52 protein-coding genes and 1 pseudogene (2 of these 53 cut by a window edge) are annotated in these 57,067 nt (G+C 71.0%); 32 read left to right on the top strand and 21 right to left on the bottom strand.

The features are described 5' to 3' along the window. From ACFZBU_RS19210 to ACFZBU_RS19220, 3 genes are all read left to right on the top strand, one after another. Positions 1-32, top strand: the 3' end of a protein-coding gene (locus tag ACFZBU_RS19210; protein ID WP_391584800.1) for a helix-turn-helix domain-containing protein. It extends 838 nt beyond the left edge of the window; the window shows 32 of its 870 coding nt (coding positions 839-870); its start codon lies beyond the left edge, outside the window; its stop codon occupies positions 30-32. Continuing rightward, positions 29-298, top strand: a complete 270-nt coding sequence (locus ACFZBU_RS19215; protein WP_391584801.1) for a DUF397 domain-containing protein — start codon at positions 29-31, stop codon at positions 296-298. The genes ACFZBU_RS19210 and ACFZBU_RS19215 overlap by 4 nt, the downstream gene beginning before the upstream one ends. A 273-nt stretch (positions 299-571) precedes the next feature. Next, a complete protein-coding gene (locus ACFZBU_RS19220) occupies positions 572-3,757 on the top strand; it encodes a BTAD domain-containing putative transcriptional regulator (protein WP_391584802.1) in 3,186 nt (1,061 codons plus the stop codon). Between the two features lie 72 nt (positions 3,758-3,829). On the opposite strand, the gene ACFZBU_RS19225 is transcribed toward ACFZBU_RS19220, so the two are convergent. Next, positions 3,830-4,672 carry an ABC transporter permease gene (locus tag ACFZBU_RS19225; RefSeq protein WP_391584803.1) on the bottom strand — a complete coding sequence of 281 codons (843 nt, stop codon included), beginning with the start codon at positions 4,670-4,672 and terminating at the stop codon, positions 3,830-3,832. Between the two features lie 97 nt (positions 4,673-4,769). Continuing rightward, positions 4,770-5,759, bottom strand: a complete 990-nt coding sequence (locus tag ACFZBU_RS19230; RefSeq protein WP_391584804.1) for an ATP-binding cassette domain-containing protein — start codon at positions 5,757-5,759, stop codon at positions 4,770-4,772. Positions 5,760-6,191: 432 nt separating this feature from the next. Between ACFZBU_RS19230 and ACFZBU_RS19235 the strand changes: the two genes are divergently transcribed. The 7 genes from ACFZBU_RS19235 to ACFZBU_RS19265 all read left to right on the top strand — a co-directional run bounded on the left by ACFZBU_RS19235 (position 6,192) and on the right by ACFZBU_RS19265 (position 15,401). After that, positions 6,192-7,502: a hypothetical protein gene (locus ACFZBU_RS19235; protein WP_391584805.1), complete on the top strand. Its 1,311-nt coding sequence runs from the start codon at positions 6,192-6,194 to the stop codon at positions 7,500-7,502. Then, positions 7,499-8,506: a glutamate ABC transporter substrate-binding protein gene (locus ACFZBU_RS19240; protein WP_391584806.1), complete on the top strand. Its 1,008-nt coding sequence runs from the start codon at positions 7,499-7,501 to the stop codon at positions 8,504-8,506. Before ACFZBU_RS19235 ends, ACFZBU_RS19240 begins: the two co-directional genes overlap by 4 nt. Beyond that, complete coding sequence (locus ACFZBU_RS19245) at positions 8,503-9,777, top strand: hypothetical protein (protein WP_391584807.1); 1,275 nt, start codon at positions 8,503-8,505, stop codon at positions 9,775-9,777. The genes ACFZBU_RS19240 and ACFZBU_RS19245 overlap by 4 nt, the downstream gene beginning before the upstream one ends. Continuing rightward, positions 9,774-12,056: a tetratricopeptide repeat protein gene (locus tag ACFZBU_RS19250; protein ID WP_391584808.1), complete on the top strand. Its 2,283-nt coding sequence runs from the start codon at positions 9,774-9,776 to the stop codon at positions 12,054-12,056. The genes ACFZBU_RS19245 and ACFZBU_RS19250 overlap by 4 nt, the downstream gene beginning before the upstream one ends. After that, positions 12,047-13,309, top strand: coding sequence for a protein phosphatase 2C domain-containing protein (locus ACFZBU_RS19255; RefSeq protein ID WP_391584809.1), 1,263 nt, complete (start codon positions 12,047-12,049; stop codon positions 13,307-13,309). Before ACFZBU_RS19250 ends, ACFZBU_RS19255 begins: the two co-directional genes overlap by 10 nt. A 24-nt stretch (positions 13,310-13,333) precedes the next feature. Further along, positions 13,334-14,632, top strand: coding sequence for a VWA domain-containing protein (locus tag ACFZBU_RS19260; protein WP_391584810.1), 1,299 nt, complete (start codon positions 13,334-13,336; stop codon positions 14,630-14,632). Between the two features lie 76 nt (positions 14,633-14,708). Further along, on the top strand, positions 14,709-15,401 hold the full coding sequence (locus tag ACFZBU_RS19265) for an FHA domain-containing protein (protein WP_391584811.1): 693 nt from the start codon (positions 14,709-14,711) through the stop codon (positions 15,399-15,401). A gap of 87 nt (positions 15,402-15,488) precedes the next feature. Here the strand turns inward: ACFZBU_RS19265 and ACFZBU_RS19270 are convergent, their stop codons facing one another. The 6 genes from ACFZBU_RS19270 to ACFZBU_RS19295 all read right to left on the bottom strand — a co-directional run bounded on the left by ACFZBU_RS19270 (position 15,489) and on the right by ACFZBU_RS19295 (position 23,245). Beyond that, complete coding sequence (locus tag ACFZBU_RS19270) at positions 15,489-16,196, bottom strand: ABC transporter ATP-binding protein (protein ID WP_391584812.1); 708 nt, start codon at positions 16,194-16,196, stop codon at positions 15,489-15,491. Positions 16,197-16,199: 3 nt separating this feature from the next. Next, entirely contained in the window at positions 16,200-18,107 is a 1,908-nt protein-coding gene (locus ACFZBU_RS19275) for an ATP-binding cassette domain-containing protein (protein ID WP_391584813.1), read from the bottom strand. Then, positions 18,104-18,979 carry a branched-chain amino acid ABC transporter permease gene (locus ACFZBU_RS19280; RefSeq protein WP_391584814.1) on the bottom strand — a complete coding sequence of 292 codons (876 nt, stop codon included), beginning with the start codon at positions 18,977-18,979 and terminating at the stop codon, positions 18,104-18,106. Before ACFZBU_RS19280 ends, ACFZBU_RS19275 begins: the two co-directional genes overlap by 4 nt. Before the next feature lie 30 nt (positions 18,980-19,009). Then, complete coding sequence (locus ACFZBU_RS19285; protein ID WP_391584815.1) at positions 19,010-20,224, bottom strand: ABC transporter substrate-binding protein; 1,215 nt, start codon at positions 20,222-20,224, stop codon at positions 19,010-19,012. Between the two features lie 79 nt (positions 20,225-20,303). Further along, complete coding sequence (locus ACFZBU_RS19290; RefSeq protein WP_360314312.1) at positions 20,304-20,729, bottom strand: roadblock/LC7 domain-containing protein; 426 nt, start codon at positions 20,727-20,729, stop codon at positions 20,304-20,306. Beyond that, positions 20,726-23,245 carry a nitrate- and nitrite sensing domain-containing protein gene (locus ACFZBU_RS19295; RefSeq protein WP_391584816.1) on the bottom strand — a complete coding sequence of 840 codons (2,520 nt, stop codon included), beginning with the start codon at positions 23,243-23,245 and terminating at the stop codon, positions 20,726-20,728. Before ACFZBU_RS19295 ends, ACFZBU_RS19290 begins: the two co-directional genes overlap by 4 nt. A gap of 501 nt (positions 23,246-23,746) precedes the next feature. Between ACFZBU_RS19295 and ACFZBU_RS19300 the strand changes: the two genes are divergently transcribed. Further along, positions 23,747-25,393 (top strand): beta-N-acetylhexosaminidase, encoded by a 1,647-nt coding sequence (locus ACFZBU_RS19300; protein ID WP_391584817.1) that lies wholly within the window; start codon positions 23,747-23,749, stop codon positions 25,391-25,393. Between the two features lie 144 nt (positions 25,394-25,537). Here ACFZBU_RS19300 and ACFZBU_RS19305 read toward each other — a convergent pair whose 3' ends face one another. Both ACFZBU_RS19305 and ACFZBU_RS19310 read right to left on the bottom strand, forming a co-directional pair. Beyond that, positions 25,538-26,776 carry an MFS transporter gene (locus ACFZBU_RS19305; RefSeq protein WP_391584818.1) on the bottom strand — a complete coding sequence of 413 codons (1,239 nt, stop codon included), beginning with the start codon at positions 26,774-26,776 and terminating at the stop codon, positions 25,538-25,540. Further along, positions 26,773-27,486: a DsbA family oxidoreductase gene (locus ACFZBU_RS19310; RefSeq protein ID WP_391584819.1), complete on the bottom strand. Its 714-nt coding sequence runs from the start codon at positions 27,484-27,486 to the stop codon at positions 26,773-26,775. Before ACFZBU_RS19310 ends, ACFZBU_RS19305 begins: the two co-directional genes overlap by 4 nt. 216 nt (positions 27,487-27,702) lie before the next feature. Here ACFZBU_RS19310 and ACFZBU_RS19315 point away from each other — a divergent pair, with 216 nt between their 5' ends. The 5 genes from ACFZBU_RS19315 (at position 27,703) to ACFZBU_RS19335 (ending at position 32,326) form a co-directional block, all read left to right on the top strand. Further along, positions 27,703-28,242 carry a TIGR03086 family metal-binding protein gene (locus tag ACFZBU_RS19315; RefSeq protein WP_391584820.1) on the top strand — a complete coding sequence of 180 codons (540 nt, stop codon included), beginning with the start codon at positions 27,703-27,705 and terminating at the stop codon, positions 28,240-28,242. Between the two features lie 140 nt (positions 28,243-28,382). Continuing rightward, positions 28,383-29,318, top strand: a complete 936-nt coding sequence (locus ACFZBU_RS19320) for an MBL fold metallo-hydrolase (protein ID WP_391584821.1) — start codon at positions 28,383-28,385, stop codon at positions 29,316-29,318. 448 nt (positions 29,319-29,766) lie between these two features. Next, entirely contained in the window at positions 29,767-30,549 is a 783-nt protein-coding gene (locus ACFZBU_RS19325; RefSeq protein ID WP_391584822.1) for a CoA transferase subunit A, read from the top strand. Then, on the top strand, positions 30,549-31,178 hold the full coding sequence (locus ACFZBU_RS19330) for a CoA transferase subunit B (protein ID WP_391584823.1): 630 nt from the start codon (positions 30,549-30,551) through the stop codon (positions 31,176-31,178). Before ACFZBU_RS19325 ends, ACFZBU_RS19330 begins: the two co-directional genes overlap by 1 nt. Positions 31,179-31,348: 170 nt before the next feature. Beyond that, positions 31,349-32,326: a fumarylacetoacetate hydrolase family protein gene (locus ACFZBU_RS19335; RefSeq protein WP_391584824.1), complete on the top strand. Its 978-nt coding sequence runs from the start codon at positions 31,349-31,351 to the stop codon at positions 32,324-32,326. Positions 32,327-32,495: 169 nt separating this feature from the next. Here the strand turns inward: ACFZBU_RS19335 and ACFZBU_RS19340 are convergent, their stop codons facing one another. After that, a complete protein-coding gene (locus tag ACFZBU_RS19340; RefSeq protein ID WP_391584825.1) occupies positions 32,496-32,669 on the bottom strand; it encodes a hypothetical protein in 174 nt (57 codons plus the stop codon). Beyond that, complete coding sequence (locus ACFZBU_RS19345) at positions 32,666-33,961, bottom strand: MFS transporter (RefSeq protein WP_391584826.1); 1,296 nt, start codon at positions 33,959-33,961, stop codon at positions 32,666-32,668. The genes ACFZBU_RS19340 and ACFZBU_RS19345 overlap by 4 nt, the downstream gene beginning before the upstream one ends. Positions 33,962-34,308: 347 nt before the next feature. On the opposite strand from ACFZBU_RS19345, the gene ACFZBU_RS19350 reads away from it, so the two are divergent. Beyond that, positions 34,309-34,782 carry a winged helix-turn-helix transcriptional regulator gene (locus ACFZBU_RS19350; protein ID WP_391584827.1) on the top strand — a complete coding sequence of 158 codons (474 nt, stop codon included), beginning with the start codon at positions 34,309-34,311 and terminating at the stop codon, positions 34,780-34,782. A gap of 15 nt (positions 34,783-34,797) precedes the next feature. Here ACFZBU_RS19350 and ACFZBU_RS19355 read toward each other — a convergent pair whose 3' ends face one another. Further along, positions 34,798-35,364, bottom strand: a complete 567-nt coding sequence (locus tag ACFZBU_RS19355; protein ID WP_391584828.1) for a hypothetical protein — start codon at positions 35,362-35,364, stop codon at positions 34,798-34,800. A 70-nt stretch (positions 35,365-35,434) separates the two neighbouring features. Then, positions 35,435-35,788, bottom strand: coding sequence for a hypothetical protein (locus tag ACFZBU_RS19360; RefSeq protein ID WP_391584829.1), 354 nt, complete (start codon positions 35,786-35,788; stop codon positions 35,435-35,437). A 560-nt stretch (positions 35,789-36,348) separates the two neighbouring features. Between ACFZBU_RS19360 and ACFZBU_RS19365 the strand changes: the two genes are divergently transcribed. Both ACFZBU_RS19365 and ACFZBU_RS19370 read left to right on the top strand, forming a co-directional pair. Next, positions 36,349-36,870: a GNAT family N-acetyltransferase gene (locus tag ACFZBU_RS19365; protein WP_391584830.1), complete on the top strand. Its 522-nt coding sequence runs from the start codon at positions 36,349-36,351 to the stop codon at positions 36,868-36,870. Positions 36,871-37,340: 470 nt separating this feature from the next. After that, positions 37,341-37,616 carry a peptidoglycan-binding protein gene (locus ACFZBU_RS19370; protein ID WP_391584831.1) on the top strand — a complete coding sequence of 92 codons (276 nt, stop codon included), beginning with the start codon at positions 37,341-37,343 and terminating at the stop codon, positions 37,614-37,616. A 72-nt stretch (positions 37,617-37,688) separates the two neighbouring features. Here ACFZBU_RS19370 and ACFZBU_RS19375 read toward each other — a convergent pair whose 3' ends face one another. Then, the gene (locus ACFZBU_RS19375) at positions 37,689-38,138 is read right to left on the bottom strand and encodes a LysM peptidoglycan-binding domain-containing protein (RefSeq protein ID WP_391584832.1); all 450 of its coding nucleotides are present in this window, start codon (positions 38,136-38,138) and stop codon (positions 37,689-37,691) included. Positions 38,139-38,593: 455 nt separating this feature from the next. Between ACFZBU_RS19375 and ACFZBU_RS19380 the strand changes: the two genes are divergently transcribed. From ACFZBU_RS19380 to ACFZBU_RS19400, 5 genes and pseudogenes are all read left to right on the top strand, one after another. After that, positions 38,594-39,700: an alcohol dehydrogenase catalytic domain-containing protein gene (locus ACFZBU_RS19380; protein WP_391584833.1), complete on the top strand. Its 1,107-nt coding sequence runs from the start codon at positions 38,594-38,596 to the stop codon at positions 39,698-39,700. A 105-nt stretch (positions 39,701-39,805) separates the two neighbouring features. Next, positions 39,806-40,843, top strand: coding sequence for a cyclase family protein (locus ACFZBU_RS19385; RefSeq protein ID WP_391584834.1), 1,038 nt, complete (start codon positions 39,806-39,808; stop codon positions 40,841-40,843). A gap of 380 nt (positions 40,844-41,223) precedes the next feature. Further along, a complete protein-coding gene (locus ACFZBU_RS19390; protein ID WP_020555350.1) occupies positions 41,224-41,703 on the top strand; it encodes a MarR family winged helix-turn-helix transcriptional regulator in 480 nt (159 codons plus the stop codon). Between the two features lie 318 nt (positions 41,704-42,021). Further along, on the top strand, positions 42,022-42,975 hold the full coding sequence (locus tag ACFZBU_RS19395; protein ID WP_391584835.1) for a protein kinase: 954 nt from the start codon (positions 42,022-42,024) through the stop codon (positions 42,973-42,975). A 182-nt stretch (positions 42,976-43,157) separates the two neighbouring features. Further along, positions 43,158-43,316: pseudogene (locus ACFZBU_RS19400) on the top strand (PQQ-binding-like beta-propeller repeat protein); the annotation flags it as partial. A gap of 109 nt (positions 43,317-43,425) precedes the next feature. Here ACFZBU_RS19400 and ACFZBU_RS19405 read toward each other — a convergent pair. Both ACFZBU_RS19405 and ACFZBU_RS19410 read right to left on the bottom strand, forming a co-directional pair. After that, complete coding sequence (locus ACFZBU_RS19405; RefSeq protein ID WP_391584836.1) at positions 43,426-43,875, bottom strand: hypothetical protein; 450 nt, start codon at positions 43,873-43,875, stop codon at positions 43,426-43,428. Then, a complete protein-coding gene (locus tag ACFZBU_RS19410) occupies positions 43,872-44,138 on the bottom strand; it encodes a hypothetical protein (RefSeq protein ID WP_391584837.1) in 267 nt (88 codons plus the stop codon). The genes ACFZBU_RS19405 and ACFZBU_RS19410 overlap by 4 nt, the downstream gene beginning before the upstream one ends. Before the next feature lie 389 nt (positions 44,139-44,527). Between ACFZBU_RS19410 and ACFZBU_RS19415 the strand changes: the two genes are divergently transcribed. Continuing rightward, on the top strand, positions 44,528-45,325 hold the full coding sequence (locus ACFZBU_RS19415) for a Scr1 family TA system antitoxin-like transcriptional regulator (RefSeq protein WP_391584838.1): 798 nt from the start codon (positions 44,528-44,530) through the stop codon (positions 45,323-45,325). After that, positions 45,304-45,501, top strand: a complete 198-nt coding sequence (locus tag ACFZBU_RS19420; RefSeq protein ID WP_391584839.1) for a DUF397 domain-containing protein — start codon at positions 45,304-45,306, stop codon at positions 45,499-45,501. The genes ACFZBU_RS19415 and ACFZBU_RS19420 overlap by 22 nt, the downstream gene beginning before the upstream one ends. Before the next feature lie 130 nt (positions 45,502-45,631). Here ACFZBU_RS19420 and ACFZBU_RS19425 read toward each other — a convergent pair whose 3' ends face one another. Further along, positions 45,632-46,093, bottom strand: a complete 462-nt coding sequence (locus tag ACFZBU_RS19425; RefSeq protein ID WP_391584840.1) for a GNAT family N-acetyltransferase — start codon at positions 46,091-46,093, stop codon at positions 45,632-45,634. Between the two features lie 68 nt (positions 46,094-46,161). Between ACFZBU_RS19425 and ACFZBU_RS19430 the strand changes: the two genes are divergently transcribed. Next, positions 46,162-46,485 carry an HD domain-containing protein gene (locus ACFZBU_RS19430; protein WP_391585141.1) on the top strand — a complete coding sequence of 108 codons (324 nt, stop codon included), beginning with the start codon at positions 46,162-46,164 and terminating at the stop codon, positions 46,483-46,485. Positions 46,486-46,958: 473 nt separating this feature from the next. On the opposite strand, the gene ACFZBU_RS19435 is transcribed toward ACFZBU_RS19430, so the two are convergent. Next, complete coding sequence (locus ACFZBU_RS19435) at positions 46,959-47,774, bottom strand: coniferyl-alcohol dehydrogenase (protein ID WP_391584841.1); 816 nt, start codon at positions 47,772-47,774, stop codon at positions 46,959-46,961. 260 nt (positions 47,775-48,034) lie between these two features. Here ACFZBU_RS19435 and ACFZBU_RS19440 point away from each other — a divergent pair, with 260 nt between their 5' ends. The 3 genes from ACFZBU_RS19440 to ACFZBU_RS19450 all read left to right on the top strand — a co-directional run bounded on the left by ACFZBU_RS19440 (position 48,035) and on the right by ACFZBU_RS19450 (position 52,806). Continuing rightward, on the top strand, positions 48,035-48,946 hold the full coding sequence (locus tag ACFZBU_RS19440; protein WP_391584842.1) for an enoyl-CoA hydratase/isomerase family protein: 912 nt from the start codon (positions 48,035-48,037) through the stop codon (positions 48,944-48,946). After that, positions 48,943-49,968, top strand: a complete 1,026-nt coding sequence (locus ACFZBU_RS19445) for a TIGR03617 family F420-dependent LLM class oxidoreductase (protein ID WP_391584843.1) — start codon at positions 48,943-48,945, stop codon at positions 49,966-49,968. The genes ACFZBU_RS19440 and ACFZBU_RS19445 overlap by 4 nt, the downstream gene beginning before the upstream one ends. A 1,167-nt stretch (positions 49,969-51,135) precedes the next feature. Then, positions 51,136-52,806 carry an MFS transporter gene (locus ACFZBU_RS19450; protein ID WP_391584844.1) on the top strand — a complete coding sequence of 557 codons (1,671 nt, stop codon included), beginning with the start codon at positions 51,136-51,138 and terminating at the stop codon, positions 52,804-52,806. 339 nt (positions 52,807-53,145) lie between these two features. Here ACFZBU_RS19450 and cysC read toward each other — a convergent pair whose 3' ends face one another. After that, positions 53,146-53,736: an adenylyl-sulfate kinase gene (cysC, locus tag ACFZBU_RS19455; RefSeq protein ID WP_391584845.1), complete on the bottom strand. Its 591-nt coding sequence runs from the start codon at positions 53,734-53,736 to the stop codon at positions 53,146-53,148. A gap of 309 nt (positions 53,737-54,045) precedes the next feature. Here cysC and ACFZBU_RS19460 point away from each other — a divergent pair, with 309 nt between their 5' ends. Both ACFZBU_RS19460 and ACFZBU_RS19465 read left to right on the top strand, forming a co-directional pair. Then, the gene (locus tag ACFZBU_RS19460) at positions 54,046-55,329 is read left to right on the top strand and encodes a sulfotransferase family protein (protein WP_391584846.1); all 1,284 of its coding nucleotides are present in this window, start codon (positions 54,046-54,048) and stop codon (positions 55,327-55,329) included. Position 55,330: 1 nt separating this feature from the next. Next, entirely contained in the window at positions 55,331-56,602 is a 1,272-nt protein-coding gene (locus tag ACFZBU_RS19465; protein ID WP_391584847.1) for a DUF1214 domain-containing protein, read from the top strand. 350 nt (positions 56,603-56,952) lie between these two features. On the opposite strand, the gene ACFZBU_RS19470 is transcribed toward ACFZBU_RS19465, so the two are convergent. Next, positions 56,953-57,067: the end of an MDR family MFS transporter gene (locus ACFZBU_RS19470; RefSeq protein ID WP_391584848.1), read on the bottom strand. 1,352 nt of this gene lie beyond the right edge of the window; 115 of the gene's 1,467 nt are visible here — the last part of the coding sequence; its start codon lies off the right edge, out of view; the stop codon is at positions 56,953-56,955.

A 57,067-nucleotide genomic window follows, 5' to 3' on the forward strand; every position in this document is an offset into this window, starting at 1 on the left:
TGATCGAGCTCGCAGCAAAGGAATTGTCTTGAGCAACACAAACCCGGGTGCGCATTTCCGGTTCGATTCCCCGAGGATCACCGCAGATTCCCAAGAAGACCTCAAAGCCGCAGGTCACAGCGCTTTCGCCGGCCACGCTTGGCGGCGGAGCACTTACAGTGGCGCCACCAGCAATTGCGTCGAGACGGCCCCCGTCGCGAGTGCGGTCCTGGTGCGCGACTCGAAAGTTGCCGCCGGTCCGGTGCTCCAGATGGAAGCCGGTGCGTGGCAGACCTTTATCGGTGGGATCGGCGCCTGAGTCGAGTCCGTTCCGATACCGAACGGTTGATTGTTCGCGCTCCTCACTCCCAAGAGTGGGAATCAATCCCACGAAAGAGTGAATTCTCCCGATGATCGTCCCGGGTTCCCGTGCCCCGGGGCGCTCCCAAAGCGCAACTCTCCGTCGCCGACCCCCTACTTCACTCCGTGCGCTGCTGCGGCTCGCTCCGGCAGCGCATCGGGGTGGAAGAGTGGTGGGGTGCAGATCTCGGTGCTTGGCCCACTCCAGGCGTGGGACGACGAAGGTCGATCCGTGACGATCGGCGGCGCGCGACTGCGTGCGCTGCTGATCCGGCTTGCGCTGGACCCCGGCAGGCCGGTCTCCGCGGATCGGCTGATCGCGGCCGTGTGGGGCGACGAGCCACCCGCGGGGGCGGGCAATGCGTTGCAGTCGTTGATCTCCCGGCTGCGCCGGCAGTTGCCCGTCGAACTCGACTCGGGACCGGCCGGCTACCTGCTCCGCATCCGGCCCGAGGACGTGGACGCGCACGTGTTCGGCACGCTCGCCGTCCGCGGTCGTCGGCAGCTGGGCGAGCGCGACCCGGCGGGCGCCGCCGAGACCCTGGGCCGTGCGCTCGCGCTGTGGCGGGGCCCGGCGCTGGCCGACGCCGCCGACGCCTCGTTCGCGATCGGTCCCGCCGCCCGGCTGGCCGAGCAGCGGCTCGGCGCGATCGAGGACCGGGCCCAGGCTCAACTGACGCTCGGCCGCAGCCGGGGCCTGGCCGCCGAGCTGGAACAGCTGACCCGGGAGCACCCGCTGCGCGAGCGGTTGTCCGCACTGCTGATCCGCACGCTGCACGAAGAGGGCCGCCGGGCCGATGCGCTGACGCTTTATCAGGACCTGCGCGAGCGGCTTGCGGACGAACTGGGTATCGACCCCTCGCCGGAGCTGGAGGCCGCCTACCTCGCGGTGCTGCGCGGCGGCGATCCGCGCCCGGCGACCCCGGCCGCGCCGTCCGCCGACCGGGTCTCGGCCGCCACCCGCCCGGCGCCGGGCAACCTGCCCGCGCGGCTGACCACCTTCGTCGGGCGCGAGGACGAGGTGGTCCGGGTCGACCGACTGCTCGACGAGTCGCGCCTGGTCACCGTGGTGGGTCCGGGCGGGGCGGGCAAGACCCGGCTGAGCACCGAGACCGGCGCCCGGATCGCGGCTCGTGGCGAAGGCGTGGACGGCGGCGTCTGGTTCGTCGAACTCGCGCCCGTACTCGACCCGTTGGATCTCCCGCAGGCGGTGCTGACCGCACTCGGGCGGCGTGAGGTGGGACTGCTGGACACGCACGTGCCCGGCTCCGGTCGGGACATCGTGGACCGGATCGTCGAACTGCTCGCCGGTCGACCCAGCGTGTTGATCCTGGACAACTGCGAGCACCTGATCGCCGCCGCGGCGGCCCTCGCCGGCCGGTTGCTCGCCCGCACGCCCGCCCTGCGGATCCTGGCCACCAGCCGCGAACCGCTGGGCATCGACGGCGAGATGTTGTGCCCGCTGGGCCCACTCGCGCTGCCGCCGGTGGGCGTCGGCGCGGCCGAGGGCATGGCCTACGCGTCGGTGCGGTTGTTCGCCGATCGAGCCCGCGCGGTCCGCCCGGGCCTGGTGATCGACGCCGACACGATCGGCGCGGTCGCCGAGATCTGCCGGCGTCTGGACGGACAACCGCTCGCCATCGAACTCGCCGCCGCCCGCACCCGCTCGCTCACCCCCACCCAGATCGCCTGCCGGCTGGACGACCGGTTCCGGTTGCTGACCGGCGGGAGTCGGACCGCGCTGCCGCGACACCAGACACTGCGCGCGGTCGTGGAGTGGAGCTGGGACCTGCTGGAAAAGCGTGAGCGGGTCGCGCTGCGCAGGCTGTCGGTGTTTGCCGGCGGCACCACGCTGGAGGCCGCCGAGGCGGTGCTGCCCGGGGTGGACTTCGCCGCGGCCGACGTGCTGGACCTGCTGGCCGGACTGGTGGACAAGTCGCTGGTGGACGTGATCGGCACCACCGAGACCCGCTACCGGTTGCTGGAGACGATCCAGGCGTATGCGAGCGAGCGGCTGGCCGACGCGGGCGAGACGCAGGCGACCGCCGGCCGGCACGCGCAGTGGTTCACCCGCTACGCGGAGGAGGCGGACGCCCGGCTGCGCGGGCCCGGGCAGATCGACGCGATCAACCGGCTCGCCGCCGAGCACGACAACCTGGCGGTGGTGCTGCGCTACGCGGTGGACCACAAGGACGCGGAACTGGCGGTCCGGCTGATCGACGCGCTGTCCTGGTTCTGGGCGATGCGCGGCAACCACGGCGAGGCACAGGCGTGGGGCCACGAGGGCCTCGCGATTCCCGGCCCCGTGCCGCTGGACAAGCTCGCCGGCGCGCTCGCCTTCCACGCGCTGCACTCCTTCTCGGCCGGCGAACGATGGGACGCCGTCCGCGCCTACGCCCGGGCTCGGCTGATCATCCGGCGACTGGGCGCAAATGTGAAGCCGGTGCTGCCGGTGTTCGTCGAGATGCTGGCCGCGGTGGTGCGTCAGGACAACGCGGCACTGAGCGAGTCGCTGATCGAGGCCGACGCGCTCGGCGACGAGTGGACCCAGGCGATGGCCCGGCTGATGCGCGGGCATTTCGCGGTCAATCTCGGTCACCCGGAGGAAGCGGTCAGCTTCCTGACCGACGCCCGGGACCGCTTCAACGCCATGGGTGACCGCTGGGGACGCGCCTCCGCGATCTCGGGACTGGCCGAACTGTTGATGTTCATCTCCGACTTCGACGGCGCGTTGGCCGCCGTGGACGAGGCGCTGGAACTGTTGCGCGAGCTTCAGGCGGAGGACGAGATCCCGCAACTCATGCTCCGGCGGGGCATGATCCACGCCCGGGCCGGCGACATCGACCGCGCCCGGCAGGTGATGGTCGATCTCAACCAGCGCGTCGAGACGCACGTGACGCCGTTGTCGCACCTGTTCGGCGAACTCGGGCTCGGCGAACTGGCGCGCTTCGTCGGCGATTTCGACGAGGCCGAACGCCGCTACGAGAGCGCTTTCGCGGCGTTGCCGAATGCGCGGCTGCTGCCCCCGCAGCTGACCGGAAGCCTGCACATCGGCCGCGCGCACGTCGCGTGTGGGCGCGGTGACCTCGATACCGCCCGGTTGCACTTCGAGGCGGCGGTCCCGTACGCGATGGAGGGTCAGGACATGCCGGTGCTCGGCTTGTGTGTCGAGGGCTTCGCCGCACTGGCCCTGGCCGTCGGCGAGTTCGAACGCGCGGCGATATTGCTGGGCGCGGCGCAGGTGGTGCGCGGCCACCCCGATCTGGGCGACATCGACGCCGACCGGGTCCGTCGCGAACTCGAAACGCAGATGGGCGCCGAGGAGTTCGCCCGGGTCAGGGCGATCGGCTCGGCGTTGAGCCTGGCCGAGGCGATCGAGCTGATCAAGCCGGAACCGCCCGCGGCCCCGACACCGTGAGGTGCCGGGGCGGTCCGGGCGACTTGCGAGCGGGCGACCCGAAGCCCGCTCGACGCGGGCGGGCATCGGGCGTCAGACCCGGCGGTTGTACTGCCGCAGGGTCAGCGGGATGAAGACCAGCATCAGAGCGAACGCCCAGATCACCGCCACGGTCGCGTGATGGGCCACCGGCCCGCCGGTGAGCAGCCCGCGCGAGGCGTTGGTCACCTCGGTGATCGGGTTGACCTTGACCCACGCCTGCAGCCACCCCGGCATCGTCGAGGTCTTGGCGAACAGGTTCGAGCCGAAGGTCAGCGGAAACATCATCAGGAACGAGACGCCCTGTACGCTGCGCGGCTGCTTCATGGTCACTCCGAGCAGCGCCACGACCCAGCAGAAGGCGAACGCGAACAGCAGCACCAGACCGACCGCGGCGGCCACCGCGAACACGTTGGTCTGGAATCGGAAGCCGATGATCGTGCCGAACACGAACACCGACCCGACGGCCACCAGGAAACGCAGCACGTCACCGAGCACGGTGCCGGCAAGCGGTGCGATCCGCGATATCGGCAGACTGCGGAAACGGTCGAACACACCCGTGGACATGTCGGTGCACAGGCCGACGCCGGTGCCCACCGAGGCGAACACCACGGTCTGCACCAGGACGCCCGGCAGCACGAACTGCAGGTAGTCGTGCGTGCTGCCCTCGATCGCACCGCCGAAGAGGTACACGAACATCACGAGGAACAGGATGGGCTGAAGCGTCAGGTCGATCAGTTGTTCGCCCTGCTTCTTCAATTTCACCAGGCTGCGCCAGGTGAGGGTGAGCGTGTGCCGCACCAGCGCGCTCGCGTCGTTGCGGTGCGGCACGTGAGCGGCCGGGCCGGGCTTGCGCGTGGGCGTGCCCTCGGTGGGACGGACGGTGGTGGTGGTCATCGGGAGGCTCCTAGGACGAGGGCCAGGTGGGAGATGGTCAGCAGGAGGACGGCGAGCAGCGGCAGCACCCGGGTGCCGTACAGATCCGGGAGGTCGTTCATGCCGCCTTCTTCCGGTCGGCCGACCCTTCGTCGCGCTCGGTCGAATCCTGGCTGCGGTGCCCGGTGACGGTCATGAACACCTCGTCCAGGCTGGGCAGGCGCAGCGCGAACTCGGTGGCCCGGATACCCGCCTCGTCGAGTCGGCGGACCACGATCGGCAACAGGTCCTCGTCCGAGACCGCCACGGTGACCTGACCGCGCTCGCTCTCCACGATCGGCTCCCGACCGGTGAGTTCGCGCAGCAACGCGACCACATCGGGCGTTCGGGCCGGGTCGGCCGGACGGACCTCCAGACTCTGACCGCCGACCTGGGCCTTGAGCTGGTCCGAGGTGCCTTGTGCGATCACCCGGCCGTGGTCGATCACCACGATGTCGCTCGCCAGATGATCGGCCTCGTCCAGATACTGCGTGGTCAGCAGCACGGTCACGCCCTCGTCGCGGACCAGCTCGCGCACCATCTGCCACACGTCGCCCCGACTGCGCGGGTCGAGTCCGGTGGTCGGCTCGTCCAGGTAGAGGAACGCGGGACGTCCGACGAGCGAGGCGGCCAGGTCGAGGCGACGACGCATACCGCCCGAATAGGTGTCCGGTGTCCGGCCGCCGGCCTCGGTCAGCTCGAAGCGGGCGAGCAATTCGCGGGCCCGCGCCTTCGCTTCGCCGCGGGACAGGTTCAACAGCCGGCCGAGCAGGAGCAGATTCTCGAAACCGGTCATCTCCTCGTCCACCGACGCGTACTGCCCGGTCAACCCGATCAGCCCGCGCACCTCGTGCGCCTGCCGGACCGTGTCGAACCCACCCACCCGGGCGACGCCCGCGTCCGGCGTGATCAACGTGGCCAGCGCGCGGACCATGGTGGTCTTGCCCGCACCGTTGGGGCCCAGCAGGCCCAGCACGGTACCGGTCTCGGCCTGTAGATCGACCCCGGCCAACGCGGTGGTCGTGCCGTACCGCTTGACCAGGCCCTCGGTCTCGATCGCGTAAGTCATCGGGTTGCTCCCCGTCGGGTGTTCGTCGTCGGCGGCGACGTCTGTTCGTCGTCCGTTGCACATCAGCCTCGATCCACCCGCTGATATCCCGCGCACACCCGGCCGGCACCGCCGGCACCGAACTGACACGGTGCCGCGACCGTCCCGGGCCCGGGCAGCGGTAATGTCCTGGCCCGAGGGTCCTTGCGGGGAGAACGAGGGAAGACCATCGGGAGCCGCCACACGCTCGCGATAACTTCGGGGTAGGGCCGTTCGCCGGGCACATCGACGGTCGGCGGACGTGGGTCGGGGGACCGACAAGGGGCACACGCGACAGGTGGGGGAGGCAGAGCGTTGGCGGCAGCCGTTCCGATTTCGCAGGCACCGGGCCCGGGAGTGCCCGCACGGGGCACAGGCCGTTCGAACGGGCTGTTTCGATCCCGGAACATATCCGTGCGCCGACTCGTGCGGGTCGGTGGCACGACCCCGGGCCTGATGCTCACCACCGGCGTGGTGCTGGTGCTGATCAGTTTGCTGGCGGGCCTGTTCGCGGTGCTGGCGGTGGGGCAGCGCGCGGACGCGGCCAAGGCGGTGGCCACCGGCAGCGAACCGCTCGGCGTCAAGACCCAGGAGATCTATGGGGCCCTCGCCGATGCCGACGCGACCGCCGCGGCCGGGCTGCTCGAAGGCGGCGTCGAGTCGGCGGACGTGCGGCGGCGCTACCAGCAGGCGATCGACACCGCGTCGAGCACCCTGATCCAGGCGACCGCCGCGGGTGCCTCCGGCAAGGTGGCCGAACAACTCACCGTGATCGGTGTGCAATTGCCCGAGTACGCCCGGCTGGTCGAGCGCGCCCGCGCCGAGACCCGGCAGGGCAACACGGTCGGCGCCGCGTACCTGCGCTCCGCCTCCAAGAACGTGATGCGCGCCAAGATCCTGCCCGCCGCCACCGCGCTGCACGAGATGGCCGAGAAGCGCCTGGCCGACGACCACCGCGACGCCGCCTCGACCCCGTGGGTGCCGCTGGCCCTGCTCCTGGTCAGCCTGGCGTCCTTCGGCGCCGCCCTGTGGTTCTTCGCGCGGCGCACGCACCGCCGGATCAACATCGGCCTGGCGATCGCCGGTCTGGCCACGCTGGTGTCCATCGGGTGGTTGTGGGTGGGCACCGACTCCTCGCGCAGCGACCTCGACCGCAGCCGCAGCGACGGATGGGGACCGGTCGAGACGCTCGCCCAGGCCCGCTTCCTGGCCCTGCAGGCACACGGCGACGAGAGCCTGACCCTGGTCATGCGCGGCAGCGACAACGGTCAGTACGAGGACGACTTCAAGGACGTGTTCGGTCGGCTGGCCGGCGTCCCGGCCGACAACGGTCGACCCGCGGTGGTCGGCATGTTGGCCCTGGCCGAGCGGGCCGCCGCCGCGGACCCGGTCACCCGGGAGCGGGTCAAGGCCGCGCAGGCCGCCGCCGGCGACTGGAGGAAGGCCCACGCGGACGTCGCCACCCTCTACAAGAACGGCGAGTTCGAGCAGGCCGTCGCCCGGGTGACCAAGGCCGACGGCGCCTCGGGGGTGGCCTTCACCCGGATCGACGAGGCGTTGCGCGCCGCGGTCGCCAAGGACCAGAAGGACTTCGAGAACTCGGTGGCCTCGGGCCGCGATGCGCTGCACAACCTCGACGTCGGCCTGGGCGTCCTGGCACTGCTCGCCGCCGCCGCGACCGTGGACGGAGTCCGTCGTGAGGTCGGGAGGTACAACCGGCCATGACCATCCGCATCGCGCTGCCCGCAGCGGTATGCGCCCTCGCACTGACCGTCGCCGGCTGCGCCGCCGGGGTGGGCGAGCAGAGCACCCGGCAGCCGGTCCGACCCGCCGCCGCGCCACCGGCGCCCCGGGCGGCCCCCGGTCCCGATCAGTCCTGCCCGAACGTCACCGCGAGCCTGCGCCCGAACGGCGCCCTGCCGGCGCCGACCGCGTTGCCCGCCGGCAGCACCATGGACACGCTCCGCAGGCGCGGCTTCCTGATCGCCGGCATCGACCAGAGCAGCTTCCCGTTCGGCTTCGTGGACCCGCGGACCAACGCGCTCCGCGGCTTCGACATCGACCTGCTGCGCGAGGTGGCCAAGGCGATCTTCGGCGACGCCGGCCCCAACCGGATCCAGTTCCGGGTCGTGCGCAACGAGGACCGCACGATCGCGATCGCGCGCGGCGACGTGGACATCATCGCCGAGACCATGACGATCAACTGTCAGCGCCGGCAGAGCGTGGAGTTCTCCTCGGTCTACTTCACGGCCGGCCAGCGGTTGTTGGTGCAACGGGACGGCGTCGCCGACCGCGCCGACTACGCCGGCGGCCTGGCGGCGCTGCCGCGCGGCATGCGGGTGTGCTCGGTGCCCGGTTCCACCTCGATCGGCCTGCTGCGTGCCGAGGCGCCGCAGACGAAGGTGGTCGAGAGCGACACGTGGGCGGGCTGTCTGGTGCTGCTCCAACAGGGCCAGGCGGACGCGATCACCACCGACGACACGATCCTGGCCGGCCTGCAGGCGCAGGATCGCATCTTCACCGTCGTGGTCGGGCCCAACCTCACGCTCGAGCCGTACGGCATGGCGATCGCCAAGGACCGTGCCGACTTCGTCCGATTCGTCAACGCGGTGCTGGAGCGGCTGCGCCAGAACGGCCGGTGGAAGCAGCTGTACCGGGACTACCTGGGCGACTCACTGTCGTCCGAGGTGCCCGAGCCTCCTCCCGCCGCATATCGGGACAGCGCGTGAACCGAGCCCCCCGCGTGCTCGGCCGCGACGAGATCGACGAACTGACGGCTCGTCACGAGGCCGAGTACGACGGGATCACCGCCGGCCTGATGGAGTTGGAGAACCACCCGGGCCGACAACTCCTGGAAGGCGCCACGCTGACCGGACGCACCGCCGAGCAGTGGGAGGGCGGCCGTCGGGCGATCTCGCTGCTGTGGGGACACCGCGAGGCGTACGGCGCGGTCCTGGACCGGGTGCGCGGGCTGCGCGGGCGCCGGAGCAAGCCGCAGCGGGCCGAGTTGGAGGAGCTCTCCTTCCTGCTGCTGGGACAGTCCGCCGAACTGGCCGCGCGGGACGTGCCGATCGGCCGACGAGGGCTGACCGATCCGGCGATGCACGTGCGCCGGATGAGCCTGGCCGAGCTGGTCGTGGACATGGCACCGGCGTGGAGCGAGGTGACCGCGATCGTCGAGGCCGCCGACGCGGTGTGGACGCGCCTGGTGCCCACGCTGGACCGGGTGGACGCGGGCATCGATGCCGCCGAGGCCCGGATCGCCGAACTCGGCGGCCCGGACGCGGTGCCCGAACAGACCGCCGCGTTGGACCGGATCCGCCGCCTGCTGGAAACGGCCCGTACCCTGGTGGCGGGCGATCCGCTGGCGCTGACCGCCGGGGACGAGCGTCGGATCGGCACCGTGGACGTGCCCGCCGTCGAGGCGGAGCTGAGCCGGGTCACCGACGCGGTGCGGCACCTGCTCGTCGTCCGCGGCCGCTTCGACGAGCGTATCCGCCGACTCGCGGCAGTGCTGGACGAGTTGACCTACCAGGAGGGCGACACCATCCGACGGCGTGCACACGTCCTGGGTCGGATCAGCGACAAGCGGGTGCCCGAGGTACCGCTGCGGGCGGCCACGCTGAAGGAACGGTTGGCCGCGGTCACCGTGCTCGGCGGCGAGGGCGACTGGGTACGCGTCTCGCGCGAGCTGAGCACCCTGGAGAACGACGCCGAGGGCGCCAGGGACCGACTGGCGGCCACGCGCGGGCACATCGAGGCGCCGCTTGCCCGGCGCGACGAACTGCGCGGCCTGGTGCAGTCCTACCGGGCGATGGCCGCGCGCGGCGGACACGGCGAGGAAGCCGTGCTGGAGTCGCTGTACAGCCACGCCAAGGAGTTGTTGTGGCGAGCACCGTGTGAACTAGAGGTGGCGGTACGGGTGGTGACCCGCTATCAGGAGGCGGTGATCGCCGCGCACCGCAAGGATCGTGCGGACGACAAGGGGGAACAGAGATGACCAAGTGCAATCGTCCGCCTTGCCCGGGCGAGATCGACGACGGGTACTGCACCGAATGCGGCCAGGAGCCGCTCGGTGCCGGCGCCCCGGTGCCGGCCGCGTCCGAGCCGCACCGGAGCGGCCGATCCGGTGTGTCCGGTACGGCGGGCACCGCGGGCTCCTCGTCCGCGCGCAGCGCCTCCGGGCGCAGCTCGCGCCGCTCCGGCAGCACCGGCACCAGCCGGCGACTCGGCGGCGGTCTGGTCGAGATGCCGAACGTGCCGCGCCGCAACCCGGAGACCGCGCTCGCCCGCAATCCGGTGATCCCCGAGGAGAAGCGCTTCTGCCGCAAGTGCGACCAGCCGGTCGGACGCGGTCGCGGCGGCCGGCCCGGTGTCGCGAACGGGTTCTGCCCGCGCGACCGGACACCGTTCTCGTTCGCGCCCAAGCTCCAGCGCGACGACATGGTCGGCCAGTACCGGATCATCGGCTGTCTCGCCCGCGGCGGCTTCGGCTGGGTCTACCTCGCACAGGACACCGCCGCGCACAACATGTGGGTCGTGCTCAAGGGCCTGCTCGGCAGCGACGATGCCGACTCGCGCGCCGCGGCCCTGGCCGAGCAGCGCATCCTCACCCAGATCCAGCACGCCAACATCGTGCACATCCAGACCGTCGTGCAGCACCCGGACCCGCTCACCGGCCAGGACGAGACCTACCTGGTGATGGAGTACGTCGGCGGCCTGTCGCTGATGGACCGGCTCAAGTCGATGCGCGAAAGCGACCCCAAGGCCGTACTGCCCGTCGAGCAGGTGCTGGCCTACGCCATCGACATCCTGCCCGCGTTCGGCTACCTGCACCAACAGAACCTGGTCTACTGCGACTTCAAGCCGGACAACGTGATCCAGACCGAGGACCAGCTCAAGCTGATCGACCTCGGCGCGGTGACCGACCTGGCCCGGCCGGGCAAGTTCACCTACGGCACGGTCGGCTACCAGGCACCCGAGATCGAGACCGTACGGGCCGAACCCTCGGTGGAATCGGACCTGTTCACGATCGGCCGCACGATGGCGGTGCTCAGCTTCTACTTCGCCGGGTACACCCGCAAGTACAAGGCCGCCCTGCCGCCCCCGTCCGAGGTGCCGCTGTTCACCGAATTCGAGTCGTACCACCGGCTGTTGCTGCGTGCCACGCACCCCGATCCGAGTCTGCGCTTCGCCTCCGCGGCGGACATGGCCGAACAGTGCGTCGCGGTGCTGCGCGAGGTGGTGGCGATCCGCACCGGCGAACCGCGACCGGGGGTGTCCGGCCTGTTCGGCCCGGAGACCCGGGTCGTGCACGCCGAGGTGGCCGCCCGCAACACCGAACCGGGCCTGCTGGCACCCGCGCCCGATCCGGCGGTGATCGCCGGCGCGCTGCCGGTGCCCCGGGTGGACGCCGCCGACCCGGCCGCCAACCTGCTGGCCACCGTCGCCACCACCGACCCCGACGAACTGCTCTCCGCGCTCACCGCCGCGGGCATTTCCTCGCCGGAGGGCACGCTGCGGCTGGTCCGGATGTGCATCGAACAGGGCGACGTGGTGCGCGCCCGGGCGTTCCTCGCCGACCTGGACGCCGACGACTGGCGGCTGCCCTGGTTCGAGGGCCTGGCCGCCCTGTCGGAGCACGACCTCGACCGCGCCCACGAGTGCTTCGACGGGGTGCGCGGCGCGCTGCCCGGCGAGCCCGCGCCGCGGATCGCGCTCGGCGCGTGCCGCGAGTTGATGGGCCGGCACAACGAGGCCGCCGCCGAGTATCGCGGTGTGTGGGCCACCGACCGCGCCTACGTCGCGGCGGCCTTCGGACTGGCCCGGTGCCAACTGGCCACCGGCGACCGGGCGGGCGCGGTGCGCACCCTGGAGACCGTGCCGGACACCTCGGCCAACCATGTCGCGGCGCAGACCGCGGCGCTGCGCACCCGGATCAGCGGGCGCGGCGCGGGCGAGGCGTTGGGCCCCGACCTGACCGCGGCCTCCGATCGGCTCGGCGCGCTGCGCCTGGAGGGGGAGGCGCACGATCGACTCGCCGTCGAACTCCTGGAGACGGCGCTGGAGTGGGTCAAGGCGGGCTCGACGGGTGGGAATTCGGGCACCGGGGACCTGGGTGGAACCGCCAAGGTGCTCGGCAGCGAGTTGAAGGAAAAGCCTCTGCGGTTCGCCCTGGAAAAGTGTTACCGCGATCTGGCCCGGCATGTGACGACGCATGCGGAGCGCATCGCGCTCGTCGACCGGGCGAACGAGGTGCGACCGTGGACGTGGGTGTGATCAGAGTGGCTGGATATGGACGACTGGACGCGACCGGGCCCGGAGGCGCCCCGGACGGGAGCGAGATCGCCCCGCCCGAGCCGCCGACGGCCGCGGGCGCGGCGTGTCCGTCGTGTGGACTCGCCGGTGACGCGGACGACCGGTACTGCGAGTCCTGTGGTTACGACCTGGACATCCCGGTGCCGCCGGTGGCCGAACGCCCGCCGCCGCGGCGGGTCGTGGCGCCCAGTGGGCACGGCCCGGTGTGTTCCGCGTGCGGCACCGCCACGATCGGCTCGGACGGGTGGTGCGACGCGTGCGGGCGGCCGTTCAACCCGCGCGATCACGTGGAGAGCGACCTGGGCGGCCTGGTGGCCATGGTCAGCAACCGTGGCCTGCGGCACCGCCGCAACGAGGACTCCGCCGCGCTGCGGGTGTTGCGGATGCCGGACGGCAGCGACCATGTGGTCGCGGTGGTGTGCGACGGGGTGTCCTCCTCGCCGCGACCCGACGAGGCGTCCGCGACCGCGGCCGAGACCGCGTGCGCGACGATGGCCGCCACCTTGATCGAGGGGTGCGCACCGGCCAAGGCGACCAGCGCGGGGGTGGCCGCCGCCGCGAGCGCGGTGGCCCGGATGCCCGGCGCCGAGGACGGGGGCAACGCGCCCGCGTGCACCCTGGTCTCGGCGATCATGACACCCGGTGAGATCACCGTGGGCTGGGTCGGCGACAGCCGCGCCTACTGGCTGGCCGACCCGGCAGGCGGGGCGGACGACCCCGCGGACGGCGACGACACGCTGCCCGGTGCGAGCACGCTGCCTCGTGGGGCGGTCGGCGAGCCGTACGAGCCCGACGAGGGCGCGGACGCGGTCCGGCGCACCCCCTCCGCGCTGCTGACCGAGGACGACTCCTGGGCGACCCGGATGATCGCACTCGGCGCGATGACCGAAGCCGAGGCGTACGCGGACCGGCGTGCGCACGCGATCGTGTCCTGGCTGGGCGCCGACGCGGGCGAGGTGCGGCCCAGGGTGACCAGCCTGCGGCCGACCGGGCCCGGGGCCCTGCTGTTGTGCAGCGACGGATTGTGGAACTACCTCTCGGTCGCGCCGACGCTGGCGGCGATGGTGCTGCCGGGCGCGCTCGAGCAGCCGTTGGCCGCCGCGCGTCTGCTCACCGGCTTCGCGCTCGACCACGGTGGCGCGGACAACATCACCGTCGCGCTGATCCCGTTCAACCCGCCCGGGGATCCGGTGCGCGGACCCGACCACGACTGACCCGGAAACGAAGGAGTCGGATTCATGTCAGGCGCCCCCGAATTCACCATCGAGGTCAACCAGAACCCCTACCTCCCGATGGGAGGTCACGAGGTGCACGCCGTCGCGCACATCCAGGCCTCCGGAGCGCCGACCGGTGCGCGCGGCAGCACCCGCGGCGCCGAGGTGATCATGGTCGACAGCTCGGGTTCGATGGACTTCCCGTCCACCAAGCTCAAGGCCGCCAAGCAGGCCACCAAGGCCGCGATCGACACGCTGCGCGACGGCACGCTGTTCGCGGTGGTCTCCGGCACCGGCATGGCGTCGATGGTGTACCCGTTCGAGGAGGGTCTGGTCGCCGCCGACGAGCGCACCCGCAAGGAGGCCAAGCGCGAGGTGGACAAACTCCGCGCGCGCGGCGGCACCGCGATGGGGCAGTGGCTGCTGATGGCCCGCCGTCTCCTGGAGCCGCACTCGGATGCGATCCGGCACGCGATCCTGCTCACGGACGGCAAGAACGAGAGCGAGCGCGAGCAGGACCTGGCCGAGGCGATCGCCTACTGCGAGGGCGTGTTCGTCTGCGACTGTCGGGGCATCGGCCTGGACTGGCGGGTGGACGAGGTGCGCAAGATCTCCACCGCGCTACTGGGCGACATCGGCTTGGTGCGCGAACCGGCGGACCTGGTCGCCGACTTCACCAAGATGATGGAGAACGCGATGGGCAAGGCGGTGGCCGACGTGGCGCTGCGGGTGCGCACGATCAGCAACGCCCGGGTGAAGTACGTCAAGCAGACCTACCCGGTGATCGACGACCTGACCGCGCGGCGGACCGAGGTCGGACCCAACGTCGGCGACTACCCCACCGGTTCGTGGGGTGGCGAGAGCAAGCACTACCACGTGTGCCTGGAGGTCGAGCCGGACGAGGTCAACCCGGGCGGCAAGCGCCGTCCGTGCCAGATCTCGGTGGTGCTTCCGGACGGCGCCGGCGGCCTGGAGTTGGCCAAGGCCGGCGTGTTCGCGCAGTGGACCGACGACGAGGAACTCTCCACCCGGATCAATCCGGAGGTGGCCCAGGTCACCGGCCGGGCGAAGCTGGCCGAGGCCGTCCGGGAGGGCTTGGAGCTTCGCGAGGGCGGGGACGAGGTTGCCGCGACCGCACGGCTGGTCCAGGCACTGCAGCTGGCCAACGAGGCGGGCGACGAGCACACCGCGCGCCTGCTCGGCCGCGTGGTGGAGATCGAGGCCGACGGGACGAGCAGGCTGCGCAACAACGAGGAAGACATCATGATCATCGACATCGAGTCGCACAAGACGGCCCGGGTGGGGCCGCCGCGCGAGGGCTGATCCTGTCCGGTGCCGCACGCGGCATCGGTTCGGCACACGCCCGGAGTTGGGTACGGAAGAGGAAGGAGGTCCGCTCATGCACATCTGCCCGGTAGGCCATCCGTCCACCGCCGCGGACTACTGCGACGAGTGTGGGCGCACGATACCCACCGATGTGGACTTGCCCCACGACTCCGACGGGCCCGGCCCCCACAGGCCGCCGGACGAAGTTGTGCTGACGTGTCGGTTCTGCGCGACCGAGTACACCCCGGACGACCAGTTCTGCGAGGGCTGCGGGCACGAGAATCCGGTGGGGGATCCGGTGCTCCCGGTAAAGCGGCAGGAGCCGGTGAAGCCGCCGCCTTCAGGGGACCCGGAGAAGCCGCCCGGCACGGTGTGGTCGGCGCGGGTGGTGCCCGACCACGACTACTTCCTGCGGGTGCTCGAATGGGACGGCCCGGACGCGCACAGCATGCGCTTCCCGCACGAGCAGGAGCCGCGGACGCTGCGGTTGACCGGCGAGTCGATGCGGATCGGCCGGGGCAACTCCGGCGCGAGTTCGGCCCCGCCGGAGATCCCGCTCGATGATCCGGGCGTCTCCCGTCGGCATGCGATGTTGCTGCGCTGTGGGGACGGCACGTGGGAGGTGATGGACCTGGGCTCGGCCAACGGGACCACCATCAACGCGGGCTACGACCGGGTCCGCCGCGACCCGGTGCACCTCAAGGACGGCGACCGGGTGCACGTGGGCGCCTGGACGACGCTGGAGATCCGACGCGTGGACCCGTGACCCCGTCCGGCCTCGACGGGCGCCGATCGGCCCACGGCCGACCGGCGCCGGGGCGCGGACGGGATCCGCGCCCCGGCCGGGCAGGGCTCAGCCGACGGTGGCCACGCCCGGGGCCAGGGCGGCCAGGATCGGGGCCGGGTCGGCGGCGGCCTCGGCCGCGGTCAGCCGTGCGGTGACGCGGCCGGTGGACAGCACCGTCAGATGGTCCGCGATGCCCTGGACGAAGCCCAGTTGGGGAGCGGCGATCAGGATGGTCAGGCCCTCGTCGGCGAGGGTGGTGATCAGTCCGCGGATCTGCTCGGCGATCACCGGGGACAACCCCTCGGTCGGCTCGTCCAGCAGGATCAACCGCGGACCGCCGAGCAGGGCCCGGGCGATGGCGAGCATCTGCTGTTCGCCGCCGGAGAGTTGAGACCCCCGGTTGCCGGCCCGCTCACCCAGTCGGGGCAGCAGTTCCAACACCCGGCCGGGAGTCCACGCGGCGTGCTTGCGATGGGCCAGTTTCAGATGCTCGGCCACGGTCAGGCTCGCGAACACCCGACGGCCCTGCGGCACCAGGCCGATGCCCGCTACCGAGACCCGGTGCGCGGGGCGCCCGGTGAGGTCGGTGCCGGCCAGCTCGACCCGTCCGCCCGAGGGCTTGAGCAGCCCCGCGACGGAATGGATGAGGGTGGACTTGCCCGCCCCGTTGGCGCCCAGGAGCGCGTGCACCGTGCCCTCGGGGATGCTCAGGTCGACGCCGTGCAGCACCGAGCCGCCCTGGTAACCCGCCGTCAGTTCGCCGATCTCCAGCACGATTCAGCCCACTTCCTGGTGCTCGGGCTCGGACGCGCCCAGATACGTGTCGCGCACCGCCTGGTCCGCCGCGATCTCGTCCGGCGTGCCGGTGGCCAGCAGTTGTCCGGACGCCAGCACCGTGACGGTGTCGGTGACCTCGCGCACCAGCGCGAAGTTGTGCTCGACCAGCACCATGGTCACCTCGGCCGGCAGCGCCTTGAGGACGGCGGCCAGGCGCTCGATGTCGGTGTCGGTCAGACCGGCGGCCGGCTCGTCCAGCAGCAGCAGCTTCGGATGTCCGGCGAGCGCCATTGCGATGTCGAGCAACCGCCGTGACCCGTGCGAGAGTTCGCCGGCGATCTCGTCGGCGCGGTCGGTCAGGCCGACCGTCTCCAGATGGGTCGCGGCCTCGCCGGCCAGGGCCCGGTAGCGGTCCGGTCGCCAGGCCGTGCCGGTGACCTCGGCATGCCGCCAGGCGGCCAGGGTCACGTTGTCCAGGACGGAGAGGGAGGGCACCACGGCGGGTTGCTGGAACGCGCGCGCGATGCCGATCCGGGAGCGGCGGGCCGGGGCCAGTCCGGTGATGTCGCGGCCGGCGAACACGATGCTGCCGGACGTCACCGGGATCGCGCCCGCGATCATGCCGAGCACGGTCGACTTGCCCGCGCCGTTGGGGCCCAGCAGCGCGTGTCGGGCGCCGCGGCGCACGGTCAGGTCCAGCCCGTCCACGGCCGCCAACGCGCCGTACCGGCGGGTCAGACCGGTGACGGTGAGCAGCGCATCCGGGTCGGGCGCGGCATCCGCTTCGGGCGCGGCATCCGGATCGGGCGCGTCCTTCTCCGCCTTCTCCGCCTTCTCCGGCGTTTCCGCTTCCTCCGGCGTTTCCGCCTTCTCCGGCTTCTCCGTTTCGTCCGCCGGTCGGATGGCCCGACCCAGGGCCCGCCACGCCGCCCGTGGACCGCCCGCCGTCAGGCCGACCAGGCCGCCCGGCAGCGTGTACACCGCGATCAGGAACAGCACGCCGAGCAGCAGCGGACCGTGCCCGGGCCAGGGTCCGGAGAGCCAGTCCCGAGTGAACACGATCAGCCCCGCGCCGATCATCGCGCCGACCAGCGACGCGCCACCGCCGATGACCACCGCGAGCAGCACCAGCGAGGAGGTGTCGAAGCCGATGTGCGAGGGCGAGATGTAGCGCTGCACCGAGATCAGCAGCGCGCCCGCGACGCCGGCGAGGGCGCCGACCCCGACGTAGGTGATCGAGAGGTAACGGGTCACCGGGTGACCGGTCGCGCGCATCCGGGTCTCGTTCTCGCGCGCACCGTCCAGCAGCAGCGCGGCCGGCGAGCGCAGCACCAGCGCGGTGAGCCCGATCACCACGAGCGTGGTGATCAGCACGTACCAGTAGGTGTCCACGTCGTCGACGAGGTCGCCCATGCCCCAGAACGGCTGGATCGGCGGCACGCCCGACTTGCCGTCGGTGCCGCCGGTGACCGACTTCCACTTCTCCGCCGCGGTGCGCACCAACTCGCCGACGGCCAGGGTGATCATCAGCACCGTGACGCCGCGCGCGCGCACCACGATCGGCGCGGTGAGCGCGTTGAACAGGGCACCCGCGGCGGCCGCGACCAGGGTGTGCACGACGCCGATCCGCATGCCGTGTTCGGCCAGGATCGCCGCCGTGTAGCCGCCCACCGCGTACGGCGCGACCTGGCCGAGCGAGGGCAGCCCGGCGCCGCCGCCGAGCACCGCGACGCTGGCCGCGAGCACGCCCAGGGACAACGCCTGGGACAGCAGGATGAGGGTGAACAGGCCGACCAGGTACGGCGCCGCGAACAGCCACACGATCGCGGCGACGGCCAGGACTCGGCCCACCACGCGCGCACGCGGCGAGTGCAGCGCGGTACGTGCGCGCAGGGCGAGGGTGGTCATACTCGGCTCCCCGTCGGGCCGAAGCGCGCGGTGCGCGCGATCAGCATCACGGCCATCGTGGCGAACAGCAGATACGGCGCGAGGTCGGGCAGCAGCGTCACGCCGAGCGTCTGCACCTCGCCGACCAGGATCGCGGCGAGCAGTGCGCCGCCGACCGAGCCCAACCCGCCGATCACCACGACCAGCAGGGACTGCAACAACACGGTGTTGGCCACCGAGGTGGACGGGCCGATGATCGGCGCGCCCAGGCCGCCCGCGAGGCCGGCCAGGGCGCCTGCGGCGACCAGCACGCCGGTGCGTACCCGGGCCGGCGAGATGCCGCCGGCCGCGAGCATCTCGGGGTCGTCCACCGACGCGCGCACGGCCGCGCCGATTCGGGTGCGGGCCAGCACGTACCAGCCGCCGAGCCCGAGCGCGATCGCGACCACGATGAACGCGAGCCGGTAGCCCGGGTAGTTGTGGCCCAGGATCGACACCGGCTTCTCCAGTGCGCCGGGCACCGGGACCTGGGGGTCGTCCTTGCCGAACGTGGTGGTCAGCAGATCGCTGCCGACCAGGGCGACGCCGAAGGTCAGCATCGCCTGCGCCATATGCCCTCGGTCGGCGATCGGCGCGGTCAGCGCCGCCAGCACCCCGCCGCCGGCCGCGCCCGCCCCGATGCCCGCGAGCACCGCCAGTGCCAGGCCCACCCAGGACCCGTCGGCCACCGCGGTCGCGGTGTAGGCGGCGAACGCGTAGAGCGTGCCGTGCGCGAGGTTGAGGACTCCGCCCGAGCCGAAGGCCAGAGTCAGGCCCGCGGCCACGACGAACAGCAGCAGCCCGTAGGCCACACCGTCCAGGGCCGGGATGAAATTGTCGTCGAACCAGCCCACGGCACGCTCCCTTTCGCTCCGAAGCCGCCGCTAGCCGAGCGTGCCGAGTTCGCGGACCATGACGTTGCTCAGCGCGGTGCCGTCCTGCCGGACCTCACGCAGGTACCACTTCTGCACCGGCGCGTGCGTGGTCGGGTTGAACTCCCACGAGCCGCGCGGGCTGTCGACCTTGCCGGTCTTGGCGATCGCGGCGTTGACCGCCTCCGGGGTGACCTTGTCACCCGCGGCGGCGATCGCCTTGTCCAGCACGGCGGCCGCGTCGTACATGGTCGCCGACATCATCGTCGGCAGCGCGTTGTACTTGCCCTGGTAGGCCGCGACGAACGAGCGGTTCGCCGGGATGTCCAGGGTGGGCGTGTAGTTGAGCGAGGTGAACACGCCCTTGGCCGCGTCGCCCTCGGCCCCGAGTACCGCACCCTCGGTCAGGAAGCCCGCGGCGTACAGCGGGATGTCCTTGACGTCGGACTGCTTGTACTGCTTGACGAAGTTCACCGCGGCGGTGCCCGCGTAGAACGTGTAGACCGCCTTGGCGCCCGAGTTCTTGATCTCGGTGAAGTACGGCTGGAAGTTGGTGGTGGCCGGGAACGGCGTCCACTTGGTCTTGCCGTCCGGGTTCGCCAGCTTGCCGCCGAGCTTGTCGAACGTCTCGGTGAAGCCGCGGAGCTGGTCGAAACCACCCTGGTACTCCGGGCCGATCGCGTAGACCGTGCCGGGCACGTTCTCCTTGATGTACGGCGCAGCCGCCACACCCGGCTCCTCGGAGAGGTAGCTGGTGTGCCAGACGTAGTCCGGCTTGTCGATCTTGCCGGGACGACCGACCGCGCCGATCATCGGCACCTTGTTGTCGTTCACGACCTGCACGTTGGCCGCCACCGTGGCCGCGTTGGTCAGCCCGACCACGGCGGTGACCTTGTCCTGCTTGATCAGCTTGGTGACCGAGGGTACCGAGGTCTGCGGGCCGTCGCCCTCGTCGGTGATCACGAGCTCGACCTTGTGCCCGCCCAGCTTGCCGCCGTGCTGGTCCAGGTAGGTCTGGAAGCCGTTCTGCAGGTCCGGACCGAGCGCGGCGTAGACACCGGTCAGCGGGATCGTCAGGCCGATCTTGACCGTGCCGGAGGACGATCCGCCCTTCTTGTCGTCCGCCGCGCTGCCGCTGCACGCGGCGGTGAACGCGAGCGCACCGGCGAGCAGGCCGGCGGAGGTGACGCGGAACGAGCGTCGGGATATGTGACTTGCCGGGGTCATGACGTGCTCCAGGGTTGTGACGGGTACAGCGTCGAGCGGTCGAGTGGGCCGCGTCGGGAGGGACGCGTGGGTGTATCGGTCAGCCCAACGCGCCGCGCTGCACGTGCAGGAAGCGCTCGCGGGCGGCAGGGGTCAGGGCCGGGCCGACCTGGTTGATCAGCTCGGCCATCTCGAACGAGACCTGGCCGATGTCGCACTCGCGCGAGGCCAGCACCAACAGCGAGGCGCCGTCGCTGACCTGCATGGAGAACATGAACGCGCCGTTCATTTCGGTCAGGTTGCTCGCCACCGGGTCGGTGCCGAACAGGCGCGCGGCGCCCGCCAGCAGGCTGACCAGGCCGGAGGCGACCGCGCCGAGCTGGTCGGCGCGGTCCTGCGGCAGCGAGCTGGTGTTGGCCACCACGAGACCGTCCGCGGAGACCGCGACGGCATGCAGTACCTCGGGCACCCGGGTGGCGAAATCGTTGAGCAGCCAGCTGAGATCGGCTGCGGTGGGGTGGGTCACGATCTCTCCTTGTGATCCGGTTCGCCGCCGCCGGGGCGGGGCGAGGGGGCGCGACGGGCCCGGCTGTGCCCGATGCCCTGCGCGAAGGCGGACATCGCCGCGGACACCTGGCGGGCGTCGCGACGGTCCGGCGTGGTGTTCGCCCGGGCGGGCGTCCCGGCCGAGCCGACCAGCGGCGCGGCGGGAGCGGGAGGGCTGCCCGGGTGCACACTGGGAGTGTCCCGGCGAACCCGCAGTGGCAGGCCCGTGTTCGTGGTGCGGGTGGGCAGTGCCGAGTCCGGCGCCGGAGCCGCGGGCGCCTGCGGCTGCTCCGGGCGCACGGCGGGTTCGGCCGAGACCATCGGGGCGAGTGCGGGCGGCGTCGGGGCCTCGGGTGCGGGTGGCCGCGTACCGGTGAAGCGCAGTCCCGAGGGTGCGGGCTCGCGCGGTCCCGGGGCAGCCGCGTCGCTGACCGGCTGGGGGCGGGTCGGCGTGAACACGTTCGCGACCGGCTCGAACGGGCCCGGGTCCGGGTGGCCGCCGGCCCGTACTCCCACGTCCGGCACCCGACCGGAGGCGGGCAGGGGAGTGACCTCGGGCTTGGGCACACCGCGGTGTCGGCCCGGGCGATCGCGGAAGACCACGATGTCCTCGGGCAGGCCCACCTCGGCGACCGTGCCGCCCTGCGCCCCCTGGCTCAGGGTGATCGTGATGCCGTAGCGCGTGGCCAGGTGGCCGGCCACGGTCAGACCCATCGCGCGCACCGCGTGCACGTCCAATTGGGCGGGCGAGGCGAGGCGTTCGTTGAACGCGGCCAGCCGCTCCGGGGTGATGCCCACGCCGGAGTCGGTGATGGTGAGCACCGCGCCGTCGCCGCGCCGGTTCGCCTGGAGTACCACCCAGGTCTCGGGACGGCTGAACTTGGTCGCGTTGTCCAGCAGTTCGGCGAGCAGGTGCGCGACATCGTCGCGGGCCCGCCCGGCGATCAGGATGCGCGGGTCCACCGCGCCGGGGTCCACCCGGGTGAACCGTTCGATGCGGCCGATCGCCGCGCGTGCGACGTCCAGGAGCAGCGCGTCCTCGCGCACGCGGGCGGTGCCCTCGCCGCCGAGCACCAGCAGGCTGGTGTTGTTGCGGCCCATGCGCTGGACCAGGTGGTCGAGCGAGTACAGCCGCTTGAGCCGGTCCGGGTCGTGCTCGTGCGCCTCGGCCTCGTCGAGGACCTTGACCAGGCCGTCGGTGAGCCGCTGGTTGCGGCGCGCGAGGGCGACCAGCACGGTGGCGATACCGGCGCGCAGGACCGCCTGTTCGGCGGCGATCCGCACCGCGGCGGTGAAGACGGTGTTGAACGCCGAGCCCACCTCGGCGATCTCGTCCTTGCCGCGTACCTCGATCGGGGTGCCCGCGCGTTCGGCGATCTCGTCGGCGGTCGCGCCGTCGAGCGAGCGGCCCTGCTGGAGCTTGGCCACCGCGTCCGGCAGGCCGGTGTAGGCCACCTCGTGTGCGGTGTCGCGAAGACGCAGCAGTTCGCGGGTCATCGGTCGACCCAGGCGCAGCACCAGGAGTACCGCGGCGGCCAGCGCGAGCAGCACCGCGGCGGCCTGCCCGATCGCCCACCAGCGGCGGTCGTCGCGTTCGTCGCTGACCGAGGACAGCACCGATGCGTCCACACGTCGTTCGACGTCGCTGATCCGGGCGATCCGGTCCGCGGTCGCCTTGGTCCACACGTCCTGACTGATCACGATGGGCGTGTCGACCTTGGCCCGGGAGACGGCGTCTTCCAGTTGGTGCACGGCCAGGATCTCCGGGCCGGTCTGGGCGAGTTCCAGCCAGCCCAGCCACTCCTCGTCGGCGAGCGACTCGAAGGACGTCTCGCTTTCGTCGTAGCCGGTCCGGGTGGCCAGGATGTCCTGCTGTTGGGACGGCGAGATCCGGCTGGACGCCAAGGCGCGCAGGACCGCCGTCTGTTGTTGCCCCAGCCACTCCGTGGCGTGCGAGAGCGCGGCGGCGGCACGCAGGCGGTCCGAGTTGTCCGCGCCTGCGCCACCGGCCTGGGCCACGCTGTCGCGGTAGTCGAGCGCGTCCGCGATCAGGATGCGGTAGCGGAAGACGACGGCGGTCAGCGAGGTGCCCTTGGGTGCCTGGACCTGCTCGCGCAGTGCGGTCAGGTCGGTCAGACCCGCGTCCAGCCTGCGCAGTCGTTCCTTGGTGTTGCCGGGGATCGAGCCCAGGTCCTTGCGCAGCTTGCGGTAGCGCGTGGCGCTCTCGTCCGTCGCGGCGGTGCGCTGGTGGTACGTGACCAGCGCGCCCTTGTCGGCCTCCGGCCACAGCACCGCGGCAGCGGCGGCGCGTTCGCTCTGCAGGCGGTGCGCGAGTTCACCGGCCTCGGCGGAGACCTTGGTCAACGAACGCAGGCGGTTCGCATCGAGGGCCTCGCCGGTCGTGGTGGACACGGCGAGTCCCGCGGAGCCCACCATCACGGTGAGCGGCACGGCGACGAGCAGGACGAGTTTCCGAGTGATGTTCAGGTCGTCCACCACCAGGTCGTTGCCGCCGGGGTGGAGCGAGGCAGGGATACGGAGTCGAGTATTCCGCTTGTCAAGTACGTCATTTTCCCGATGATTCGCACTTTCCGGTCTTGCGCTTTCGGTGACGCGGATCGCGTCCTATTCCGTGCACGACGGGCAGAGCCTAGCGGCATTCGCACGTGTGCTCGCAGTGGCCGGTGGGTAAAGGGCCGAGAGCCCGGCATACGCCCCCGAATGTTGACATGCGTAAGTTAACGCTGCGAAGGAATATCGATTACGGGGCATGATCCTACACGCGGTGATATCACGGCATTTGCCCCCGGCGTCGTCCGTCGGGCCTCTATATCCGTATTTTGCCACCCAGCGCTCGATGCCCGTTTGCCAACCATTCGTTGGGATATACCGGATCGTTGCCTTCCGTTTATCGGTGTGTCGACCAACCGGATCGTCGCCGAGGGCTGCCTAGACTGGGCCGAGACCGATCCCGACGGATCGATTTGGGAGAGTCACATGATGCGGCGACGCGCCCTGGCTTTTTTCCTCACCGTGCCGATCGCCGCGGCGGGGGCGGCCGTATGGATCACCGACGCGACCTCCTCCTCGGGCGGCACGCCGAAGGCCGACCCGAGCGGAGCGGGCGGGCCGGTCCCGCCGACCACCGCCGCAGCCGAGACCCCGGAGTCGCCGAGCGGACCGCTGCACGCCGACGCGCGTGGGCTCGTGCCGATCCCGGTCGAGGCGCTCGGCGGCCCGGGCCGACCCTGGACACCGGCCCGGGACACCCGGGTGCGGGCCGCGACCGAGGCCGCGCGGCCGGTCGCCGAAGTCGTCGCCGCCGAACTGCGGGCCGCCACCGGCCTGCCGCTGCCCGTGGTGGTCGACGCACGATCGCGCGCCGGCACCGACATCTCCCTGGTCCCCGACCCCGATCCGGCCGGCCGACCCGACGGCGACGAGGCGTACGAACTGGTCGTCACCGAGCACGGCGCCACGATCCGCGCGGGCGCGCCGGCCGGCCTCTACCGGGGCGCCCAGACGCTGCGCCAACTGGTGCCGGCAAAGCCGCCGTTCGAGTTGCGCCCGGCCGTGGTCCGGGACGCGCCCCGGTATCCGTACCGGGGCATCATGATCGACCTGGCCCGGCACTTCTATCCGCCCGCCGAGATGCGCCGACTGATCGACCACCTCGCCGCCTACAAGTTCAACCACCTGCATCTGCACCTGACCGACGACCAGGGATGGCGGATCGCCATCGAGGGACGCCCCAGGCTCACCGGGATCGGCGCGGCCACCCAGGTGGGCGGCGGGCCCGGCGGGTTCTGGACGGCGGACGACTACCGCGCGGTGACCGAATACGCGGGCGAGCGCTTCATCACCGTGGTGCCCGAGATCGACATGCCGGGGCACACCAACGCGGCGATCGTCGCCTACCCGGAACTGGCCCACGACGGCAAACCGCACGTTCCCTACACCGGCACCCAGGTCGGCTTCTCCTCGCTGCGCATCGACGGCGAGGCCACCTATACGTTCCTGGACGAAGTGCTCGGCCGGCTCGCGGAACTCACCCCCGGGCCCTACCTGCACATCGGCGGCGACGAGACGCACACCCTCGAGCCCGCGCAGTATCGGGCCTTCATGGCCCGGGCCCAGCCGCTGGTGGCCAAGCACGGCAAACAGACCATGGCCTGGCACCAACTCGCCTCCGGCGACCCGGCACCGGGGGCGATCCTGGAGTACTGGGGCGCGTCCAAGCAGGACGCCGCCAAGGTCGTGGCCGCCGCGCGGGCCGGGCACAAGGTGGTGATGGCGCCGGCCGACCACGCCTACCTGGACATGAAATACAGCGGCGGCGAGCGGCTGGGGGTGACCTGGGCCGGCACCGTCGACGTGCGCAAGTCCTACGACTGGGAACCCTCGACGCACCTGCCCGGCATGCCCGCGGACGCCGTGCTCGGTGTCGAGGGCGCGCTGTGGGGCGAGACGATCAGGAGCGTCGTGGACGCCGAGTATCTGCTCTTCCCGCGGATCGCCTCGGTCGCCGAGGCCGCCTGGTCCCGTCCGGAACGGCGCGACTGGGCGGACTTTCGCACCCGCGCCGCGGCACACGAGGCGCGTTGGGACGCACAGGGCATCAAGTACGCGCACAAGCTGAAGTGACGCCCGGGCCCGCGCCCCGGCGACCGGCCGCGGGCCGGCCGCGGGCGCGGGTGGGTCCGGACCGGGAGATCCGGCGAGGCGAAGCCCGTGCGCCGGGTGTCCTCGGGTGCCGGGGCGGCCGAGCGCACCCGAGGACGGAACGGCTCAGCGGCGGACCGCGCCCGCGGTCAGGGCGATGATCGCGACCAGTACCGCCGGGATCGCCAACGCCGTGGTCAAACTGGTGTGGTGGGCGATGAAGCCGATCACCGGCGGACCGGCGAGCAGCCCGATGTAGGCGATCCCGGTCACCCGCGAGATGGCCCACGCGGCGGGCACCCCCGGGGTGTTGCCGGCCGCGCTGAACGTCACCGGGGCGACCGGGGCCACCCCGACGCCGAACAGCGTGAACCCGAGCACCGAAAGCGCCGGCCAGGGCGTGGCCAGCGCGAGCGTCATGCCCAGTGCGGCGATCAGCGCGCCGATCCGCAACACCCGTACCGGGCCGAAGCGTTCCACCACCCGGTCGCCCGCGAACCGGCCCGCCGCCATCGCCACCGACATGCCCGCGAAGCCCAACCCGGCGACGCCCGCCGAACTGTCCAGCGTCTCGCGCAGATGCACCCCGCTCCAGTCGGCCACCGCGCCCTCGCCGACGAACGAGCACAGCCCGATCAGGGCGAGCAGGACCACCGCGCGATAGCCGGCGAGCAGCCGGGCCACACCGCCGATGGTCGCCTCGACCGTCTCGGGCACCACAGCCGCCACGGCCTGCGCGTCCGGCTCCGCCGGCGGGTGCACGTGCGGATCGTCCGCGACGCCCAGCAGCGCACGCGAACTCGCCCACGCCCCGACCGCGAGCACGAGCGCCATCACCGACAGGTGCACCCTGGGCGTGAGGCCCAGGGCCGCCGCGCCGGAGCCGACCAGCGCGCCGAACAGCCCGCCGAGGCTGTACCCGCCGTGCAGGCCGTTCATGATCGGCCGACGCAACTGCTGCTCGATCGCGACACCCTGCGCGTTCGCCGCGACATCGGTGAACCCCATCAGCGCGCCCAGGACCAGCAGGCCGACCGCCAGGGAGGGCAGGTTCCAGGCGAACGCGGGCAGGAACAGCGCCAGACACCCGCCGATCACCGAAACCCGCGCGACCCGCTTGCTGCCCCAGCGTCCGGCGGCGCTGCCCGCGAGTTGCACCGCCACCAGCGCGCCCACCGGCGAACCGAGCAGGGCCAACCCCAACTGGGCGTCGTCGAGCCCCAGATCCTCCTTGAACTGCGGGATCCGGGCCAGGAAGTCCGCCACCGCGGCGCTGAAGGCGAAGAACACCCACAGTGCGGCCCATCGGGCCCGTTGCAGGCGCTCGACGGACAACCGCCCGGTCGTTCCCCCCGGGGCGCTCACACCGCGCAGGAACCGTCGGCGCACGCGTCGTCGTCGGCCGCCGGCGCGGTTGCCGCCGACCCGCCGCTCGGCTCCCGTATCTGCTCTCGCACCTGCTCCAGGACCTGGAGGAACGTGGATGCCTCCTGGGCACCCTGCACCGCCCACTTGCCCTCGAACACGAACGTCGGCACGGCGGTGACGCCCATCTCCTGCGCCTCGGCGATCTCGCGCCGGACCTCGTCGGTGCCCTCGTCCGAGGCGAGGAAGGCGACCACCCGGTCCCGGTTCAGACCGGCCTCGACCGCGAACTCGGTCAACCGGGCGTGGTCGGCGACGTTCTCGCCCTCGGCGAAGTACGCCGCGAGCAGCCGATCCTTGAGCGCGGCCTGGGCCGCCGCGCCGAACTCGGTCAGCGCGAGCCACAACACCCGGTGCGCGGTCAGCGTGTTCACCGACAGGGCCCGGGTGAAGTCGAAGCCGATGCCCTCGGCGGTGCCCACTTCGGCGAGCCGCGCGTTCATCCCGTCCAGGTTGGCCGCGCCGAACTTCTCGGCCAGTCGTTCGCGCAGCGGCGACGGCTCCGCGGGGGTGCTCGGGTCCAGCTGGTAGGGACGGTACGTGACTCGGACGTCCTCGGCGCTCGGGAACGCGGCGAGCGCGCGCTCGAAGCGCCGCTTCCCGACGTAGCACCACGGACACGCGATATCGCTGTAGATCTCGACCTTCACTTGCTCTCCGGCTTCCACCTCGGGTGATGTACGGACGGACGTACCGACGGTCACGGCGGCGGACGCACCGAAAAGGAAACATACGTGCACTCGCCAAACATTCCCCAACCGGCCGTATCCGCCGCCCGGACCCGGGCGTAGCCTGACCGCTGCCCGTCGTGCGTCACCCCGAAAACACGTCGTGTCAGCGCGGCGTCATCCCTCGAAGGAGCCCTCGTGGACCAGATAACCCAGTACAAGCGCGCCGTCGACGCGTTCCGCCCGCTGCTCGCCGAGGTGGACGACAGCAAGCTCGGACTCGCGTGTCCGTGTGACGAATGGGACGTACGGGATCTGCTCGCCCACGCCACCGGTGCTCAGCGCGGCCTCGCGGCGGCCCTGACCGGGCCGAGCGAGCCGGTCTCCGAGGACCCCCGGGAGGACTTCGAGGCGGTGGTCGAGACGATCCTGGCGACCTTCACGCCGGAGCGGATCGCCGCGTCGATCAAGACCCCGTTCGGCGAGCGGAACGGCGGCTTCCTGCTCGGTCTGGCCACCGGCGACGTCTTCGTCCACGCGTGGGACCTGGCCCGGGCGCTGGGCAAGCCGACCGACCTGGACCCCGAGCTCGCCGAGATGCTCCTGGAGCGCATGCGCGCCACCCTCCCGGACGCCGCGCGCGGTGAGGGTCGCGCGTTCGGTCCGGTGCAGCCGGTGGATCCGGGCGCGCCGGCCGCGGATCGGCTCGCCGCATTCACCGGTCGCGCCGTGAACTGAGCCCCGATCGAGCCGCCGGGCCCCGGACATCCCGGGACAAGCCCTACCGGACGCGGCAACTGACGGATCGTCAGGCTGCGCGCCGGGCGGTCGGCGGTGTATGCACGTCAACGCACACCCCCAGTCGATCGGGAGTATCGATGAGCACGTCGCAGCACGATCACGGCCGGATGGATCCGCCTCGCGTCCAGGAGGTGGCCGACGGAGCGTTCGCGTACATCCAGCCGGACGGCACCTGGTGGATCAACAACACCGGCTTCCTGGTCGGTCCGGAGGGCGTCGTCGCGATCGACGGTTGCGCCACCGAGGCCCGGACCCGGATGTTCCAGGAGACCATCGCCAAGCACACCGACGCCCCGGTGCGCACCCTGATCAACACGCACCACCACGGCGACCACACGAACGGGAACTACCTGTTCGAGTCGGCCACCATCGTGGCGCACGAGAACACCCGGGCCGAGATCCTCAACCTCGGCATCATGGAGGTCGAGGCGATCTGGCCGGGCGTCGGCTGGGGCGGTCTGCGCGCGGTGCCGCCGTTCCTGACCTTCACCGACAGCGTCACCGTGTACGCGGGCGAACTGCGGGCGCAGGTAAGGCACTTCGGTCCGGCGCACACCTCGAACGACTCGGTGGTGTGGCTGGAGGAGCAGGGTGTCCTGTACACGGGCGACCTGATCTTCAACGGCGGCACGCCGTTCCTGCTGATGGGTTCGCCCGCCGGCTACCTCGAAGTGCTGGAGCGGATCAAGGCGTTGGGCGCGACCACGCTGGTCCCCGGGCACGGTGAGGTGTGCGGCCCCGAGCAGATCGACTACGCGATCGGGTACACGAACTTCCTTCTGGACACCGCCCGCAAGGGTCTGGAAGCGGGCCTGGACCCGCTGAGCGTGGCGCGCGAGACGGACCTCGGCGAGTATGCGGCACTGTCCGACTCCGAGCGGATCGTCGGCAACCTGCACCGAGCCTATGCGGAGTTGAACGGGGCGGAGCGGGCTGCGTCGATCGACATCTACGGTGCGCTCGGTGACATGGTCACGTTCAACGATGGCAAGCCGCTTTCCTGCTACGCGTGACGGGGGTGGCCCGGCCTGCGCTCGGGTGGCCTGGCGGGTGGGGCCTCCGACGCCGGCCGGGCCCTTGGCCTCATGCGCCGGCCGGGCTGGTTCGCCTCATGCGCCGGCCGGGCTGATTTGCCTCATGCGCCGGCGGGGCTGAGTGGCCTCAAGCGCCGGCCGGGCTGAGTGGCCTCAAGCGCCGGCCGGGCTGAGGTTGCGTTCGGTCGGCGTTGCGCCTTGGTGGGCTGGGTTCGCCTCAAGCGCCGGCGAGGCTGATTTGCCTCATGCGCCGGCGGGGCTGAGTAGCCTCATACCCCGGCTTGGGTGGCTGGGGCTTCGGTGTCGGAGGTGTGGCCGGGGCGGGGTGGTTTTGGTCGGCTTCCGGTGGGTGGAAGGAGGGGGTGGGGGGCGGATCGGCCGGCGCATAGCGTCGGTGGGTCGGGCTGGTGGGGTGATCGGAGTCGGTATGGACAAGGTGGTCGGTACGGCCGAGGCGGCGGTGGCCGATATCGGGGACGGGGCCTCGATCGCGGTCGGCGGGTTCGGTCTGTGCGGGATTCCCTCGGTGCTGATCGGTGCCCTGTACGCGCAGGGTGCCGGCGATCTGCGGGTCGTCTCCAACAACTGCGGCGTGGACCGATGGGGCCTCGGCATCCTGTTGCACGCCGGCCGCATCTCGCGTGCGACCGGCAGCTATGTCGGCGAGAACAAGGAGTTCGCCCGGCAGTACCTCTCCGGCGAAATCGAACTCGAACTCACTCCGCAGGGCACCCTCGCCGAACGGCTGCGCGCGGGCGGCTGTGGCATCCCGGCGTTCTTCACGCCGGCCGGAGTCGGCACCCAGGTCGCCGAGGGCGGTCTGCCCTGGCGCTACGACGCGGCCGGCAACGTGGTGGTGGCCTCGCCGCGCAAGGAGGTGCGCCTCTTCGACGGTGTCGAGTACGTGCTGGAGGAGTCGATCACCACCGACTATGCGCTGGTTCGCGCGGTCCGCGGGGACCGCCACGGCAACCTGGTGTTCGACAAGTCGGCGCGCAACTTCAACCCGCTCGCCGCGATGGCCGGCCGGATCACCGTTGCCGAGGTCGAGGAACTGGTCGAACCGGGCGAACTCGACCCGGACGCGGTGCACCTGCCCGGCGTGTTCGTCCAGCGGGTGGTGGTGCTGAGCGCGGCGCAGGCCGCCGAGAAGCAGATCGAGAAGACCACGATCACCGCGCCGGCGGCGCGGGGGACGGTGCGCGACTGATGGCCTGGACCAGGGACGAGATGGCCGCGCGGGCGGCGACCGAGCTGACCGACGGCTCGTACGTCAATCTCGGGATCGGGCTGCCCACACTGGTGCCCAACCACATCCCGCCCGGCGTGCACGTGGTGCTGCACTCGGAGAACGGCCTGCTGGGGGTGGGACCGTATCCCGCCGAGGACGAGGTCGACCCGGATCTGATCAACGCCGGCAAGGAGACCGTCACGGTCCTGCCGGGCGCCTCCTTCTTCGATTCGGCGCTGTCCTTCGGGATGATCCGGGGCGGCCACATCGACGCCGCGATCCTGGGCGCGATGCAGGTCAGCGCGGTCGGCGACCTGGCGAACTGGACCATTCCCGGCAAGATGATCAAGGGCATGGGCGGCGCGATGGACCTCGTGCACGGCGCCCGTCGGGTGATCGTGCTGATGGAGCACGTGTCCCGCAAGGGTGACCACAAGATCGTCGAGACCTGCACGTTGCCGCTCACCGGCAAGCGCTGTGTCCAGCGGATCATCACCGATCTCGCGGTGCTCGACGTGACCGAGCGCGGCCTGCTCCTGGTCGAGACCGCCCCCGACGTCACCGAGGACGAGGTCCGCGCGAAAACCGGCGCCGAACTCCGGACCTGAGCCGACGCGTCGGGAGCCGCCGGTCGCGCGCCGAGCGCTCTCGGCCGTTCGGCGGACGGCGGGCGGCGACCCGGCCTGCGCCGATGTGATCATTTAGCGACGGTGATCATGTGGCGACACCGACACACCGTCGCCGGTCCTCGGTACGTACGGAACAAGGAGCAACAATCGTGAAGTTCGCGACCTTCGACCTGAATGGCTCGATCCTCTCCGGGGTGGTGTCGAGCGCCGGCGACACCGTGCACCCGCTGCCGGCCGGCGAAACGTTGCTCGGCCTGATCGAGCGCGGCGCCCGGGAGTTGCGCGCGGCGGGCGAGCAGGCCCTGTCGAAGCCCTCGGTCCCCCTCGCCGACGTGCGGTTGTTGCCGCCGCTACAGCCGCCCACCGTGCGTGACTTCGTGGCGTTCGAGGAGCACGTCGAGGGCGTTGCGATCACCGTGCAGGGGCCGGACGCGACGGTGGTGCCCGAGTGGTACGAACTGCCGACCTTCTACTTCACCAACCCCTACGCGATCATCGGCCCGGAGGACGTGGTGCCGATGCCGCCTGGGTCGAGCGTGCTCGACTTCGAGTTGGAGGTCGGCATCGTGATCGGCCGCGCGGGCAAGGACCTGACGGTCGAGCAGGCGGCGGAACACATCGTCGGCTACACCATCTTCAACGACTGGTCGGCGCGCGACCTCCAGGCCCGCGAGATGCGGGTCGGCCTGGGTCCGTGCAAGGGCAAGGACACCGCGACCACGCTCGGCCCGTGGCTGGTGACCGCCGACGAGTTCGAGGCGTACCGGGATGCCGACGGCTTCCTGGACATCGCGTTGCGCGCGTCGGTCAACGGTGTCGAGATCGGCCGCGACTCGCTGGTCAACATGGGCTGGCCGCCCGCCGAACTGGTCGCCTACGCCTCCCGCGGCACCTGGATCCGCCCCGGCGACGTGCTGGGCACCGGCACCTGCGGCAACGGTGGCTGTCTCGGCGAACTGTGGGGCCTGGGCCGGGAGTTGCCGCCGCTGAAGCCGGGCGACACGGTTGCCCTCACGGTCGAGGGGATCGGGACGCTGAGCAACACGGTGGTCGAGGGCGCCGCCCCGCAGCCGATCCCGGCCGCGCGCAAGCGCCCGCGCACCCGCAGGGACACCTTCGACGCGTGAGACGGAGGTCGGGCGGCGAGGCGACCGGTGACCGGGCGACCGGCCCGCGTTGCCAGGCGCCGGGTGACGACGCCGGGTGACGACGCCGGGCGACGCATAGGGCGCTTCGGTGTCTCCCTCCCGCCGCGCGCCTGCCCGCCCCCGTCCGCCGCCCGGCCGCCCGGCTGTTTCAGCTGTTCACCCGAGCGAGCACGGCCGGCACCCGTCGATGCCCCGCCTCGTCGGGTGCCGGGCCGAGCTTCGCGAAGAGGTTGCGGTTGTGCTTGTCGACGGCGCCTTCCGGAGGTCGGCGGCGGGGTGGGCAGTTGCGCGTCGGCGGCGTGATCGTGAACGTGCTGCTCACGGTGTGACGGTCGGCCCGGGTGACGCGCCGTCCTGCCGAGGCTTCCGGAGCGAATCCACTGCCCACACCGTCAGCGCCAGGGCTCCGAAGGCCGCGCCCAGCAGGCACACCGCCGGCCAGCCGGCCGCCGCGTACAGGGTGGTGGAGGCGATCGCTCCGCCGGCGCTGCCGATCGAGTAGAAGATCATGTAGCCGCCGATCAGCCGGCTGCCGGCGTTCAGGCGCAGCGGGTGGATCAGCGTCTGGTTCGTCACGTGTACCGCCTGGACGGCCAAGTCGAGCACGATCGTGCCCACCACCAGCGCCCACAACGACTGGCGGGTGAACGCGAGCGGCAGCCAGGACAGGGTCAGCAGAACCAGGGCGACCCCGGTGACCCGGTTCGCGTGGCCCCGGTCGCTCAGACGGCCGGCCGGGATCGCCCCCAACGCGCCGGCGGCGCCGGCCAGGCCGAAGGCGCCGATCGCGGTGTGCGACAGGGACAGCGGCGGCTCGCTCAGCGGGAGGGCGATGCTGCTCCAGAGGGTGCTGAAGGCGGCGAAGATCAGCAGCGCGAACAGGGCCCGGACCCGGAAGAGGCGCTCCTGCGCGAACAGGGTCAGCGTCGAGAGGAGCAGCTCCCGGTAGCTCGGCCGGTCGCCACCGGACGCCACGACCCGGTCGTCGTGTCCGCGGGGCAGCACCCGGTACAACGTCCCGGCCAGGGCCAGGGACAACGCGGCGGAGCCGAGGTACACCGCACGCCAGCCCGCCAGGTCGGCCACCGTGCCGGAGACGGTGCGGGCGAGCAGGATGCCGATCACGACGCCGCTGGTGACCACGCCGACGACGCGACCGCGTTCGGCCGGGGCGGCCAGCGAGGCGGCGTGGGCGACGACCGTCTGGGTGACCACGGCGAGCAGGCCGACGCCGATCATCGCGACCAGCAGCAGCGCGGCGTGACCGGCCAGGCCGACGGCGGCCGACGCGACGGCGAGCAGGGCGAATTGGCCCACGATCAGCCGGCGACGGTCGATCAGGTCGCCGAGCGGGACGAGCAGGAACAGCCCGAGCCCGTAGCCGACCTGGGTGAGCGTGACCACGACGCCGACGGTGCCCGGCGCGAGACCGAGGTCGCGCCCCATGGTCACCAGAAGCGGCTGGGCGAGGTAGACACCGGCCACGGCAACACCGGCCGCGACCGCAAACAGAAGCGTCTGCCCCTTGGAAAGCCCCCGCGGCCGGCCTGTCTCCGCCCCGCCGGGCGGTACCGCCTCATCGGCCGCCGCGCGCGCCCTGCCGGCCCACCGCATTCCGTCCGCCTGTGCGTCATCGACCCTCCCTGCCTCGTCGACCCGCGCTCCTTCCACCCCGGCTTCGCCCGTCCGGGCCTTGCCGACCCGCGTCGCCCGATCGCCCCCCGCGCCGGCCGTGCGCGCCTTGCCGGCCCTCACCCCGTCCGCCCCCGGCCGGTTCGTCCCCGCCCCGTTCCGCCTCGGAGGGCCCTGCTCGGTCGCTGCCATGCAACGCTCCTCATGCCTCGTCGCCTCCCGCATCTGGTTGCAAGTTGCTACCTGGTGCAGGTTAGACGAGCTTGGTAGCATGTTGCAACCAGGGTGGGAGTGGGTGGCCACCCGACACGAGGCAGAAGGGGTCGGTCATGGTGCAGCGCACACGGTTCGACGAGAGCACCTGTCCGGTGGCGCGCTCGGTGGATGCGATCGGCGACTGGTGGTCGTTGCTGATCGTGCGCGACGCGTTCGACGGAAGCCGACGATTCGGCGAGTTCCAACGCAGCCTGGGTGTGGCCAAGAACATCCTCAGCGCACGACTGCGCACGCTGGTGGCCGGCGGGATCCTGGAGGTGGTCCCGGCGTCGGACGGAAGTGCCTACAACGAGTACGTGCCGACCGCCAAGGGCCGCGACCTGTTCCCCGTGATCGTCGCGCTGCGCCAGTGGGGCGAGGCGCACTGGTTCGAGCCGGCCGAGCCGCAGTCCAGGCTGCTGGATCGACGCCACGGCCGCCCGCTGCGAACCCTGGAGGTACGCGCCGCGGACGGCCGTCGGATCCGACCGGAGGACACGCAGGTGGAAAAGGTGCCGGAGCACACCGAGGCGGACCGGGCCGAGTGAGCCCGGCTCGCCCGATCACCGCTCGGAGATCGACACCAGCCCGAGGCACGCGAGCAGATCGAAGAACAGGTGTTGTACGAACGGGTCCCGCTGGAGGCCGAACAACTTCAGGATCGGCTCGGCGCGGACCCGGTATCCGGCCGCCGCCGCCCACCGCACCGCCGCCTCGGCCACGCGCGGCCGATCCTCCTCCAGCCACGCCGCGGCCTCGTCCCGGAAGCGGGCGAAGTCGCCCTGCTGCCCGGTCCTGTTCCACCGGTCGTCGGCCAACTGCGTGGCGGCGCTGCCCGGATCGAGCCAGCCCTCCCAGAAGTCCGTCCCGCTCAGCCCCTGGACGTGCGCGACATCGCTCTCGACCACCCCGCAGACCAGCACGGGCGAGCCGGTCCGGGCGGCCAGATCGGTCAGCCAGGGCCCCTGGAAGGCGTACGGGTCCTCGAAATGGCGCACGTGCACAGCGCGCCAGCCGTCCGCGTAGGACCACTCGCCGTAGATCGGATGTCCGTTTCCGCCGACGTAGGGCGCCAGGTCCGGCAACGGCGTCCGTGCGCGTAATACGACGATGTCCCCGTTGAATCCCATGGCCCACCCCTTCGGTCGCGATGTCCGTTGGGGTTCAACGTAGATACCGCGTCCGACAACCGACCGGGTGTCAGGTCCGCGTGCCGACGACCTGCTCCACGGCGCTGGTACCGCTGCCCTCCCGAGACTCCCACTCCCATGTCTCCTCCAGCCGGATCCGACCGTCTGGCAACACCACGACGGCACTGACACAGTGCCCGGATGCGGTGGTGCCGGACCGGTTGAGCTGCGTGTAGCGGAAGTCCAGGGTGTCCCCGTCCCGGGTGCCGATCAGGTGGCCGCGCACGATGTCGCCACCGCTGTACTCGGCCCAGACCACTCCGTCGGCCTCGTGATACGTGAAGAACGTGGACGCGTCCACCTCACCGTGCTCGGGACGATCGAGCGGGGCGAAACCGAGTCCGTCCAGGGACGGTGCGGGCATGGGGTTCCTCCTGGGTGGTCGGGCGATGGAACGGGAGCGCACTCGGGCGCGCCTCGGCGCACCCGCGTGCCCAAGTCTGCTGCAAAGCCCCCGAGTTCCCACGCGCGGATACCGGGGGCACAAGGACGCACCGGCACGGACGCACGGAACGCGCGGCCGCCTCGACGCGAGCAGCGTGGGCGCGGGCCGCCGCGATCGGCGCCGCGGGGCGCGACTGACGGCCGCGCGGCGGGGCCGGCCCACGCGCCGCGCCGGCCTACGCGTCCGGCAGGCCCTGCCGGCGCCATTTCCCGACCCGGCGCGGGTGGCCCGGGAGTTCGGTACGGCCGGTACACCACAGCAGGGCAGTCCCACTCCAGTCCGCCCGCCCGGCGGGACCAGTCCCGTTCGCCCTCGGTGGCCTCGGCCGATGCCGCGACGGCGCGTACGACCGTCGATTCCACGTCCTGTGCTGCCTGTGTTCCCATCCGGCGATAGATACCGGGGTGGGTGCGAGGGCGCATGTGCATTTGCGTCAGGATGGGGGTTCTGCCGGCCACCGCGTCCCCGGAGAGAGCGCCATGACCACCACCGCCGCCGCCCCCACGGCCTTGACCATCGTGCCGATGCGGGCCGAGCACGCCGACCGGGTGCTCGCGATCTATCAACTCGGCATCGACACCGGGGACGCCACCTTCCAGGAGCGCGCGCCGGAGTGGGCGGAATTCGACGCGGGCAAACTGCCGGACCACCGATTCGTCGCGCTCGACCGGAGCACCGGAGCGGTACTCGGCTGGGTGGCCGCGAGCGAGACGTCCAAGCGCGCGGTCTACCGCGGCGTGGTGGAGACCTCGATCTACGTCCACCCCGACGCGGCGGGCCGGGGAGTGGGCCGCGCCCTGCTCGCCGCCCAGATCGACTCCACCGAGGCGGCCGGCGTATGGACCATCCAGGCCGGCATCTTCCCGGAGAACACCGGCAGCCTGGCTCTGCACACGGCCCTGGGCTTTCGCGTCATCGGCACGCGCGAAAGAGTCGGCCGCCACCACGACCGGTGGCGCGACGTAACCCTCCTGGAACGCCGCAGCCCGACGATCGACTGATCCGGCGGCCGCCTGATCCGGCGGCGCGGCGGCGGGTCGTCCTCGACTCGGTCGCGGCCTCGGACGCCGGTCGCGGCACCGGACTCCACGGGGCCATCGGATTCCTCCGCGCTTCGCCGAATCGATCCGGGTGACACGGTCCTCGGTTCGTCCCACGATCGGCGCAACCCACGGCACGCGGGTGCATGTGTCGCCGGTGGGTGTCGGCCCCGAGACCCCGGCCGAATCGCCGGATCACTCCCTCGCGGTTACTCCTTCGGGGGGTGCCGATGACATGCGGTTCGTACCGCCTTGTGTTCCGCTGGGACGGGCGCGAGCGATCAAGGGAACGGCCGCGAGCAATCACGGCGGAACCGAAGGTGTCGAACCGAACGCACGACGCCCGTGGTCGCGCCGAGCGAGCCGCGCTGCGGCCGAGCGACCGAAACCGCGCCCGAAGACGGAAACCACGCCATGTGAAGGAGCCGACCATGCCCGGCGAGATCAATCAGCCCTGCAACTACAGCGTCCAGAGGCCCACGATCAAGCGTGGTTCCACGGGAGACGCGGTCAAGCAGGAGCAGTGCTACCTCAACCATTCGTTGACCGGGGACCAACTCGACGAAGACGGCGTGTTCGGGCCGGTGACCGAGGCCGCGACGCGCAGGTTCCAATCGTGCGCGGATATCACCGTCGACGGCATCTGCGGCCCGCAGACCTGGTCGTTCCTGACGTTCTGGGCCAACGCGTCGGACTTCGTCTGCTGACCCCCCCGACGCGGGCCGAACGGATAGGGGGTGAACGGCGGTTGGGATCCCAACCGCCGTTCACCCGTGTTCTCAGGCCTGTGCCGGTGCCGACTTGGCGACGATCAGCCGCTGGCCGACGTCGATCCGGTTCGGGTCCGGGATGCCGTTCAACTGGACGAGGCGCTCGATCGTCGTCCCGTACTTGCGGGCGATGGCCGTGAGCGTGTCGCCGGACTTCACCGTGTAGAAGGTGTCGTGTGGTGTGGGGGACTCGTTGACGATGAGCCTTTGGCCGGCGTCGATTCGGTCCGGGTTGGGAATTCCGTTCCACTTGACGAGCTGCTCGATCGTCGTCCCGAACATGCCCGCGATGGCCGTGAGCGTGTTACCGGACTGGACCGTGTAATGGGTGACATGCACCGTTTTTGTCGACATGTCGGCCAACTTAACCCGGGTGTTCCCTCCTCGCGCGGAGGCGCGCCCGTCCGTGTCGTTCTCATTGCGCCGTGCCGGTGACGGGTCGGGGGAGCGCGCCGCCATGGCGGACGCTGTGAGTCGTCGGTTCCGTTCCGGGGCCGGGCAACCGGCACTCCGCCATCCGGACGCCCTGCCACCCGGACGCTCCGACGCCCGGACGTCGCGCGAGCCGGACGCTCCACAGCCCGGCCGCCCCGACGCCCGGGCGTCGCGAGACCCCGTCCCCGGCACTCCGAGATCCGAGAGACTCCGATACTCGGACGGCTGCCGACGCGGTCCTCCCGGGGCGCGATCGTGCGGACGGTATGCGCCATGCGGCCGTGTCGCCCGGCGTCGTTCCGCAGCCGACGGTCCGTCAGATCCTGGGTCCGGTATGCCTTGACCTCTTCGGCGCGCGGTGAATAATCGACATCGTTGTAGTGATCAAGGATGTGGAAGTTCGGCTTGGGGTGGGCCGGTCCGGTGCGCGGCGAACACACCTCGCGGCGGGCCGTCCGCCCGGAACGAGGAGACGGTACATGCGCGCGATCCTGCACACCGCCACGGGCGCCGAGATCCGGGACGACGTCACCGTCCGTGACCCGGAGGCCGGTGAAGTCCTGGTGCGGATCGTCGCGACCGGGGTCTGTCACAGCGATGTCAGCGTGCTGGAGGGCGTCATCGAGTGGCCGACGCCGTCCGTGCTCGGACACGAGGGTGCCGGCATCGTGGAGAAGGTCGGTGCGGGAGTCGGTTCGGTGGCGCCCGGCGACCACGTGGTGATCACCACGATCGCCGCGTGCGGGATGTGTCGGCACTGCCAGACCGGACACCCCAACCGCTGTCGGCAGACGCTGGGCAACCGGGGCACGCCGTTCGCGATCGGCGACGAGCCGGTGTGGAACTTCGCCGGCGCGTCCACCTTCGCCGAGCTGACCCTGGTCAAGGAAATCCAGTGCGTGACCATCCCCAAGGACGTGCCGCTGACCTCCGCGTGCCTGGTCCCGTGCGGCGTGGTCACCGGCGCGGGTGCGGTGCTCAACCGGGCGAACGTACTGCCCGGCCAGACCGCGGCCGTGATCGGCCTCGGCGGGGTCGGCCTGTCCGCCGTCCAGGCGCTCCGGCTCAAGGGCGCAGGCCGCGTGGTGGGCATCGACACCGTGCCCGGCAAGTTCGAGTTGGCCGGCAAGTTCGGCGCGACCGACTTCGTCAAGTCCGGGAAGGGCGTGGACGTCGCGGACGAGATCCGCACCCTTTTCCCGTTCAGTGACGAGGTCAAGGTCGGCGTGTTCGGCGCGGGCGGCGTGGACTGGATCTTCGAGTGCACCGGCATCCCGGCCGTGCTGGAGAACGCCATGGAGGCGCTGGACTGGGGCGGCACGCTGATCGCCGTCGGCCAGCCCGCGCAGACCGCGACCGCCAACATCCGGATCGCCAACCTGCTCCAGTGCGACCGGGGCATCCTGGGCACGCGCGCCGGCGGCGTGCGTCCGCACGAGGACATTCGGGCGATCGTCGAGCTGTACCGCCAGGGCAAGTTCGACCTGGACGCGCTGGTTTCCAAGGTCTACCCGGTCGACGGCTTCCACGACGTGCTCGACGACATGCACAACGGACGGATCGCGCGCGGCGTCATCGCGTTCTGAGGCCCGCCCGGACCGGACCGCCCGGCCGGATCGCCGATCCGCCCGGCCCGCCCGCCGGATGCGGATCGCCGATCCGCCCGGCCGCCCGAGAGGACCGCCCGACGCATGACGGACGACACCCGATCCGACCCGGACACAACCGCGCCCGGGGCCGAGCCCTCGCGTGGAACCGGATCCGAAACCCCGCCCGGTGACGGGCCCTCGCTCGGGTCCGAACCCGCGACCGGGGACGACCCCCCGCCTGCCGCCGGCAACTGGGGGCGCTGGGGCGCCGAGGACGAACGCGGGGCGCTGAATCTGATCGAGCCCGCCGGGGTCCGGGCCGCCGCCCACGAGATCCGGACCGGGCGGTCGTACTCGCTCGCCCTGCCCATCGTGCGCGGCAACCAGCCCGCCTTCGACTTCCGGGGCACGCCGCAGCGGCTGACGCTGGTGAGCCAGACCGACGCGATGTACGAGGGGTTCGAGGGCGGCGACGACGTCGGTTCGAACGAGGATGTGCTGATCATCCCGTCGCACAACCTCACGCACATGGACGCGCTGTGCCATGTGCAGGCCAAGGGGCGTTTCTACAACGGCTTCCCGGCCGACAGTTTCCGCTCGCACACCGGCGCCGGCCGCTGCGGGATCGACAAGCTCGGCGCGTTCGCGACCCGGGCGGTGCTGCTCGACCTGCCGCGGCACTTCGACACGCCGTACCTGGAGGGCGGATACAAGATCACCGGCGCCGATCTGGCCGGGTGCGCCGAGCGGCAGGGGGTCGAGGTCCGCTCCGGCGACGCACTGCTGGTACGCACCGGCTACCTGGACGAGTACCGGGCCACGGTCGCCTCGGGCCGCGAACCCGCGTTCGCCCAACCCGGTCTCTCGCTCGACGCGGTGGAGTACGTTCGGGCCCGCGACATCAGCGTCGTCGGCGCGGACAACAGCGCGATCGAGTGCATTCCGTTCGATGATCGGTTTCTGTCGGTACACATCGCGTTGCTCGTCGAATCCGGTGTTCCGCTCCTCGAACACCTGTGGTTGACCGACCTTGCCGAGGCCATGGCGGAAGCGGGCGCCTATTCGTGTCTGTTGTGTGTCGCCCCGCTTCCGGTCACGGGCGCAACGGGTAGCCCCATCAATCCGGTTGCCATTGTCTGATCGTCTGACGACTGACATAGTCCATGGGCAGGTCGTCTCGGTCTCGTTTCCTCCGTCGGGACCGAGGCGACCGCTTAGGCCGGACGTATAACCGGGCCACTGGGCCGGGCCGCATAGCGGCCGTAACAGGGCCGCTCGCCCGCTCGCCGCGGATATCAATCATGTCTGATCACACCCGATCGCGAGTGTGCCGCGCGTGTACCGCTGTGTACCGCAGACCTCGCCGTGCGCTGATCTCGCCGAACCGAAGCCCCGTTCGTCGCTCATCCGCCAATGCGACCTTTGGTCGCGATGTGCGCCGGGTTCGGAATCCGATCCGAGTTATGCACGTTATCGCACGGTATTAAATTGACGCAGTCAAGGACTGCTATCATGGTCGGGTGAACTCCACCGAAAACGTCGAAGCGATCCAGCGGGCGCTGGAGGCCCTGCTTCGGCGCCACGCCAGCCGCCGAGTGTACGCGGGCCAGGCCGCCGCGGCGGGCGCGACCATCTCGCAGCCCGCCTATGTGCTGCTGCGCCGCATCGAGAAGCAAGGCCCGCTCCCCATGGGGGAGTTGGCGCGCATGACGAACATGGACCCGGGCGCGACCGCGCGCCAGGTGGGTCAACTGGAGCGGGAGGGCTACGTACGGCGTTCGCCCAGCCCGGACGACGGGCGGGTCAGCCTCGTCTCGCTCACGCCGCGCGGCGACTCGGTCCGACGACGGCTCAACGACGTCATGGATCGACGGATGAGCGAGATGCTCGACCGCTGGAGCGACACGGACCGCGAGACGTTCGCCACGCTGTTGCAACGATTCGTCGAGGAGATGGCCCAGGGCGAGATCCCCGCGGCCGTCGAAGATCCCGCCGTGTGAGTACGGCCGGGGCTGTCTGACTATTCGTCATATTCCAAATTGCCAGGGCTTCTTGTCGGAGACACTCGACAAGAAGCCCTGGCTATTTGCCGGTCGGCGCACATTACCGGGTGGAGCACCTCCTGTACGGTCACCGATTTGTGTCGGCGCCCCCTCGGCCTCCTATCGGCGTATCGCGTATCCGACCTCTGCCACGTCCAACCGGGGAAGTCGAGGATCGGAACCCCCGTTCGACGTTGTTTCCGCAGCTCGACTTCACATGCGTAACCCCGACGCGGCCGACTCCGCGGTGGATGTGATGACACTTCCGGTGCGGCGTTGTTCTTCCGCGAGGCCCGGACCGCAGGGACCCTGCACCACTCCGGTGTGGTCACCGTGCACGACCTCGGCCAGGACGAGGCGGACGGGTCGCCGTTCCTGGTCATGGAGTTCCTTCAGGGCCGTGACCTGGCGTCGGTGCTGCGCTCCGACGGCGCGGTTTCGGTTGGGGCCGCGGTGGAGTGGACCGCGCAGGTTGCCTCGGCGTTGGCGCGTGCGCACGCGGCGGGGGTGGTGCACCGTGATCTGAAGCCCGCGAACCTGATGCTCACCGACGACGGCGATGTGAAGATCCTGGACTTCGGGATCGCACGGTTCACCGAGTCCACGAACCGGTCGAGCATGGTCATGGGCACCCTCGCGTACATGCCGCCCGAACGCTTCCACGAGCAACCGGGCGACGCCCGATCCGACCTGTACTCCCTCGGCTGCGTGCTGCACGAACTCCTGACGGGCAACGTCCCGTTCGACGTCAGTGGCCCGGTCGCGACGATGAACGCGCACCTCCGCCGCATCCCCACCCGCCCCGGGGAGCACCGCTCGGACGTGCCCGCGGCCCTCGACGACCTTGTGCTCGCCCTCCTCGCCAAAGACCCCCGGGACCGGCCCGCCACCGCGGACGACGTCCGACGGCGCCTTCGCGCCCTCACCATCCCCGCACCCTCGACAGCCACGCCGGGGACCCGCGCCGACGAACCGCCGCCCACGGCACGACTCGCCGCCCCGGCCCGCCCATTCCCCGCCGAAGACGCCATCCCCCGAACGCCGACGCACCCACCGCCATCGGACCGGTCGCGGGCACCTCGCCCGGGTACGCGCCCGCCGTCGTCCCCGGCTTCGGATTTGCCGCGCACAAAGAGGACGAGCTCGGACCCGGCGCCCCCGGGAGCACGCCACTGCGGCCGGGCCGTCGCCGGTTCCTGTGGCTCGCCGCCGGCACCGCAACCGCGCTGACGGCAGGCGGCATCACCGCAGCCCTCACCCTCGGCGACGGACCCGACAGCCGGGAAAAGCCACGCCCCGCCGCCACCGGCGACGACCACGCCACCACACCACCGCCGGCGACGGAGCACACCATCGCGACACGAGGGTGGACCTACACCACCGGGGAGCGCGTCATCTCGTCGCCGACGGTGGTGAACGGGGCGGTGTACGTCGGCAGCTACGACACGAACGTGTACGCGCTCGACGCGGCCACGGGCGCCAAGAAGTGGGCCTACACCACCGGGGGCCGCATCGTCTCGTCGCCGACGGTGGTGGACGGAATGGTGTACATCGGCAGCTTCGACGGAAAGGTGTACGCACTCGACGCGGCCACGGGCGCGGGCCCGCTTGAGGGCGAGATCTGCGACGTCGCAGTCGTAGCGCGCGCGGATGGCGTTCGGCCTGCGTGTGGTCGCGGCGTCATCGTCGCGCTTCGATCGGAAACGGCGGGTCCGTCCAGTCCGCCACCGGGCCCAGCAGGCAGTCGACCCGTTCGAGGTCGGACAACATCGCGAACCACGCGGGGCCGTTCGGCGGTCGGACGGTGGCCAACGTGCCATTGTCCACCGCCCACAACTCCACGAGCAGGCCCGCCGGCCGCTTCGTCGCGTCCTCGACACCGGTGTACCCGACACGCCGGTGCGGGATCGGGGGAGGGGGCCCCAGGATGACCAAGTCCATAACCTGGCACGTGAATTCGAGGCCGCTGCGCAGACGGAGGTGGGCCTGCCGACCCTGTACGTCCATCAGTGTGCCCTCACGACTCGAATAGGCGTCCCGACACCACGCGTGTCGGTAGTGCTCGAAGAACGCGCGGCCCTTGTCGAGGTCCTCCTGCGTACTCCCCGAAAGCCGCGCTCGGATCGTCATCGCGGGTACCGCCCGTCCGAGTGGAGCGCGCGAAACCGCAGCGACAACCGCCAGGAGCGCCAGGACCGCCACAGGCGACGCGGGCGCAGGCGCCGCAGCAGCGCCGGGTGTGCGGAAAGCGGGCGGGCATCGGCATCCGGTCCGGCGACCTCCTGCCGGGCCGGCTGCCGGGCCGGCAAACACAACCGCTCGACCTGCCGATCGGGATCGGCCGCCGATGCGGGTGCGGAGTTTTGCCGGGTCCATCCGATTCGATCTGTCATCGTGGTGACGTGTCCTTTCCGGTTTGGCCGGTTCGGGGCACGTAGAGGGCGAGACGCTGTCCAGGCATTCACTCGCCCTCTACCTCCCATCTTTCGTCGCGCCGCCGTTCGACCACGAAACGGGACGCGCCGACTCCCGCACCCCGCGCGGTAGGTCGGGGAGGGGATTCAGGTCGAGCCGTGGCGTACGAAGCAGTTAGTCGCGCGCCGGAGTGGCCCCTTCGATTGCGGTGGGTGCTTATTCGGCCACTCTGTGATCCAGGATCGGCCAATCGGTCTAGTCTCTGAAGAAGCCCGTCGTTGCGGATGCAATTGGAACGAAAAGGGGTACGCGTGTGCGATTCAGGGAGCGTCGGACCGATCCGACAAACGGATCACCGCGGCAACGCGTGGCCGCTCAGATTCGTGAGCACCGCACGCGAGCCGGCATGTCCGTAACGGAGTTGGCCGATGTCGTGGGCTACAGCAAGGCGTCGATGAGCCGCTTCGAAACCTGTGACAGTCCGGTTCCCGAAGAACTGTGCCCGAAGCTCGATGCCGCGTTCGGCACGAGCGGTCTGTTTACGGCCATGTTCGAGATGCTGCGCGGCGTACGGTTCCCGGATCGGTACCTGGAATACATGGCTTTGGAGAACGACGCCGTGGGTCTGAGGGAGTGGGCAGGGTTCCGCATTCCCGGACTGCTCCAGACTCCGGCCTACGCGCGAGCGGTCTTCCGGGAGGCGGACCGGGGCGCAACCGATGAAGAGATCGAAGCGCGCGTCGCGGCCCGGATGGGCCGACGCGCAATCTTCGACAAAACCCCGAGCCCGTACTTCACGGCGATCCTTGACGAGTCGGTCCTACGCCGCTGGATCGAAGGGCCGGTAGTCATGGCGGAACAACTCGCCGCCCTCTTGCCGATCATGGACCACGAGCACGGCATCGTCCGAGTTCTGCCACTTCACCGTGGCGGACTCTGCCTGAGCGAGGCAACGCAGATCGCGATCGAGTTGGAGGACGGCACGTCGCTGATCTACGTGGAAGGTAGCGCGAGCGGACAGATCCTGGAGGATCCGGACGTCGTCAGCATGCGCAGGCGGGCCTACGATCGGGCGAGTGCCTACGCCCTGACCCCGAGGGAATCGGCAGCCATGATCCGCGCGGCAATCAAGGAGTACGAGGCATGCACGCAACCCCTGACCTGAGCGCCGCTGCTTGGCGCAAGTCCAGTCACAGCAACGACGATCAAGGCGCGTGCGTCGAGGTCAGCGACGACTTCCCCGGTCTCGTCCCCGTTCGTGACAGCAAAGACCCGAGCGTGGGCCACCTCGTTGTCCCGGGAGCCTCGTGGGCTGCCCTCACGGCGGCCCTGGCCGTCTGACGAACGCCGATGTCCCGTCGCCCGATTCGGTGGGCGACGGGGCATCTCGTCTACCGCGTACGGTCGGTGCCGGTCTCTTCACCGGCCCGGCCGCCGAGTTGCAACGCGTCCTTGTACGCGAGCGCTTCGGTCACTGCGTCGGCATCCGAGGGCGGTAGAGGTAGAACAGCTCGGGGTCGCCCTCGTCGAGGCCGTGGAGAAGGCCGACCGGACTCCATCCGGCCTTTTGGAGCAGTCGCTGCATCGGCTGGTTGGAGACGTTGGTCGACGTGAAGAGCTTCGGAGTCGTACACGAGGCAGCAGCGGCGTCCAGCAACCGACGACCGACTCCTTTGCCGCGGGCCGATGGGGCCACCATCAACATCGTGACGAAGCCCTGTTCGAAGAAGGTGTGCTCGACCACGCAATAGCCGAGCAGACCGGACGCGTCCTCCGCCACGACCGCCAGGCCCTCCCGGCACCACTCTCGGATGCTCGCCTGCCGTCCGGTGTCGCCTTCGATCGCAACCGTGTCGATTCCGATCAGCGCATCCGACTCCGACTCACTCGCGCGGCGCACACCGAACCCACCGAGGTCCATTGCCTTGTCCATGAGCCCATGCTGTCAGCTCGCACCGGGAGCGGATTGCATGACGGGAAGCCACCGCGCGTGCGTTGCCAGTGCCGCGCCCGGCAACGTTTGCCCCGCCGCGGCGCCCGGCACGGCACCTCGCCGCCCCACCGAAACGTCCGAGTACTCCGGTACGAGAACGTTCCGGGCACGCGGGTCAGGTGCGGCCGGCGGGCGAGCCGTTCGTCGAGCACTTGTTGGAGGTCGTACGCGTTCTTGTCGAGGCCCTGGGTGTCGTCGATGTCGACGTTCTGCGAGCGGCGATCCTGCACGATGTGGTCGAGGACACCGCATGCGCCGGAGGCGGTGAGGACCGGTTTCGGCTACCGGGTCGCGGAGTTGGTCGAGTGGGTCACCAAGCCGGAGCCGGCTGAAGGTGAGTCCGCGGCCGAGGCCCGGGAGTCCTATCCGAGCCGCTTGTAGAGCGCGCCGACCGACGCGGTCGTGGTGAAGCCGGCGGATCGCCTGAGCAACGTCCAGCGCTTGGACTGCATCCCCGACCCGAGAAACGCGGCTCGTACTACCGTGAGACGGCGCGAACCATCGTCCCGCTCGCCCAGAGCCACCCGTGGTTCCGCCAGTGGTATACGACCTGGCTCGAAACCTTCGCCCACCTGGCCCCTGCCGCTCCCCACGAGCAATCCGGCTGACGCCGGGCCCGGAAAGCGCGTTGGTCCCGGCGCGGGTGCGGGGGTCCACCACGCGAGGGACCCGGGTGTGGGCAGCCTCGTAGTCCCGCGGCCTCCTGGACGGCTCTCGCGCCGGCACCGACTCTTGACGAACGCCGTTGCCCCGCCGCCTGGTTCGGTGGCCGGCGGGGCACCGCGCGTCGGGTGTCGCTCGCCGGTTATGCGAGGCCGGAGAAGTCGAGGTTGCCGACGGTGAGGCCGGCGTTGAAGCCGCCGTCCAGGTTGATGTTGACGCCGTTGACGAAGCCGGAGGCGTCCGAGCCCAGGAACGCGAGTGCGAGGGCGACATCGCGGCCGGTGGCGAGTCGGCCGTTGCCCTGGGAGATGTTCCAGTCGATCACCTTGTCGGAGATCGTCTTGCGGAAGTCCGGCAGCAGCGGGGTGTCGATCGGCGACGGGCACACGCTGTTGATCCGCAGGCCCTTTGCGGAGGCCGTGCGGGCGTAGTGCATCGTGTAAACCTGGACGAGTTCCTTGCTGTAGCTGTAGGCGTCACTGCCGAGTTCGTTGCTCGCGAGCCATTCCTGCGCGGCGTCCCAGTCCTCGATCGCGATCAGTTGCTTGATCGCCTCCAGGTGGGCCGGCCACGAAATGCCCGCGATCGAGGCGGTGTTCACGATTGCCGCGCCCTCGGGCAGGGCGTCCTTGGCCACGAGTGCCTCGGTCAACCGGCGCAGCGAAAGGTAGTTGATCGCGAACACGGCGGGTGCGGGCAGGGTGCCGGCCACGCCCGCGTTGTTGAACAGCGCGTGCACCGGGCCCTCGATCGCGGCGACGGCGGCGTCCACGGACGCGGGGTCGGACAGGTCGGTCCGGATGAACGTCTGCGCCGAACCCGTCGGCTCGTTGACGTCGAGCACGGTGATGTGCTCGGCACCCTGCTCGGCCAACACCTCGACCAAGGCCGCCCCCACACCCGAGAAGCCCCCCGTGACGACAACGCGCTTACCCTCGAACCCGAACGGGTTGGTCATGGTGGAGTCCCCTCGTGACAGTGTTTGACCAGACCCTAGGGATCGCTCCTTGATCTGGTCAACAATCTGCCGGGTTGCCGGGTTGCCGGGTTGCCGGGTTGCCGCGTCGCTGCGTATCTGCGTCGGTGGGTCGCTACGTCGGTGGCCGTGCCGCCATCGCTGGGTGGGATCCGGGTGGGCGATCGAAGACGCCGTCGGGCCCGGTCGTGCGCCCGAAAGTTACGCTTGACCATGTCAAGGAATCGGCCTACCGTCCCAGAGTGATCCGATTTGCCATCCGCGACGGCGTCGCCGTCGTCACGCTCGATCGACCCGACCTGCTCAACGTGTTCTCCGGAGGGATGGGCATCGCGTTGGGGGACGCCTACGCGCGCTGCGATGCGGACGATGCCGTGCGGGCGGTGGTGCTGACCGGTGCGGGGCGGGCGTTCTGCGCGGGCGCCGACATGTCGCCGGCTGCGGACACCTTTGCGGGGCCGGGGGAGGGGTCGGGTTCAGGGGAGAATTCGGGATCGGGATCGGGATCGGGGCCGGAGTCGAGGCCGGGGCCGGGCTCGGGATCCGGTGCGCGGGCCTTCAGCGCGTCGCCGGTGCAGCCGCCTGCCTGGGCGGTGCGCAAGCCGGTCATCGCGGCGATCAACGGGCACGCGATCGGCATCGGGTTCACCCTGGCGATGCAGTGCGACATCCGGATCGTGGCCGAGGACGCCAAGTTGGCGATTCCCCAGGTTCGGCGCGGGATGGTGCCCGACGCCCAGTCGCACTGGACGGTGCCGACCGCGACATCGCGGGCGGTGGCCGCCGACATCCTGCTGACCGGGCGTACCTTCCGCGGGAGCGAGGCGCTCGCGCTGGGGCTCGCGTCGCGTGCGCTGCCCGCGGCCGAGGTGCTGCCGGCTGCGATGGAGATCGCCCACGATATCGCCACCAACGTGCACCCGGTGTCGGCCGCGCTGACCAAGCGCCTGTTGTGGGCGGACGCCGGCCGGGACGAGGTGGAACGGCTGGAAACCGCGTACCACCGCATCCTGATGGGCACCGACGACGCGCGCGAGGGCCCGCGCGCCTGGTCGGAACGGCGCGCGCCGCGCTGGAGCGGCACGGTCACCGGCGCGTGGGACCGTGTACGCGAAGCGGAATCCGCGGAATCCTCTGTACAGGAGAACAAGTGACGCCCCCTCAGCTCGATGTCATGGCAGCCGGCCTCACCCTGCGCGGCATGCAACGCGCCGCAGCCGCCACCGAGCGGGCCGGCTTCGACGGGCTATGGCTCACCGAAGGTGGCCGCACCGCGTACACCGCCGCGACCGCCGCGGCGCTGGCGACCGAGAGCCTCACCGTCGGCACCGGCATCGCCGTCGCGTTCGCGCGCAGCCCGATGGTCACCGCGTCGGCGGCCTGGGAACTGTCCGAGGCCACCGGCGGCCGATTCGTCCTGGGCCTGGGCACCCAGGTGCGACCGCACATCGAGCGGCGCTACTCGGCCGAGTTCGACCGACCGGGGCCGCGACTGCGCGAATACGTCGGCGCGCTGCGGGCGATCTGGGCGGCCTTCCGAGGCGAGGAACGACTGCGCTTCAAGGGCGACTTCTATCAATTCACGCTGATGACACCGGAGTGGACGCCGGGCGGCTCGATCGCCGACCCGCCGATCTACCTGGCCGGGGTGAACCCGTGGATGTTGCGGATGATCGGTGAGGTGGCCGACGGCCTGCACATCCACCCGCTGCACAGCGTGCGCTACATCCGCGACGTGGTCCGTCCCCAACTCGCCGCCGGCGGCGCGGCCGAGGACTTCGCGCTGGTCTGCCCGGTGATGACCGCGACCGGCGACACCGAAGAGGAGATCGAGGCCGAACGCGCCAAACTGCGCATGCGGCTGGCCTTCTACGGCTCGACGCCCGGCTACGCCAAGGTCTTCGAGACGCACGGTTGGGACGACCTCCAGCCCCGCCTGCACCGCCTCTTCGGCGCCAAGGACCGCGCCGGCATGGCCGCCGCGATCGACGACGAGGTGCTGGACACCCTGACGGTAAGCGCCCCGTGGGACGGCCTGGCGGAGGCCCTGATGAGCCGATACCGCGGAGTCGCCACGCGCGTCGTCGCCTACTCGGCGGTGAGCACCTGGCGCGAGGACACCGAGTCGGTCGAACGCTGGACGGAGGTCGCCTCGGCTTTCCACGACCTGGGGTGAGGGTTGGGAGAGGGAGGGGGCGCGGGGTGCGAGGTGCTGGGCGGGGCCAGGGAGGAGTCGGGGACTTCGGCCGGGGGAGGGGTCGGGGACTTCGCGGCTGCGCCTGGAGGTTGGTTGGCGGAGCGTGCTTCGGCCGGGGCCGGGGCCGGGGGCGGGGGCAGGGGCAGGGCTTGGGCTGAGATCGGGGATTTGGCTTGGGTCGGGATCGGGGCTGCGCGGGGCCGGCCCTCGGGTCGCAGGCTGCCGGGGTGCGAGATGCGGGATGCCGCCCTGGGTGGGTCGGCCGTTCTCGGCCGGCGGTCGCGCTTTGGTGGGCAGCGGGTGGCTTTGTGCTAACCGGTCCACGCCGACCGGTTAGCACAAAGCCACCCGCGCCCCACCCGACCAAGACGCAACGTGCATCGTCGGGCATGGGGCTGCCGGTAGCCGACCCATCCGGGAAAACGCGTCGCCCCCAGGCAGCCCCGCGAGGCCACGGCCCGGGTCCGGCCCCGGACGGCCCCGCCACCCTCCAACCGAAGCCACCCGCGTCCGCCCGTCCCGCCCCCACGCGCAGAAGCCACCCATCCTCGCCCTTCCCGCCCCACCAATGCGCAGCCGGCCATCCGCACCCGCGCCCGACCAAAACGCAGCAGCGGCCCCCCGACCCTCGACCCCGGCACCCCGCTCCAGCGCCCCACCCCACTCCTGCACCCTGCCCCAACCCCACCTCCAACCCAACCCAACCCAACCCAACCCACCGAGCCCAGTCCAACCCTCAGCGGACCCAACCCCACCCCACCGAGCCCAACCCTCAGCGAACCCAATCCAGCCCAACCCAACCCAACCCACCGAGCCCAGCCCAGCCCTCAGCGGACCCAACCCCAACCCCAACCCACCCCAACCGCGACAGTTAGCTGACGGGTCGTCAGGGAATTTTGCCGCATATCGGGATCAAACGGCCCACGGCTCGGTTGTTGCTCTTCCCCGCACCTCGCCGCCGTGCTAAACACTGTCAACCAGTTCGGCTGGAGTGCACCGATCCGGTTGGCAGCGTCCACGAGATGCGCGCCCGCCCCATCGAGGCCGAGCGGCGCTTTGCCCCCAAAGATTCCGTACAAAACCGGACGTGTCGCAGTGGTGACACGTGTCCGGCGCGCGCCCCTGCACAGAACGGAAAGTACCGGTATGTCTGCGACCGTTGAAGTATCCGCGAAGCCGCCGGAGCCCGAATCCGACCCGTCCTCGGTCGACACCGGTCGGCTGGAGGGCGTGTCCAAAGGCCGAGTCCTGGCCGTCCTGGCCGTCGTGGTCATGTTCTCCGAGGTCGTGCCGCTCCAGTACGCGATGATCTCCTCGGCTGTGCCGGAAATCGCGCCGTCGTTCCGGTCCGTCGGCGAGAGCATCACGTGGATGGTGGTGATCCTGGGCCTGGTCGGTGGCGCGGTCAGCCCGCTGATCGGCAAGCTCTCGGACGTCTACGGCAAGAAGCGGCTGCTGCTCGCGACCAGCGTCTCGTTCCTGCTCGGCTCGCTGATCTGTGCGCTCACCAGCTCGTGGCCGCTGTTCCTGCTCGGCCGCGCGCTCCAGGCGGTCGCGTTCGGCATGACCGCCGTCGTGTACGGGCTCATCCGCGACCTGATGCCGCGCAAGTTCATCCCGGTCGCGATCGGCGTCTCGGCCACCGGCCTCGGGCTTTCCGCCGCGCTGGCGCCGGTCGTCGGCGGTGTGCTCACCGAGCACTACTCCTGGCGCTCGCTGTTCTGGTTCCTGGTCGTCTACATGCTCGTGCTGATCCCGCTGCTGCTGGTCGTGGTGCCGGAGTCCAAGCTGCGCGTCCCGCAGAAGGTGGACTACGTCGGCGGCGTCATCCTCGGTGTCGGGCTCGCGCTGATCCTGCTCTACATCAGCCAGGGTCAGGCCTGGGGCTGGGGCAAGCCGTCCGCGTTCGGATACGCGGTCCTCGGCGTCGTGGTGATCGGTCTGTGGGTGTTGTGGGAGAAGCGGGTGGAGAACCCGATCATCGACCTCAAGCTGCTGACCGCCCCGCGAGTGGCGCTCGTGCTCGGGATCGCGTTCCTGGCGAACATGATCATCGGCATCCAGAACTACCTCACCAGCTACATGGGCCTGACCCCGGACAACGTCAAGCAGAGCACTCTGGACAAGTACGGCGACGGCGCCGTCCAGGGCGCCAAGGCGATGGGCGCACCCGAGGCGATGTGGGCGGGAATCGCCGACCAGGTCAAGGCGGCCGTCTCGTTCAACGACTCGCTCGACTACGCACTCGGCTTCACCCTGCTCGGACTCGCCCTGCACGTACTGATCTGGCAGTCCATGTCCAGCATGATCGCCGGCCCGCTGGCCGGGCTGTGGGGGCAGCGTCGGGGGCTGCGGATGCCGATGATCGTCGGTGTCGCCACGCTGACCGTCGCGGGCTTCATGTACCTGTTCCTGCACGACTCGTGGCAGCTCATGCTGATCTGCGGCGTGGTCTACGGCATCGGCTTCGGGATGTACTACGCCGCCGCGCCGAACCTGATCATCGAGGCCGTACCGCAGGAGCAGCAAGGCATCTCGTCCAGCATGCTGGTGGTCGCCCAGTCGTTCGGCGCCTCGGTCGGTGTCGCGCTGCTGTCGCCGATCTTCACCAACAACCGCCTACAGATCACCGGTCCCTCGCCGACCGGCCAGGGCATGGCCACCGTCGACGCATGCGACCCGCGTGGCTGTACCTACACCACGGACGCCTTCACCACCGGCTTCTGGATCCTGATCGTCTGCGGCGTGCTGGCGCTCGTGATCGCGCTGCTGATGAAGCACGGCCGCAAGCCCGCCACGGGCGGCCTGCTGCACTGAGCGGCCGGCCGCAACCAAGCGGGTCGGTAACCGTCGAAGCGGCCGGCCGTCGTAGTCGGCCGCTCGGCGCGAGCGACCGACACAGCGTCAGGGCCCGGATATCCGAGGGGGATACCCGGGCCCTGACGGCACGTCACCTACCGCGCGGCCCGCCGACCGACTACTGCCGACCACCGACCACCGACCACCGACCGCCGACTGCCGCGCTCGGCCACCCGATCCGCCGACCACCGCTCTCGGCCGCCAGATCCGCGGACCACCACTCTCGGCAGCCCGATCCGCCGACCACCACTCTCGCCCGCCCGATCCGCCGATCGCCGCCCTCGCCACCCCCTCGCCCTACCCCCAGACCACCGTCTCCAGCAGCGCGAGCAACCGCTCGGCCTGCTGTTCCGGGTCGCCGTCCGTCGGGGTGAGTCGCAACTCCGGCTTCTCCGGGGCCTCGTACGGGGCCGAGATGCCGGTGAAGTCGCCGATCTCGCCGCGCCGGGCCTTGGCGTACAGGCCCTTCGGGTCGCGGCGTTCGCACTCCTCGATCGGGGTGTCCACGAACACCTCCAGGAACGGCAGACCGTCCCGGGCGTGCAGGGCGCGGACCCGGTCGCGGTCGGCGCGGTACGGGCTGATCACCGGGACGATCGCGATCACGCCCGCGTCGGCGAACAGGCGGGCCACCTCGCCGACCCGGCGGATGTTCTCGGTGCGATCCTCCGCGCCGAAACCCAGGTCGCCGTTCAGACCGAGCCGGACGTTGTCGCCGTCCAGCCGGTACGCGGTGATCCCGCGCTCGACCAGGAGCCGCTCGGCGATCACCGCGACCGTCGACTTGCCCGAGCCCGACAGGCCGGTGAACCAGATCGTCGCTCCGGGCGCCGGACGCTGCTCGCGCGTCACTCCGCCCTCGTGCCAGACCACGTTGCGCTCGCTCACGACTCTCCATCCACATTGATATCGAGGATTCGTACGGTACGGGGCGCCACGTCGCGCCCCGGATCCGGCCCGCCGCGCGACAACCGGCAGGCGGGCCGCCTCCTCGGCCCGACTCCCGGCCCACCGCCCGGCCCACCGCCCAGGTCGCTACCCGGCCCACCACCCTGCCCACTCCTCGCCCGTGCGACGACCCGCGGCCAAGTATCTGACGGCCCTTCAGATTTACCTTCACAAAGAGCTAATCTGCGGCGAGGCCACGCCCGCTCGGCGTTCGGCCCGCGAACCCGAACGTGAGGGAGACGCCCAGTCATGCCCTGGACACCACCGCAGCGTGCCGCCTGGACCGAGACCCTTGCCGCCGGCGACATCCCGCCGCTCACCGACGACCTCGACCGGCCGTTCGACGCCGACACGCTGCTCGGCGAGGCGCGGGCCAGGACCGGACTGAGCGACGCGGGCGAGGACGGCCCGGGCCAGGACGGCCTGGGTGAGCACGACCAGGGCTTCCGCGAGGGCCTGGACCGGCTGCTGTACGCGCTGGACCACGAGGCCGACCTCGACCGGGTCGGCCGCTGGTGGGCGCATACCTGGGTGGCCCGGCTGCTGGAGGTGCGGCTCCAGATCGCCCGCTACGTACGGGACGACCCCGGCGTGCTCGACGAGCGGATCCACCGGCCGATCTTCGTCACCGGCGGCCCGCGGACCGGTACCTCGATCCTGCACGCGCTGCTGGCCCGGGACCCGGCGAACCGGGTCCCCACCACCTGGGAGTTCCTGCGGCCCGTGCCGCCGCCCGAGCCCGCGACCCGGGACACCGACCCGCGGATCGGGCTCGCCGAGCGCGAGATCCGGTTCATCACCGCCGCGGTGCCGGCCATGGACGCGATCCACGAGAAGAGCGGCACGCTGCCCAAGGAGTGCATCAGCGCGCACGCGCTCGCGTTCCGATCCGAGGACTTCACCGGGCAGTTCGCGATTCCGTCCTACGCCGCGTGGCTGGCCGAATGCGACATGCGGCCCGCGTACGCCTACCACCGGCTCGTCCTGCAGATCCTCCAGCGCCGTACCCCGGGGCGGACCCGGTGGGTGCTCAAGTCGCCCGCGCACCTGCTCACCCTGGACGCACTGGTCGACGTCTACCCGGACGCGCGTCTGGCGGTGACCCACCGCGACCCGCTCACCGTGCTCGCGTCGCTGAGCAGCCTGATCGCCACGATCCACCACGCGTACGGCAACGCGTCCGACATCCGCGACGTCGCCCGCACCCAGAGCGATCTGTGGTGCACCGCCTACGACCGGCTCACCGCGTTTCGCGACGCGGGCCGGATCGCCGAGTCCGACTGGCACGATTCGGCCTACGCCGACTTCATGCGCGATCCGATCGCGGTGGTGCGCGAGTTGTACGCCACGTTCGGCCTCGACCTCACTGCCGAGGCCGAGGACGCGATGCGCGCGCACCTGGCCGATCGCCCGCAGGGCAGGCACGGGCGGCACAACTACTCGTTCGAGGACCTCGGATTGGACCGGGAGGACGTACGATCTCGGCTGACGGACTATCAGAAGCGGTTCCTGGTCCCGACGGAAGAGATCTGACGTGCACCCGAGCCTGCGGCACACGAACGACCCGCACCGCAACGACCCCCACCGCACGCACCCGCAGGGCAACGACCCGCAGCGCAACGACGCATCCGCGCACGAGGTCGTCAACGGCACCGCGTGGCGCGCCTATTGCGAGCGCATGGCCGCGCTGGGCGATCGCATCCTGGAGGCCGACTTCCCCGGTGCGACCGACACCGATCGGGCCGAGGGGATCCGGCACCTGGCCAATCAGGTCGCCTGCTGGCTGACCTACCAACTGGCCGCGACCGATCCGCAGAACCCGGCGTTCTTCACCCACAACGACCTCGCGTATCGCTGGGGCGGGCCGAACGTGGACCAGAACGCGCGCCGTGCGCCGATCGCCGGGGACGGTGTGTACCGGCTCACCGTGACGATGAACGCGTGCGAGAAGTTCGTCCTCCAGGTCAAGCCGGGGGACATGCACTCCGGGCGGACCGACATCGTCGCGGAGACCTCCTCGACCGCGCTGGGCGTCGGGCCCGGCGACACCGTCGAGATCATCCTCAGTGCCACCGAGCAACCCGGGAACTGGGTCCGCCTGACGCCGGATGCCCGGGTCCTGCACGTACGCGACTACTACTTCGACTGGAAGCCGGAACAACCGGCCATGCTGGCCCTGGAACGCCTGGACACCCAGGGGCAACCGGCCGCCCGGGTCACCCCGGAGCGGGTCGCGGGGATGCTCGACGGCGCCGCGACGTCGGTGGAGAACTCGATCGAGGTCTGGAACGACTGGGTGCGTACCACCGGCGATCGGCAGCCGGTGAATACGTTCAGCACACCGTCCACGGTGGCCGGTGGGGTCAAGGAGGTCGTGTACGGCTTCGCCCGGGTGCGGCTGGCGGATGATCAGGTGCTGATCGTGGAGACCGATCCGCGCGTCTCGGCGCAGTGGGACCTCCAGCTGTACAGCCCCGGCTGGTTCGAGTCGCTCGACTTCGCCAACCGGCAGACCTCGCTCAACCACGTGCAGGCGGAGGCCGATCCGGACGGTCTGATCCGGGTCGTGATCGGCGCACTGGACCCGGGTGTGCCGAACTGGCTGGACACCGAGGGGCGTACGGAGGTCTTCGCCACGCACCGCTGGCTCGATCCGCGCGAACAGCCCACCGTCCGGGCGCGGGTGGCCCTGCGGCACGAGGTGCGGGATCACCTCGCGGTGGGCACGCGGTCGGTGACCGACCCGGAGCGACGCGAGACGATGCGGCGGCGCTCGGCGCACGTGGCCTGGCGCTTTCGGGCCTAACGGCCGGCACGCCTTGTCCTCAGACGCCGGACGGGCTGCGGGAGTCGGCCCGGACGGGTCTTGGGCTGCGGTTGGTGGTGTCCTCAAACGCCGGACGGGCTGATCGAGTTGGCCCGGACGGGTTTTGAGGCCGGCGTGGGTGGTGTCCTCAAACGCCGGACGGCTCGACGGGGTTGCTGCACGGGTCGGAAGGTTGTCCGAACGAGCCGAGAAGGTTGTCCGGGCGGCGCGATGGCGGTGCCCGAACGGGCCGTGGAGGCTGCCCGAACGGGCCGAGGAACTTGCCCGGGCGGGCCTACGGGTCGGCCTGCCCGGGGCGGGTGCGTGCGGGCGTGGTGGGGCGGGGCCGCTCAGACCGTTGCGTTCTCCGTGGCGGGCTTGGGGGCCGGGACGACCTCGGTCTTCTTGCGGAGCGTCGAGGCCGCGTCCGCGTCGCGGATGGTCAGGGCGGCGATCGCGCCGAGG

It is taken from the genome of Embleya sp. NPDC008237 (assembly GCF_042956465.1).
Lineage (GTDB): Bacteria > Actinomycetota > Actinomycetes > Streptomycetales > Streptomycetaceae > Embleya.

What these genes read in the sequence shown, in the direction of transcription:
- ACFZBU_RS19225 (WP_391584803.1), bottom strand. Translation starts at nt 4,672, where the DNA reads ATGACCACCACCACCGTCCGTCCCACCGAGGGCACGCCCACGCGCAAG.
- ACFZBU_RS19230 (WP_391584804.1), bottom strand. Translation starts at nt 5,759, where the DNA reads ATGACTTACGCGATCGAGACCGAGGGCCTGGTCAAGCGGTACGGCACG.
- ACFZBU_RS19240 (WP_391584806.1), top strand. Translation starts at nt 7,499, where the DNA reads ATGACCATCCGCATCGCGCTGCCCGCAGCGGTATGCGCCCTCGCACTG.
- ACFZBU_RS19250 (WP_391584808.1), top strand. Translation starts at nt 9,774, where the DNA reads ATGACCAAGTGCAATCGTCCGCCTTGCCCGGGCGAGATCGACGACGGG.
- ACFZBU_RS19260 (WP_391584810.1), top strand. Translation starts at nt 13,334, where the DNA reads ATGTCAGGCGCCCCCGAATTCACCATCGAGGTCAACCAGAACCCCTAC.
- ACFZBU_RS19265 (WP_391584811.1), top strand. Translation starts at nt 14,709, where the DNA reads ATGCACATCTGCCCGGTAGGCCATCCGTCCACCGCCGCGGACTACTGC.
- ACFZBU_RS19275 (WP_391584813.1), bottom strand. Translation starts at nt 18,107, where the DNA reads ATGACCACCCTCGCCCTGCGCGCACGTACCGCGCTGCACTCGCCGCGT.
- ACFZBU_RS19285 (WP_391584815.1), bottom strand. Translation starts at nt 20,224, where the DNA reads ATGACCCCGGCAAGTCACATATCCCGACGCTCGTTCCGCGTCACCTCC.
- ACFZBU_RS19300 (WP_391584817.1), top strand. Translation starts at nt 23,747, where the DNA reads ATGATGCGGCGACGCGCCCTGGCTTTTTTCCTCACCGTGCCGATCGCC.
- ACFZBU_RS19320 (WP_391584821.1), top strand. Translation starts at nt 28,383, where the DNA reads ATGAGCACGTCGCAGCACGATCACGGCCGGATGGATCCGCCTCGCGTC.
- ACFZBU_RS19325 (WP_391584822.1), top strand. Translation starts at nt 29,767, where the DNA reads ATGGACAAGGTGGTCGGTACGGCCGAGGCGGCGGTGGCCGATATCGGG.
- ACFZBU_RS19330 (WP_391584823.1), top strand. Translation starts at nt 30,549, where the DNA reads ATGGCCTGGACCAGGGACGAGATGGCCGCGCGGGCGGCGACCGAGCTG.
- ACFZBU_RS19345 (WP_391584826.1), bottom strand. Translation starts at nt 33,961, where the DNA reads ATGCGGTGGGCCGGCAGGGCGCGCGCGGCGGCCGATGAGGCGGTACCG.
- ACFZBU_RS19350 (WP_391584827.1), top strand. Translation starts at nt 34,309, where the DNA reads ATGGTGCAGCGCACACGGTTCGACGAGAGCACCTGTCCGGTGGCGCGC.
- ACFZBU_RS19355 (WP_391584828.1), bottom strand. Translation starts at nt 35,364, where the DNA reads ATGGGATTCAACGGGGACATCGTCGTATTACGCGCACGGACGCCGTTG.
- ACFZBU_RS19360 (WP_391584829.1), bottom strand. Translation starts at nt 35,788, where the DNA reads ATGCCCGCACCGTCCCTGGACGGACTCGGTTTCGCCCCGCTCGATCGT.
- ACFZBU_RS19365 (WP_391584830.1), top strand. Translation starts at nt 36,349, where the DNA reads ATGACCACCACCGCCGCCGCCCCCACGGCCTTGACCATCGTGCCGATG.
- ACFZBU_RS19370 (WP_391584831.1), top strand. Translation starts at nt 37,341, where the DNA reads ATGCCCGGCGAGATCAATCAGCCCTGCAACTACAGCGTCCAGAGGCCC.
- ACFZBU_RS19375 (WP_391584832.1), bottom strand. Translation starts at nt 38,138, where the DNA reads ATGGCGGCGCGCTCCCCCGACCCGTCACCGGCACGGCGCAATGAGAAC.
- ACFZBU_RS19380 (WP_391584833.1), top strand. Translation starts at nt 38,594, where the DNA reads ATGCGCGCGATCCTGCACACCGCCACGGGCGCCGAGATCCGGGACGAC.
- ACFZBU_RS19385 (WP_391584834.1), top strand. Translation starts at nt 39,806, where the DNA reads ATGACGGACGACACCCGATCCGACCCGGACACAACCGCGCCCGGGGCC.
- ACFZBU_RS19405 (WP_391584836.1), bottom strand. Translation starts at nt 43,875, where the DNA reads ATGACGATCCGAGCGCGGCTTTCGGGGAGTACGCAGGAGGACCTCGAC.
- ACFZBU_RS19410 (WP_391584837.1), bottom strand. Translation starts at nt 44,138, where the DNA reads ATGACAGATCGAATCGGATGGACCCGGCAAAACTCCGCACCCGCATCG.
- ACFZBU_RS19420 (WP_391584839.1), top strand. Translation starts at nt 45,304, where the DNA reads ATGCACGCAACCCCTGACCTGAGCGCCGCTGCTTGGCGCAAGTCCAGT.
- ACFZBU_RS19425 (WP_391584840.1), bottom strand. Translation starts at nt 46,093, where the DNA reads ATGGACAAGGCAATGGACCTCGGTGGGTTCGGTGTGCGCCGCGCGAGT.
- ACFZBU_RS19435 (WP_391584841.1), bottom strand. Translation starts at nt 47,774, where the DNA reads ATGACCAACCCGTTCGGGTTCGAGGGTAAGCGCGTTGTCGTCACGGGG.
- ACFZBU_RS19450 (WP_391584844.1), top strand. Translation starts at nt 51,136, where the DNA reads ATGTCTGCGACCGTTGAAGTATCCGCGAAGCCGCCGGAGCCCGAATCC.
- ACFZBU_RS19460 (WP_391584846.1), top strand. Translation starts at nt 54,046, where the DNA reads ATGCCCTGGACACCACCGCAGCGTGCCGCCTGGACCGAGACCCTTGCC.